Source organism: Bernardetia sp. Wsw4-3y2, from assembly GCF_037126295.1.
Taxonomy (GTDB): Bacteria; Bacteroidota; Bacteroidia; order Cytophagales; family Bernardetiaceae; genus Bernardetia.
Genome location: NZ_CP147017.1, coordinates 1,681,885 through 1,739,555, shown reverse-complemented (window position 1 = coordinate 1,739,555; position 57,671 = coordinate 1,681,885). Strand labels below are relative to the sequence as shown.

Genomic DNA, 57,671 nt, shown 5'->3' with positions numbered 1-57,671 from the left:
CTGAATAACTACTCAACTTCAGAATGGTTTTGATTCAATTTTGGTTTATACCAATGGTAGTACCAAAATGATTTTAACTCTTCAACTCAAAAACTATTTTGTAGTTTTCTTACGAGTTGTAGTTTTTGTAGCAGGCTTAGATTCTTCAGTAGGAACTAAAGTTTCTGATTTGCTTACAGGAGCTTCACTTGCTTGGTACGCTTTATCTTTTGCTTCTGACGAAACAGAAGAATTTGCATTGTTTTCTAGCTCACGAATGCGAGCTTTCAATGCGTGTACTTGTTTAGCAAGTTCATCAATTTCAGAATTCAAAACTACAGGATAAGGAGAAAGAACTTGTTCCATTCCTTTATTAAAGCTTGTTTTCAAATCTAATTGAAGAGCCAAAACTTCGCCTTGTAATTTAGAAAATTCGTCACCTTTGAAAATATCAATCATATTTCCTTCTAAGTGATTGAGCCAGTTCATATAGAACTCATTGTATGTATTTACGTTTCCGTCTTTTGCTGCCTCAAACATTTTAGTCATAAACTCTTCAGAGCTACTTTTTACTGTTTTACCAATAATAGCATTCATATCAGCCATTTTTGTTTGGTAATCAAATAAAATAGTTTGCATTTGAGAGAAAAGTTTGATTGACTCTTTTTCTTTGCTTGGAGGCATTAATTTATAAAACGGAGCATATAATTTTTCCATACGCTCATATATTTCTTTACCAAACTGAGGGTTTGAGATGTTCATGTTTTCCATGTTCATCATACCCATCATTTTAGACATGTCAAAGTTATTCATGTCCATTTTTGGCATCATAGAAGAGAATTTTTCGATCATTTCAGTATAAGGAGCGAACATTGGGTTATTAATCATCGTAGTACGATATTGCTCAACCATTTTGTTCATCTGCTCACTCATTTGTCCGAAGTTGGCAAAGCCAAACTGTGAAGGATTTTGAGCAAACATTCCTTTTGCCATTTCTTGCAATTTGTCCATGTTCATCATTTTGAAGTATTCTTGTACATCAAAATTTTTGTTATTGGTCATTTGCACAAATGGTTTCCACATTTCGTAGGCATCGAAATAGGTTTTTGCTCCTTTAGTCATGTTTTCAAAAGCTTCTTGCATTGGTTGCATTGCTTTGAAAGCAGGATTAGAAGTCATCATTTTTTTGCTCTCATTCATCATCTCGGTAGTAGAATCTAACCAAGTTTTGTAAGAGCTAGTCATCATTTCTTGCATTTTGGTAGCATTTTCTTGCATATTTAATACATTTTTGCCACCTTCATTAGTCATTTGAGCCATTTTCAACTGACGGTCAGCCATTTCACTCATTGTATCCATCCACTTTTTAGAAAGTGATGATTGTTGTTCCATAAGTTGAGTTACTTGTTCTGGCATAGTTTCAGAAGAAATTGTTTTGCCTTTTTCTACTGCTTCAGAGATGATGCTTTTTTGGTTGTCGTACCAATTTTTATACATGTCCGTAGCTTGCTCCATTACTTTGCCTTCTTTAGCTGCTTCTTGGAGCTGACGAGTAGAACCTACCCAGTTTTCCACGATTTTGTTTTGAGTAGTTGCCCAAAAATCTAACATTTCCTTCGTAGAATCCATTACGTTTGCCATAGTATATTAAAAAGTTTAATTGGTAAAAAATAAGCACAATTCAAATGTACGAGGTATTTTTGACACTACAAAATCTTGTATGTACGCAGCTAACCCTCTCATTTTGAACAAAATGACTGTTTTGTTTTGTATTTTTTTTAATAAAAAAAAGAATATTTGGAAATATATCAAAAATACAATATAAAAACGATGTTTTATTGCCAAATAATCAATTTTAAAAAGTTGCACAATAATCCAAAGTTCTGTAAATCAGTAAATTATAATTTAAAAAAAAGGATTTTTTTTGATAAAAAGCTCTAATTATGCTTTAAAAAGTGAAACTATTATTTTTCTGTTACAAGTAGATTAATTTTTTTTTACGTTGTTTCAAATTAGATAGGATACAAGGTATTTGGAAATAATAAACAACATTTTTATCTTATGTGACTTCTATCTTGTTTTAGACAAAAAAATAACTTTTTACTAAACAGAATTCATAATAAGTAATTTTAAACTTGTCGAAAAAGTAATTACAATTATTGTTGGTACAGTTATTTTTAGTATTTTAGCTACTTAACAAACCCATTACTACTGTTTTGAAGCAAGCTGTTTATAAAAATATCCAAGACTCTGCTCTTAAAAAAACGAATACTACTGTTTTTATAGTAGTGGTTGCTTTTTTATTTCTATCAAATTCAGTTTTTGCTCAGCTTATTCCTTCTGTTGTATTAAAGGATGCTGATAAAGAATATGTCATTACACATAAACTTGGTTTGTACGAAGAAGTAGTAGAAAATTCAAATAAAAAAGAAACAATAGAAACTATTCAAGCTAAAGAGTTTAAAATAGTGGGAAAAGATATTGTAACTCTAAATAAAGGAGCTCACATTATGTGGGTCAAAATACCTTTACAAAACAATTCTGAACTCAAAAAATGGTATTTAGAAATTGGAAACGGACTAGCTGACATCGATGTATTTATTCCAATAGAAAATAATACTACCAATTCCTTCAAAAAAACTTCTTTAGGTTTTTCACTGCCATTTGAAAAGCGATTTATTCAAACCAATGTATTTTTAATTCCTCTTGAATTACCTAAAAATCAGAAAAAAACAATCTATTTACGCATAGAAAGTGATTATTTTCAAGCTCCTTTTCGCATTGCTCCTATTGAATTTTATCTTGAAAGGGATCATAAAGTGGATTTAGCTGAGGGGATTTACTATGGTTTTGTGATTGTAATGGTATTATATAATTTATTTATTTTCTTTACAATTAAAGAAAAAGGATATTTATATTATTTAAGTTATTTATTGTTTCTTGGTTTGGCGATGTCGCAACTAAGAGGACATTTGTTTGAGTTTTTTCTATTTGATTTTCCTTTTCTAAATCACTATGCTCCTGTTATTCATTCTTTATCAGGAACATTTGCAAGTTTATTCTTGATAGACTTTCTAAATACAAAGAAGAATTCACGCTTTTTTCATATCACACTACATATTGTCTTAGCTACTTTTTTGTTAGGTTTACTAGTAAGTTTATTAGGCTTTAAACCTCTTGCATCACTTATCAACCAAATTGTTGCAGGTTTATCTACCATAAATGCTTTGGCTGCTGCTATTTTTATTTATTATAAAGGGTATAAACCAGCCAAATATATTATTGTAGGATGGACATTTTATTTAATAGGAACACTTTTATTTGTTTTAGCAGGAGCAGAGATAATTCCTTATAATGATGTTACTTCTAATGGCATTTTATTCGGTTCGGCAATAGAAATGATATTGCTTTCTGTAGCTTTAGCTGCTAAGATAGATTTTTATAAAAAAGGGCAAGAAAAACTGCAAGAAGAAGTTTTAGAGGCATCAGAAAGACATAGAGAACTTGTAGAGAATCAAAACAAAAAATTAGAAGAACGAGTAGTAGAACGTACAGAAGAATTGAATGTCGTTAATGAAGAACTTTCTGTAAATCTTGAGCGACTACACGAGCAAAACTTAGTCATTGAGAAAAAAAATCAAGATATTACTTCAAGTATAACCTATGCCAAGCGCATACAAGATGCTATGTTACCAAGTTTGGAAGAAATTAAAAGTGTTTTTTCTAACTCCTTTGTGTTTTTTAAACCTAAAGATATTGTTTCTGGAGATTTTTATTATTTCAAACAAGTTAATCAAAAAATAATTATTGGAGCTGTTGATTGTACAGGACATGGCGTTCCGGGGGCATTTATGTCTTTGATTGGAAATGATTTATTAAATGAAATTGTAGAGAATAAATCAGTTACTAAAGCATCCCATGTTTTAGATAAATTGAATCAAGGTGTTATAAAAGCATTGCGTCAAACAGATACACAGGTTAGAGATGGAATGGATGCAGCCATCTGTGTATATGATTTAGACACACAGATTTTGGAATATTCTGGAGCAAAAAATCCTCTTATTTATGTGGAAAATGGAGAGGTAAACATAATAAAGGCAGACAGACAGTCAATTGGAGGAAGTCTTATTAAGAATCAATTCAACAAAAAGCCATTTACAACACATACTATAGATTTGAAACAAAATCCAAACATAAGTTTTTATCTCTTTACAGATGGTTTTCAAGACCAATTTGGAGGAGAAAACGATAAGAAATTTACAACAAAGAGGTTCAGAAATACTTTATTAGAATGTTCTAGACTACCTTTCTCAGAACAAAAATATTTTTTAAAAAATACACTTACAGATTGGATGGGAAATAAAACTCAACAAATTGATGACATACTAATATTTGGTTTTAAACCTTCACAAATGAATTAATTATTTTTGGATATGAGTATGAATTTTTGATTTAATTTATACAATTATTTTTAGTAAATTACCTTTTACACTACTTATATATTAGCTACTTTCTACTACCATTATCTTGCAACAATTTTATTATACAAGTATTTTTTATTTCACAAAAAAATATATTACTAACTTCATAGTAATGATTATTTTGTTGTGCTTTTCCAACCCTGCTTTTGCTCAATCGGTCTCTACTACTTTTTTAGCAGATTCTACTCAATCTTATATAATTACAGATAAAATAGGCGTTTTTAGAGAGGAAAATCAACAAGAAAAAACTATTGAGTCTATACAAGAAATTGATTTTATAGTTGAAGGAAAGGAAATAATTACTGTCAATAATGATAAAAATGGCTTTTGGTTGAAAATTCCTATTCAAAACAAAACTCTTCTTAAAGAATGGTATTTAGAAATAGGTAGTGGACATGGAGATTTAGAATTTTATATTCCTGAAACAAATAACTCTATAAAAACCTATCGGAAGATATTACTTGCAGAAAAAATACCCTTCTCAGAACGTTTGATACAAACAGATAGATTTTTACTGCCTTTATTTTTACTACAAAATCAGTCCATGACTATTTTTGTACGTGGAGAAAGTAATTATTTTCAAGCTCCTGTTCGTATTGCTCCTTTAAAATATTACTTTGAAAGAGATCATAAAGCAGATATAGCAGAGGGAGTTTATTATGGCTTTGTGATAGTGATGTTTTTGTACAATCTATTTGTCTTTTTTACTTTGAGAGAACGAGGTTACCTTTATTATGTAGGTTATCTGCTTTTCTTTGGTCTTGCAATGGCTCAAATTAGAGGTCATGGTTTTGAGTTTTTATGGTTTAGTTTTCCTCTTATAAATAATTACGCTCCACTTTTTTATGTTTTTGGGGGAATTTGTGCCAGTTTATTTTTGATAGATTTTCTTCATACTCAAAAGAACTCACGCTTTTTTCACATCACTTTACATATTACTATTTATGCATTTGCATTAGCTGGTGTAGCAAGTATTTTAGGTTTCAAAAATATTGCTTCTTATATCAATCAAGTTGTTGGAGCAATATCTACTCTAAATTCATTAGCTGCTGCTATCTATGTCTATTATACTGGATATAAACCTGCAAAATATATTATAGTGGCTTGGTCTGGATATTTATTAGGTATTCTTGTTTTTGTTTTGGCAGGAGTAGATATTATTCCCTACAATACATTCACTTCTAGTGGCATCTTACTAGGCTCAGCAGTAGAAATGATACTGCTTTCGGTTGCTTTAGCTGCAAGAATAGAATTTTATAAAAAAGGTAGAGAAGAACTACAAGCCAAAATGTTAAAAACCTCGGAAGAGCACCGAGAGTTTGTCGAAACACAAAACAAACGATTAGAAGAACGAGTAGTTGAGCGCACAGAAGAGTTGAATGTAGTCAATGAAGAGCTTTCAGTAAACCTTGAACGTTTGCACGAACAGAATGTTGTTATTGAGAAAAAGAACCAAGATATTACGGCTAGTATCAATTATGCAAAGCGCATACAAGATGCAATGCTACCAAGTTTGGAAGAAATAGCAAGTATTTTTCCTAACTTTTTTGTGTTTTTTGAGCCTAGAGATATTGTTTCTGGAGACTTTTATTATTTCAAACAAATCAATCAGAAAGTAATTGTAGGTGCAATAGATTGTACAGGTCATGGCGTTCCAGGGGCTTTTATGTCTTTAATTGGAAATGATTTATTAAATGAAATTGTAGAGAATAAATCTGTTACTCAAGCCTCTCATATTTTGGACAAATTAGACGAAGGAATCACAAAAGTATTGCGTCAGACAGATACTCAAGTACGGGATGGAATGGATGCAGCTTTTTGTGTTTATGACATAGAAACTCAGGTTATGGAATATGCAGGAGCAAGAAACCCTCTTATTTATATTGAAAATGAAGAAGTAAAAATCATAAAAGCAGACAGACAATCTATTGGTGGAAATCTTATCAAAAATCAGTTCAATAAAAAATATTTTACCAATCATATTTTAAATACACATGAGACGACTAGTTTCTATTTATTTACAGATGGCTTCCAAGACCAGTTTGGAGGAAAAGAGGATAAAAAGTTTACTACTAAGAGGTTTAGAAATGTTTTAGTAGAAGTATCAAAACTACCTTTCTCACAACAACAAGAATTTTTAAAAAACACACTCAAAAACTGGATGGGTTATACCAACCGACAGATTGATGATATTTTAGTATTTGGATTTAAACTAGGAAAATAATAAAATTGAAGCTATAAGCTAAAGTGCTTTTGTACATTTTTTTTAGTAAATTAGCTGCTTACAAACCCACTCTTACTACTACTTATAATATCATATAATTGAAAAATATTTATTCTAAATACAATATAAAATTTGTTTTAAATAAAAAAACAAATAATTCTATTTTAGTATTTATACTAATATCTTTTTTTATATGTTTCTTTAACTCTGCTTTTTCTCAGGAAATTTCTACTGTAGACTTAGATAATGAAACAAAATTCTACTCAATAGCCAACAGAATCGGAATTTTTAAAGAAAATCCAGATAAAAAAGAAAATATAGAAACTATACAAAATGTATATTTTGAGCAAGAAATAAATAAATTTATTAATCTTAATGGAAAAAATCAAAAAATTTGGCTCAAAATACCTCTAAAAAATAAAACAGATTTAGAAAAATGGTATTTTGAAATAGGAAGTGGAAGAGCCAAAATAAATATTTTTATCCCACAAGCTGACCAAGCATATAAAAAAATAGAACTGGGATATAACAAGCCTTTCAAAGAAAGAATCCTCCAAACTGACCGTTTCCTAATTCCCCTTCAACTAGAAAAAGAAGAATTACAAACCCTATTTGTAAGTATAGAGAGTCATTATTTTCAAGCTCCTATCCATGTTGCGCCTTGGGAATATTATTTTGAGAGAGACCACAAAGTAGATTTAGCTGAAGGAATGTATTATGGTTTTATTTTGGTTATGTTTCTTTATAATCTCTTTCTCTACTTTACACTAAAAGAAAAAGGATATTTATATTATATTATCTACCTACTTACTCTAGGCTTAGGTATTGCTCAGTTGAGAGGACACAGTTTTGAGTTTTTATGGGGAAATCATCCTTGGGTAAATGATTATGACCCTATTATTTATTCTGTATCAAGCATTTTTGCGAATTTATTTTTTATAGATTTTCTTCATACAAAACGTAATGCTATAGTATTTCATCGCATAATACAAGGGTTGATAGTCTGTTTTATTTTCATAATTTTTGTTGTTCTTTTTGGTTATAAAGCATTGGGTTCTTCTATGAATCAAGCTGCTCTTGGATTTTCGTGTCTAAATGGTCTTCTGGTTGCTATTTTTATCTATTATAAAGGATATAAACCTGCCCAATATATGATTGTAGCTTGGTCATCTTATCTAATAGGATTATTTATTTTTATATTAGCAGGAGCAGGAATAATTGATTATAACGATTTTACTTCTAGTGGTCTTTTGATTGGTTCTGCAATAGAAGTGGTTGTTCTTTCTGTAGCATTGGCTGCCAAAATAGATTTCTACAAAAAAAATCAGGCAGAGTTACAAGCAAAAATGTTAAAAACATCTGAAGAACACAGAGTATTTGTAGAGACACAAAATAAACGATTAGAAGACCGAGTTGTCGAACGCACAGAAGAATTAAATGTAGTCAATGAAGAGCTTTCAGTAAATCTTGAACGATTACATGAGCAAAATATAGTCATTGAGAAAAAAAATCAAGACATTACAGCTAGTATAACTTATGCAAAACGAATACAAGATGCAATGCTTCCTAGTTTAGAAGAAATTACAACTGTTTTTCCCAATTCTTTTGTGTTTTTTGAGCCTAGAGATATTGTTTCAGGAGATTTTTATTATTTCAAACAAGTTAATAAAAAGGTAATTATTGGAGCTATTGATTGTACAGGTCATGGCGTTCCAGGGGCTTTTATGTCTTTGATTGGAAATGATTTACTCAATGAAATAGTAGAATCAAAATCAGTTACAAAGGCATCTCATATTTTAGATAGATTAGATGAAGGAATTACAAAAGTTCTTCGCCAAACAGATACTAGAATACGTGATGGAATGGATGCAGCTTTTTGTGTCTATGATTTGGAAACTCAAGTCATGGAATATGCAGGAGCAAGAAATCCTCTTATTTATATAGAAAATGGTGAACTAAAAACTATAAAGGCAGACAGACAATCTATTGGAGGAAATCTTATCAAAAATCAATTCAATAAAAAATCATTTACTAACCATACATTAGATTTTACACAGAAAATAAGTTTTTATTTATTTACAGATGGCTTTCAAGATCAGTTTGGAGGAGCAAAAGATAAAAAGTATACTACAAAAAGATTTAGAGAAACACTCTTAGAAGCCTCAAAACAACCTTTTTTAGAACAACAAGAGTTTTTAAGGCTTACACTCAAAAATTGGATGGGTTATACAAACCGACAAATTGACGACATCTTAGTATTTGGGTTTGAAATAGACAAAACGAATTAAGAAATAATTAAAATATACACAAACACATGCTCTTAGATTTAACAGGAAAAATAGCTTTAGTGGCAGGAAGTACTCAAGGAATTGGACTTGCAACAGCTCAACTCTTTGCACAAAGTGGTGCAACAGTAATTCTTTTGGCAAGAAATGAAGAAAAATTAAAGGAAGTTATTATAGAACTTTCAATACCAAAAAATCAAAAACATGGTTATTTAGTAGCTGATTTTTCTTCTCCCAAAACGTTACAAGATGTTTTGAGTGATGCTCATAAAGCAGGAACTTTTGAAGGCGCACATATTTTAGTCAATAATACAGGAGGTCCTCCTCCAAACAAAGCACATGAAGCCTCTTTACAGTCTTTCAGAGATGCTTTTGAACAACATCTTATTTGTAATCAAATATTAGTGCAAGCTCTTTTTCCATTTATGAAAAAAGAAGAGTTTGGAAGAATTATCAATGTTATTTCTACAAGTGTAAAACAACCGATTGATAACTTAGGGGTTTCTAATACAATACGTGCAGCCGTCGCAAATTGGGCAAAAACTCTTTCTTTTGAATTAGCTCAATATGGAATTACAGTAAATAATGTTCTTCCAGGCATGACTTCTACTTCAAGATTAGATGCAATTGTTAAGAATAAATCTAAAACAGCCAATATTTCAGAAGACGAAGCCATTCATCAATTAAAATCAACTATCCCAGCTTATCGTTTTGCTGAAGCTGAAGAGATTGCAAATGCTATTTTATTTTTAGCATCAGATAAAGCAAGTTATGTAAATGGAATTAACTTGCCTGTTGATGGGGGAAGAACAAGAAACTTATAGAAAATCTTTAGAACTCAATTTTAAGAACTGTTTAAAATTTTAAACAAAAAAGGCTGTTCCCAATTGGGAACAGCTTTTTGCTTCCTCTTTCTGCTTAATTGTCTATCTTAAGTATCTTAAAAATAGTTATATTGTAATAATTGAAAATCTACAATAAACTATAAAAAATTGTTTAGTTAGCTTTGCAACTAAAAACAATAGTTATACTATCAAATTTAGTATAAATACTATTATTTTGCAAGTTTTGTTTTATTTTTTATAAAAAAAAAGTAGCTATTTTTATAAATTCTAAAAAAAATAAAATTAATTCACCAAAAATCAATATGTTATGGATATAGAATCATTTAGAGATTTTTGTCTTTCCTTTCCTGCTGTGACAGAAAGTTTGCCATTTGGAGAAGATACTCTAGTTTTTAAGGTAGAAGGAAAAATGTTTGCACTCATCAGTCTCAATAAACCTGATGGTTTTAATGTAAAGTGTGACCCTGAAAAAGCTATAGAATTACGAGAAAAATATGACTGTATTAAAGCTGGTTATCACATGAATAAGAAACATTGGAATACAATTTATTTTGGAGGAATAAATACAGAATTCGAAACTTTACTTACAGAAAAACAGCTCAAACATTGGATTCGTCATTCTTATGAACTCGTTGTTAGTAAGCTACCCAAAAAGATTAGAGTAGTAGTACAAGTTGAGTTGGAAAAAATAGATCCGAATTAAAGAGGGTAAAATAGGCTATAAAATGAACAATCTGTTACTAAAGTAAGAAAGAGTTGAGAATCTTAATAAAATCAGAAATACTGACAACTATTTGTTCACTATGTCCGTATATAGACACAAGATTTCACAACAACTACTAAATATTCCAATTACTTTTAAACAGTCAAAACTCTAATAATCAAATTGTTAGATAAATATTCTTTCTATTCTATTCAATAACTTATCTATTAATTCCTTAAATATGTTTAGCTCTACACAACCTGTTTTATCCATAACTACTACTGATATTTCTTCACTTGTAGGAGTTGTGTTTGAGTTTTTTGCTAACCCAAATGAAAGCAATCTTTCACTTATCAAAAAGAACATAAAAAACCTATCAGAGATAAATAATTCTGTTGAAAAATTAAAAAATTGGGCTTGGCAACATGCTGACTTAGAGTATGCACAAAAACAATTTTATAAGACACAAGAAGTAGAAAAAGCAGTAGAAACTACCTATAATTCATTAGGTGTCTTGATGAAAAGTAATATTTCAGAACCAATACAGGATTTTCTTCAACATTTTGAAGAGTTACTCAAAAATTTACAATCATATCGCTCTATTTTAGAAAATGATTTGAAAAATGAGGAAATCCAAAAAGAACTCAAAATACTTACTAATCGTAAACTCAATATTGCATAAGGAACAATTACGAATGTAACTTTTTAATTCTAATGAGTTAAAAATAGTAGTTTATTAATTTCCTAAAAAGGAATAGCATTTTAAATGCTGTTCCTTTTTTTATGTATTTTTATTCTCTCTTGGTGTTGTTGGTGTGTCACCAACGACTTCCAGTATTTTGTATTTTATTCCACTAAAACCTTCTGAAAAGAAGAAAAAGCAACAGGTTTATCAGAAAACCATTGTTTTGTAGTCTTCCAAACTTTTCCAAATAGCTCTGATTTTCTATAATTATTTAGTTTCTCTTCACTTTCCCAATGGCTGTATGTAAGAAAAATACATGGATTATGAGCATCTTGCCATAATTCTAAATGTTTACACCCCTCAAAATGACGGATTTTTGTTTTGTTTTCTTCAAAATTATCAATAAAATCTTGAATATGTTTTTCTTCAAAAGTCATTCTGACGACACGTAATAAGTTCATTTTATAATTAGTTTAAGTATTGATTATAAAGTAATAAAGACTTTATTTTGAATTTGTTTTAGATTTGTCTAACTTTTTGGGTTAGAATTATCTTTATATAATTACTGTTCATTATGTAGCTCGCTCTTTAGAGAGAGAAAAGTATAATACAAATTTACTTATTTTAGTTTTAGTAAGATTTTTAAATGAATGATTTTCAAATAATATTAGTTGGCATTTTGGTTGCCATTAGTTGTGCTATTTTAGGATGTTTTTTGGTTTTACGCAAAATGGCAATGGTAGGCGATGCCATTTCTCATGCTGTTTTACCAGGGATTGTAATTGCTTTTTTGGTTGTTCAGCGTTTCGATTCTATTTTTATGCTTATTGGTGCTGCTATTTTGGGTGTCTTTACAACACTTTTGATTGAGTTTTTGCACAAACAAGGAAAACTCCAAACAGATGCTTCCATTGGCGTTTCCTTTACATCACTTTTTGCTTTGGGGGTAATTCTTATTTCAGTTTTTGCCAGTAAAGTTGATTTAGATGCCGAATGTGTGCTTTTTGGTGAAATTGCGTATGTCCCTCTACACGTTTGGCGTATAGATTTAGGCGATGGTGCAATACTGAATTTGGGTGCAAAGGCTGCTTGGTGGATTGGGTCGGTACTTCTAATTATCCTGTTTTTTGTAACTGTTTTCTATAAAGAAATGCTCCTCACAACCTTTGACCCAGCTTTTGCTTCTGCTATCGGTATCAATGTTTGGGTTTGGCATTATTCACTAATGAGTTTGGTTTCTTTGGCTACCGTTGCAGCTTTTGAGTCTGTGGGAGCTGTTTTGGTGCTTTCATTTTTGGTTGTTCCTCCTGCAACAGCTTATTTATTGACTACCAATTTCAAAAAAATGCTTTTTCTATCCTGTTTTATTGGAATAATTGTGGCTATTTTGGGCTATTATACGGCTGCTTTTCTGAATACTTCCATTGCAGGTTCGATGACAAGTGTGGCAGGTGTTATTTTTGCACTTGTTTTTGTGTTTGTTCGGATTAAGAAATAATAATAAATGAGGGTTCTTCTTTAGTATTGGACTGATAATAGTATATCTTCATATTTTCTTCTATCAGGTTCTAGAAGAAGTGAAAAGTGTTTTGTTAGGCTATCCCTTCTGACCAACTTATATAACATTTGTCAACTTCTTAGTTAAGAAATAAATCAGTTTTTTTTACTACACATTTCTTGAAGGTGGTATTACACAAAGTATGATTTTTTTTAAGCATTTTAGAATAGAAAAGCGACATCAACAACCAAATAACTTATCATACTTTTTACAACACCACCCTATTTTTAATTATTTTTTCTCAATCAATTTATCTTCATCAGTTACTTTTACAGAAATTATATTATTAATCACAGAAAGCACAACATAAAGTAAAATTATTAAAGGAATTCCCAAATACTGCAAGAAAATCAATAAAAGAACACTTGAAAGAAGGAAAATATAACGAATTTCATTTCCTTTGAAGGCAAAAGATTTAAACTTTAATGCAAAAAGTGGAAGTTCTGCCACCAAAAGCAAACTCATCACAATAGCCAAAACAACTAATAAAATAGGATTTAAAATAATGGCAGAATACGTTGGATTTTGCAGTAAAATAAGAGGAATCGAACCAATCAAAATAGCATTTGCAGGTGTAGGAACACCAATAAACGAATCTGACTGACGAGTATCAACATTAAATTTAGCTAAACGCAAAGCCGAAAAAATAGCAATCAGGAGCGCAATATAAGGTAAATAAGAATCCATTGCAGTAGGAATTTGTCCTTCTACTAAATCTTGAGATACCTTTTCTAAACTTGCCGAAATCATGAGTTGATACAAAATAAAAGCAGGCAAAACACCAAAAGTTACACAATCAGCTAGAGAATCTAATTCTTTTCCGATGGGCGAACTGACTTTCAACATTCTTGCTACAAAACCATCTAAAAAATCAAAAATAGCAGCAATTCCGATACAATAAGCAGCAATATCAAGTGAGTTTTTGAAGCTAAAAATAATACCGATGCAACCAAAAAATAAGTTGCAGCACGTTAAAAAGTTAGGAATATGTTTTTTCATTCGGATAGTTTTTTGTTTACTTGTACGACAAACTGCCTAGTCTGTTTTTGATAAAACTTTATTTGTTGATAGTAGTTTAATCTAAGTTATTAATTTAAAAAATAAAATGATAAAAAAAATAAATATACGAGTTCTGTTTTTGATTAGTTTCTTTTTTATAGAATCTTATTTGCAATCTAACTGTCTTTACTCACAAGTGTTCCTGCCAGTTGATTTGGTTTCTGACCATTCTGACGACAAACTGCCTGTTCATTCTATTTTTGTAGGCGAAGATAATCATAAATGGATAGGAACAGAAAACGGAGTCTATCAAATTGAAGAAGTAACCGAAGAAGCTCTCGTAAATGCAAATGAATTTTTACCAAAAACTTCTATTTTGCTTATCAAAAAAGCTCCCAATGATAAAGTTTGGTTTGTTACCTACTCTAATGAAATTACAGTATTAGATATAAAAACGAAGCAACAAGAAAAGCAAAATTTTGATTTTCTCAAAGGTAAAATAGTTAGTAATCTAGCTTTCTCAAATGATTCTAAAACAGTTTGGGTAGCAAGTAGAGGAAATGGTCTGTGGAAAAAAACAGGTACGAATACTACAAAAATTCAAATAGAAAAACGAAATGAGGAAGAAAATATAAATGATATTTTATTTTTTAATGGAATGATTTGGGCTGCTACCGAAACAGGACTTTATTATTCAAAAAATGTTTCTGCAAATGATAAAAAACACAAATTCAAATCTGTATCTGATTTTACAAAAGGAAGTAAAATGATAGTTTATAAAAATCAGTTATGGGTTTTGGGATACGATAAAAAAGATAAAGGAACACTCAAACCCACAACAGACGGCAGAAAATGGACAAGCTATTCACTTTCAGAATCTTTTGAATACCAAGTTCCGAATATAATGGAATTTGATAGCAAAGGTAATTTGTGGGTTGCTGCTGATAGAGTAGCAAAATTTGAGATTTTTGCAACAGGAAATAATAAAAAATGGACAGAATTTGGCGAAAAAAAAGGCTTTCAAAGCAAATCTGCACTTTCTTTAGCCGTCGATAAAAATGATAATGTTTGGGTTGGAACAGAAGGAAGAGGACTTTTTGTAAGAGTAAATTATCCTGAAAAGCTGACAAAAAAAGAGGACGACTTAGAACAAGAAATCGAAACCATTGCTGATTTAGAAGAATTGAAAGAAGATAAAAATCTATCTGAATTATTGAATACAGAAGAAACAGAAGCTATAAAAGGAAAAAAACTAAGATTGAAAGTTCAGTTCAAAACAGCAAAAGCTGATATTTTGCCTGAATATGAAGATGAACTAAATGAGCTTGTTACCTTTATGAACAAAAATACAGAAATAAGAATTTTGATAGAAGGACATACTGCACCTATCGGAAATGCTCAGAAGAATCAAGAGTTATCCGAACAAAGAGCTGTTGAAGTAAGAAATTATTTGATTGCAAAAGGAATAAGTCAGAACCGAATTCGAACAGTAGGCTATGGTGGAACTCGCCCAATTTCTACAAACCCAGAACAAATGAAGGAAAATAGAAGAGTAGAAGTTATCTTTGTGGACTAATCCAATTTTTTATGAAAAATATCGCAATAAATAAAAAAATGCCAAAAAAAATAAATTTAACTCTCTTAGTTTTAATTAGCTTGTTCTCTATACAATCTCATTTGCTTGTTGCTCAACGTTTTTCAAAGTATGCCTCATTAAATAGCTCATATGTTCATTCTGCTATTATAGATGAAGATAATAGTAGGTGGTTAGCCACAGAAGGTGGTATATATATGGCTAATATGCATATAAATTGGATTGGGTATTGTAATCCACGAATAGCAACATATCTCGTTGTAGAAGCTCCCGATGATAAGGTATGGTTTATAACTCATAGAAATGACATCATTACTTTGGGGAAGAAGGAAGATAAATCTAAATATCGTCCTTTTGCAGAAAAAAATATACAAGAGTTTAATTTTCGTTTTCTAAAAGATGTGAAGGTAAGTAATTTAGTATTTCCAAAAGATTCAAGAACTTTTTGGGTAGCGAGTAAGGGAGATGGATTGTGGAAAAAGGTAGATCAAGATTTCATTAAAGTAAAATTACAGAAAAAGAATAGTCCAGAAGATATAAATGATATAATATTGTTTGAAGGGAAATTATGGGTAGCCACTACTGAAGGATTTTATTCTACTGAGGACATATTGACTACTAATAAAAAACATAGTTTTGTACAGGTTTCTAATTTTTCAAATGTAAGTAAAATGATTATCTATCAGAATCAATTATGGGTTTTAGGACTTGATACAAACAACAAAGGAATATTAAAATCAACCAAAAATGGAAAAGATTGGACGCCTTATCCAACACCCAAGTTTTTCGAATACCAAGTACCTAATTTAATGGCATTTGACAGTGAAAATAAATTATGGGTTGCTTCTGATAGAGTGGCAAAGTTTGATGTTTTTGGAGATAAATCTTGGACTGAATACAGAGAAAGGGAGGGATTTGTAGGTAAAAATGCACTATCATTAGCTATTGAGAAAAAGTGTAACTATGATAGAATATGGCTTGCAACAGATGTAGGAGGAATTTATTTTTTACGAAATAACACAGAGTGTAAAAGAGAAAATAACAAAGAAACTGAAACAGTTATTGATTCAAAACAAACTGAAAAAGTGGAAGTGAAAAAGATAAAAAAGGTAGAAAGTCTATCCACTCTTTTGAAAAGAGAAAGTACAGAAGATATAAAAGGAAAACAAATTCAATTAAAGATACAGTTTGATATAACTAAATCTAATATTTTACCTCAATATGAAGATGAGTTAAATGAAATAGTTGATTATATGAAGAAAAATAAAGATCTATTTGTATTAATACAAGGACATACTGCACCTATTGGCGATGCTCAGAAAAACCAAGAGCTATCTGAAAAAAGAGCTAATGAAGTGAAAAATTACCTATCTAAAGCAGGTATTAATGTTGATAGAATCAAAACCTATGGGTATGGAGATACTCAACCTCTCACTACAGATACAAAACTGATGAGTGAAAATATGAGAGTAGAGATAATGTTTTATGATGTAAAATAATCAATATTTCTGTAAGAAAAGAAAAAATAGACTACTAGAAGTTATCTTTGTAGATTAAAATACTTTCACAACCGTCAACGAGGCATAAAGCCGTCGTTGAGGTTTTTTTGTTATAGTCCTCGTTGACAGTTCAGACCTCAACGACGGTTTAAAAATATAAAAAATGGCTTTCCAACTCCCAAAAAACGAAACTTTACAAGGAAAATGGACTTTTCATTACCTTTCTCCAGCGCAAAATAAGTACAACGGAATCCTTTATCTAACAAAGAAAAATCTTTATTTTGAAGGAAATTTTCAGATAGAAAATCTTAGTGTAAGTGCTATTGAAGGTGGTTTTGTGATTCCTTTGAATGAAATAAATGCAATGGCTACCCAAAAAGTAATGCTACTTTTTAATCAATTACATATCCAAATGAAAGATAAAGAAGTTCATATTTTTGATAGAGGTGTTTTGCCTGTTGGTGGTGTTATGAAGAAGATTGAGGAGTATAAAGAGAAATAGCAAGACAAAGACTTAAATTTTAAGAACTATGATAATTTCGAAATGCTGAAGAGTACAAAGCTAAATCTCTACTCCTTACTTAAAAGGCTTTTGTATAGGAGTAGAAATAAGACAGATTGAATTAATTATTTGAGTTTTGTTCTACAATTTTTCTTGCTAATATTTTTGCATTTTCTAAAGTATCTATTTTAGGAGTATAAAGTCCACTATCGTGTAAATTTTTATTCATATCTTCCTCATCATACATTAATTCTAATGAAACATTGCCCATTAAATGCTCTGAATCTAAAACTATTTCTGCCTTTAAACCATTTTCTACACAAGTAGGAAAGTAATATTCATGTATCCAGTCTAAAAACTCTACAGTCGCCCCTTCTAAATTTTTATGGTCTGAAATCATTACCAAAATATTTGCGTCTTTGAAATACTTGAGAGACTCTTCACAGGCAAGAATAGACTCTTTTTCATCTCTCATCAAATATCCTTTCCAATAGGCAAAGACGGTTTGAGGTATTTCTTCACTAATATCATAAATTTCTGTGTGTGCGTTTTCAAAAATTTTTTTCATTTCATTTATACTTATAAGAATTAAGAAGGGAATTTATTTTATCAAAAATAAAAAAAATACTGTAATTACACTAATTTTTAAAATTTGAAGTTTTTATAGCTTAAAAATTTTAACTTTAGTGAAATAAAAATTTATAATGAAACAAAACAGTTTGCAATACATAACTTCATTAGTAGAAGTTTTGAAATCAAAAGGTGAAAATTTCAAACCATTGAATCAGAAAAAAATAAATAATTTACAGAAAAAATATGATATTATTTTACCTAAAGCATATATAGAATTTTTGTCAGTTATGGGAAAAGGTGCTAATCGATTTATGCTAGGTTCTTCTGTATTTTATCCAGAACTTTTTGAGTTGCAAGAATGGGGAAAAGAGTTAGCAGAGGAAAATAATATTTCTGAGTTTCCAAAAAATGCTTTTATATTTTGGATGCATCAAGGTTATCAAATGGCGTATTTCTTATTAGATAGTTCTCCCAATCCTACTGTTTACTATTTTTCTGAAATAAATACTGAATGGAAAAGAGTAAACTCTTTCACGAAATTTTTAGAACAACAATTAATTTTTTCAGGGTTAAAGTCAAATAAATAGAACTTTTTATAAACTTATAAAAACTTTTGCTAAGTGTTTTTCGTACACTAAGATAGTTTTATTATATTGCTTCTTCAATTGACAAGAAGTTCCACATATTTTATAACCTTATCACTTTTTTATGAAAATCACTAGAAATTTATACAGTAGCAATCTTACTTTACTGACCGATTTGTACCAACTCACAATGGCGTATGGCTATTGGAAAGCTGGAATGACCGAACGAGAAGCCGTTTTTAATTTATTTTTCCGTCGTAATCCTTTCAAAGGTGGGTATGCTATTGCGTGTGGACTCAGTTATGTAATTGATTTTTTAGAAAATTTTGATATTTCTGATGAAGATGTAGCCTACCTTTCTACACTAAAAGGAAATGACGATAAAGCTCTTTTTGACCCAAAATTTTTGGAATATTTACAGCAACTTGAGTTTACATGTGATGTAGATGCAGTAGAAGAAGGCTCAGTAGTTTTTCCACAAGAGCCACTCATTCGTATCAAAGGTTCGCTGATTCAATGCCAAATTTTGGAAACTTTGCTTTTGAATATGGTAAATTTTCAATCACTTATCGCTACCAAATCTTCTCGTATTTGTTTGGCTGCAAAAGGAGAAGAAGTTTTGGAGTTTGGTCTTCGAAGAGCGCAAGGAATTGATGGAGGTTTGGCTGCTAGTCGTGCTGCTTATATTGGTGGTTGTGCTGCTACTTCAAATGTTTTGGCAGGAAAACTTTTCGGTATTCCTGTAAAAGGAACACATGCTCATAGTTGGGTAATGTCCTTTGAATCAGAAATTGAATCTTTCGAAACCTATGCCGAAGCCTTGCCAAATAACTGCATTTTCTTAGTAGATACCTATGATACAGTTGAAGGAGTAAAACACGCCATTACGGTAGGAAACAAGCTCAAAGAAAAAGGCTATAAGTTTGCAGGAATTCGTTTGGATTCTGGTGACCTTGCTTATTTGAGTACAAAAGCTAGAGAATTACTAGATGCAGCAGGTTTTACAGATACTTCTATTGTAGCAAGTAATGATTTGGATGAACATATTATTGATAGTTTGAAGCAGCAAGATGCCAAAATCAATGTTTGGGGAGTGGGTACAAAAATGGTTACAGCTTATGACCAACCAGCATTGGGAGGAGTTTATAAATTATCTGCTCTACGAAATAAAGAAAATACAGCTTGGGATTACAAAGTGAAACTATCCGAACAAGCCATCAAAATTTCTACCCCCGGAATTCAGCAAGTTCGTCGTTTTTATTTGAATGGAGAATGTATTGGTGATGCTATTTTTGATGAGGAAAACAAACCAAATTCAGATAATTGGACAATCATTGATCCAATGGATATGACTCGTCGTAAGAAAATGACAAGCATAGAAGGAGAATACAAAGACCTCTTGAAGCCTATTTTTGTAAATGGAAAACGAGTTTATAAAAAACCTGACCTCCAAACCATTCAAGCTAAAGTAAAAGACGAACTCCAAACGCTTCACAGAAGTATAAAACGTTTTACAAACCCTCACTCTTATCCTGTTGGTTTAGAAAAAGGATTGTACGATTTGAAAACTGACCTTATCTTGAAATTGAGAGAAGTAGAATAAATAGTTGTAAGTGATAAATTATTAATTGTAAAGGAATACAGCATAACATAAGTTTGTTTGTATTTTACTATCATCGGTGGGGACACCGACAATGGCAGAATTATAAATTGAACAGGGTTTTAACCCTGTTTTACATTTATTCAAATAAATAATAGTAAAAAAACCTGTGTTAATCTGTATAATTCGTAAAATCCGTGTTCTACAAAAATAGTAGGGTACAGTAGAATTTTATCTTTCATTTATCACTAATAACTTACCATTTATCACTTGAAAAAATAGTTTTTCAATTCTTTTGCTGACTCTATATCAAACTGGGTGGTAATATAAGAAAGGATTATCGCCCATAGAGCAGCACTCCAAAGCATGTGAAAGAAAATACGTTTTTTATCTTCTCCAAATGAAACTGCAATCAGTGTTCCGAGGATAGGAGAAAAAAGTATAGGTGTCAAAAACGCAACTCCAATAATTCCATATTTACGCCATATTTTTACAATTCTACGGTTGCGTTTAGAAAATATTTTTCTTTTTCTTCTAAAGGCGATAAAAAACCAATTTCGTATGGCAATTCCAAAGAACGTAAAAAGAACTACACTTGTCATCATTCCCAAAACAGTAATTAAAACAGTTTCTAAATAGGAAAAATTACGTACAGCACCACCCACACAGCCAAAAATAAATTTGAACATGCTCATTGCAAAAACCACCAAGTAATCTATAAATCGTTGCATTGGAGTAGGTAGATAAAAGAAGTATAAAGCTCTTTAGCTCTAAGTTCCATAAAAAAAATGATTTTTAAATGGGTTTTTAGATAAAGGATGGATATTTTACGCTCTACAAATCAATTTTGTAATAATTGATTAAATTGCGCTACTTATTTTAAAATATTTCAATTCTTTTATTTTCATTTAAAAAAAATATGTTAAAAACTACTATTTCCAAAATTGCTTGTTCAATTTTGTTTTTATTCATTTTTTCGCCTTTTGCTCAAGCACAACAAAAGGTTCAAAAACAGGATAGTCTGCTGACCAACTATCTAAAATATATCGATGAAGCAGACATGAAAAAACACCTCTCTATTTTGGCTTCTGACCAATATGAAGGAAGAGAAACAGGCGAAAAAGGACAAAAAATGGCTGCTGAATATTTAGCAAATCGATTCAAAGAACTTGGTCTTACAGCTCCTGTAAATGATTCTTATTTTCAAAAATTTGAACTTACCAAAACTTCATTAGCAGAGTTTAGAATCGAAACACTCACAGGGAAAATCGAATTATCTAAAGATGAAATCATTGTAGCAAGTTCGTTTGGAGAAGATAAAAACGACGAAGAACATGATATTATTTTTGCTGGCTATGGATTGGAAGAAGAAGGCGAAAATGGATATTCTTCTTACAAATCTATTGATGTAAAAGATAAAATAGCTGTAATCATCATGGGAACACCTAAAGACAAAGAAAGCCTAATTCCAAATGAAGAAGCTAGAAAGTCAGTTTATTTACAAATGACTTACAAAGGAAAATTGGCAAAGACAAAAGGAGCAAAAGGAGTTATTTTTATAACTAAAAAGGCAGAATTTAAAGATTTTGATGAAATGTATGGACATTATTTTAAAGAATCAAAATGGGATATTCCTTCAAAAGAAAAAAAGGAAAATAAACCTGAGTTTTTAGCAGCACTTTCAACAGAAGACAAACTTCCAAATCTTTTGGGATACACAGACAAAAAATGGAAAAAAGTATTCAAAAAATGGAATAAGAAAAACGAAACTATTTTGGAAGCCAAAGCTAAAGTTTCTTCTGAAATGAAAATTGAAAAAGTAGAAACTGAAAATGTTTTGGGCTTTTTAGAGGGAACAGATAAAAAAGAAGAACTTATTGTACTTACTGCACACTACGACCATATAGGAATCATTGATGGAAAAATTTATAATGGAGCTGATGATGATGGCTCTGGAACGACAGCAGTTTTAGAACTTGCTGAAGCATTTGCTCTTGCTAAAAAAGAAGGACATGCGCCACGAAGAAGCATTCTGTTTATGCTTGTTACAGGTGAAGAAAAAGGGCTTTTAGGTTCTCGTTATTATTCTGATAATCCTGTTTTTCCTCTCAAAAATACGGTTTCAAACCTTAATATTGATATGATTGGAAGAATGGATAAAGATCACAATGAAGACCCAAATTATGTTTATATCATTGGCTCAACAATGCTTTCAACCGAACTACACAATCTTAGCGAATCAACTGCTAAAATGTATGCACCAAATGTAAAATTAGATTATACTTACAACGATAAAGATGATCCAAATCGTTATTATTACCGTTCAGACCATTATAATTTTGCAAAACATGATATTCCAGTTATTTTTTATTTTAATGGAGTGCATGCTGACTACCACCAACATACTGACGAAGTAGACAAAATTCATTTTGGTAAAATGCAGGAAATTACTCGTTTGGTTTTTGCAACAGCTTGGAATATTGTCAATAGAGAAGAGCGTATTAAGAATGATAATTAATTACTAGTTTTTTTAAATAAAATAGATTTTAGCCTTGATAATTAACTCTTATTTGAGTTTATTGTTAGGGCTAAAAAAATGCAATTCTGATTACTTAAACTAGTAAAAACATGGAATCAAAAATAGTTTATCAAGATGACTATATAAGTATTGCTGTGGAGGAGGAAAATAATCTTCTCATAGATACTTGGAATGAAAAATCAGATGTTCTTTCTGGAGAGGAATTTCAAAATCTGCTTTTGACCTTCAAAAAAATGGTAGAACAAAGTAATGTCAGTTATGTAATATCTGATGTCTCATCGTTTATGTTGCCTATGACTCCTGAATTACAACAATGGGCTATCAACAGTTACAATACCTTTATTGCAAACAACGAATTATTCCAAACACGCATTTATAATGCCTAAAGAATTTATTGCTAATCTAGCTATTGTCCAGTTTACAGAAGATACAAATACAAGTTCTGTAAGTACAAAATATTTTGATAATATGGAAGAGGCGAGAAATTGATTGATTAATTCAGAGGAAAAATAGAGAAAATAGTTGAAATTTATTTGAAATCTATCATAGTATAACAGAACCCAAGTCAATTTTTTTCTCTATAGAAAAATATTGACTTAATAAAAGTCGCCACTGCTTCAATCAAAATAAAATATAAAGTTATAAAGGTTTTTCTATAAAAATTCATCGAATTTTTCTACATTTTTATAGAGAGTTGTTTTATGAGAGTATATTTTTTTTTATATTGAAATTAAAATACAGAATAGCTTTACTATTAGACTTAATGGTAGTTATTACTCTTTGTTAGGAATAAAATAATTATGTGCTTTTTTACCCTTACCCTTTATGAAATTATATCAAAGTAATTACTTACAAATAGATGCTTTTGATGAGCAAAAATTATTAGAACTAACATGGTTGCCAGCAACAGCAAATATGACTTCAGAGGAATACAAAAACGAGCATGTAGAATTATTAAAATTTATTTTAGAACAAAAAATAGAAAAAGTTTTAGGTAACACAAAAGAGCTATATTTTGTAGTAAATCCAAAGGTTCAAGAATGGATGAATGAAAATATATTTGTTCCTGCTATGGAGGTTGGCTTTAGTAAACTTGCTGTTGTGATGAGTACAGAGTTTTTTGCACAACTTGCCATTGAACAAGTAATGGAAGAAGAAGTGGGACAACAAATTATGACAAAGTATTTTGATGATATAGAAGAGGCGAGAGAGTGGATAGTAAATATTTAGATTTAGTTAGATGATGTGAAAAATAATTATTAAAAAATACAATCATATTCTACTTTCATGAACCAAAATAGAACAAGTAACGAACTACAACTATATAAATCTTTCTATACAACTTATCCAGATGCAATCTTGGTTTTGCAGCAGGGAGTAATTATTCTGTGTAATGAATTGGCTCAGCTACTTTTTCAAGTTGAAGACGAACAAGAACTGATAAATAAAACATTATCTGATTTTGCTCTAAGTAATGCTCAAAATGAGGTTGAAAGTCTTGAATTAGAGAATCATTTGAATAAATGTTTATTAGAAGGTAAAGATGTTTTTGAATGGACTTTTCTTAATAAGAAGAACATAAAAACACATGTAAAAATATTTTTATCTAAAATTTTAATAGATGACAAAAAACTAGTACAAGTTATACTTCGTAATAACGATAGAGTAGAAAATGACAATGCAAAAAATCAAGAACAAGAGTTAAAAGCCATTACAGAGGCTTTAGATCAAAGTGCAATCATTTCTATTGCTGATACACAAGGCAAAATTATAAAAGTAAATGGAGAGTTTTGTCGAATTTCTCAATATTCAGAACAAGAACTTTTAGGACAAGACCATAGAATCGTAAATTCAGCATATCATCCAAAAGAATTTTGGCAAAAGATGTGGCAAACCATAACAAGAGGAAAAACTTGGCGTGCTGATGTGAAAAATAAAGCCAAAGATGGTTCTTTTTATTGGGTCGATACTGTCATTAATCCTATATTAAATACAAATAAGAAAATTACTAGTTATTTATCTATTCGTTATTTAATTACAGATAGAAAAGAACAAGAAAATCAAATCCAAGCAAATCAAGAGCAATTACAAGCTACTGAAGAAGAACTGCGTCAAAATTTAGAGGAATTAGAAACTCAACGAGACTATATTCAAGAGATTAACAAACAAATCAAAACAAAAAGTGAAGTTTTAGAGAGAAATAGTCAAGCTCTTTTAAACATAAATAAAAATAAGGATATATATGCAGGCAATTTAGAGGTTGCTTTTGAATTAATTACTAAACTAGTAGCCCAAACTCTAAATATAGAACGTGTAGGCATTTGGCGATACGATACTATAAATGAAGTCAAAATTATTTGTCAAAAACAATATGAAACAACTGAAAATGGATATGTTTTTACTCAAGGTGCTCAAATAACACAAAACGATACTCCAAAGTATTTTGCAGATATAATTACTGAAAAAAATATAGTAGCTGACTTTGCCCAAAATCATCCTGCTTTGGTGGAGTTTATTGATTCTTATCTAATTCCATTAGAAATAAAATCGATGCTTGATATTCCCTATTTTATAGATGGAAAATTAGCAGGTGTAATTTGCTGTGAAGCTCAAAATAAATATAGAAATTGGACAGATGAAGATATTGCTTTTGTTAAAGGTATATCAGATAGCATCACTATTACTATCAAAACTCAACAGCAATTCGAAGAACAAGAAAAAGTAAGAAAAAATGTAGAAGAACTGCAAGCTACTCAAAAAGCATTGTTAGCTACTCAGTTGGAGCAAGAGAAATTTGTAAGTATAATCAAAAAGGTTGATGCTTTTGTGGCTATTGCTGATCTGAAAGGGAAAATAGAATTTCTCAATGAAAAAGGTAAAGTATTATCTGGCTTTAAGGAAGATTATAAAGGCAGACTTATTTCAGAATTTCACACTAAAGAGAGCGCAATAATAGCAAAAGAAGTAATCATACCAACTGTTATGCAAAAAGGTGTTTGGAGAGGAGAACATCGACTTCAAAATCATCTTACAAAACAACCTATTGATACGCTTGCTAATATTTTTATTATAAGAGACCCAAATACACAACAGCCTATTGCTTTAGCTACTGTCCAACTTGATATTACAGCTCAAAAAGATTTAGAAAGGTCAATTCAAGATCAAAATCAAAGACTTCAAGCCTCTGAAGAAGAACTGCGCCAAAACATGGAAGAACTTCAAGCTACTCAAGAAGCTATGGAGCAAAAACAGAAGTTGGTAGAAGAGTCAAAAATAACTGTAGAAAAGCAAAATGCTAAACTGGTACATAATGAGGCTATTCTTAAGAAAGCATTTGATAAAATGAAATTGCAAGAAAGCCAATTAAAAGATAATTTTGCTTCCTTACAAGCACAAGAGGAAGAGTTGCGTCAAAATATGGAGGAACTAGAAACGACACAAGACCGTGTTAATAGTGCCTTTGCTGAATTAGATGCTCAATTCAAAGCCATTAATTCTGCTTTTGGATATATTGAACTGGATACTAATAGAAAGGTAACACGAGTAAATTCTCTTTTAGCTGAATGGTTTGAGTATGAGGTAGATGAGTTGCAAGACAAATCACACATTGATTTAATACCTACTACTCAAGAGGATAAAGAACAATATAATGAACTATGGGAAACTCTAGAAAGAGGTGAGACTTATATAGGTGTTTTTAAATGTAAAACCAAAGTAGGTAATGATTTATGGCTTTTTGGAGCATATTGTCCTATTAAAAATGAAGCTGGACAAGTTGTACGAATAATAAAAATTGCAAGCAATTATAATCTTCAAAAAGCAACTGAAATAGAAGCTCAAACTAGACAAGAAGAACTATTAGCTACAGAAGAAGAGCTTCGTCAAAATATGGAAGAACTTCAAGCTACTCAAGAAGCTATGAGAGAAAAACAAGTTCTTATAGAAGATTCAAAAGCAGCTTTAGAAAAACATAATCAAAAATTGGTTGCTAATGAATCTGTTCTTAAAAAGACTTTCGAAAAAATGAAAGTTCAAGAAAATCAATTAAAAGATAGTTTAGGTTCTTTGCAAGCTCAAGAGGAAGAGTTACGCCAAAATATGGAAGAGCTAGAAGCTACACAAGAAGCTATGGCGCAAAAACAGAAATTAGTAGAAGAAGCTAAAATTTCATTAGAAAAACAAAATGAAAAACTTGCCTCTAATGAAGCTGTCCTCAAAAAAGCATTCCAAAAAATGAAAACGCAAGATATGAAGCTCAGAGAAAGTTTTGATGCCTTGCAAACACAGGAGGAAGAGCTGCGCCAAAACATGGAAGAACTCCAAACTACACAAGAAGTGTTAGCTTACCAAAAAGATATACTTGAAATTAGCAATCGTCAAATCACTAAAAGTATTAGTTATGCAGAAACAATACAAAAAGCTATATTGCCATCAAAGAAATTAATAAAAGAAACTTTACCTGAAAGCTTTATTATCTATAAGCCCAAAGACATTGTTTCTGGAGATTTTTATTGGTTATCCAGACATGAAAATAAAACACTTGTTGGTGTGATTGACTGTACAGGGCATGGCGTTCCAGGTGCATTTATGAGCTTAGTAGCTTCTAATATTTTGAGTGAAATTATTAACCAAAAAGGAATTTTACAACCTAATATTATACTACAAGAACTGCATAAAGGAGTAGTCAAGAAACTCAATCAAAAAGAAGGTGCAAATAATGATGGAATGGATTTGACGCTTTGTTTGCTAGAAGAAATATCAAATAATCAAACTCAACTGACATTTGGTGGTGTCAAACAAAATCTATACATTGTTAGGGATAAAGAACTCATCGAACTCAGAGGCAATAGACGTTCTATTGGTGGAGGCAAACGAGATGATGAGAGAGAGTACACACAAGAAAGTATTGTACTTCAAAGAAATGACGCTGTCTTTTTAGCTACTGACGGATATCCAGATCAAGCAAATGAAGACAGAAAGAGTTTTTCTAAGAAAAGTTTTAGAGAACTCATGTTAGAAGTAGCACATTTATCAGCAAAAGAACAAATGAAAATTTTTGAAACACGTCTTGCTAATCATCAAAAAGCAACCGAACAGCGAGATGATATTACTGTATTTGGTTTCAAAGTTTAGAATCAAATATATAACAAATAACCTATTCTACTAATAATTAATTTTTCATAAAAATAAGTTTCAACTATGATGGATTATCATACACGTCTAGACCCTCAAAGTGCTGTATTATATTACAAAGGACCTTTTGATAAAGATATTTTAGCAAATATTAGTCTACAATTACGCCGTAGATTTACTGATAATCCACGCATGAGTGCCAAACTTTTCTCTATTTTTATTGAGTTGGCTCAAAATATTGCCTATTATTCTGAGGAGTCAAATTTCTTTTATGATGATGAAGTAAAAAAGGATATTAAATATTCACATGAAGACAAAAAAAATAATGGAGTTGGAACAGTCGTTATACATAATGAAGGTTCAGAAGTTGTTTTGAGTGCTGGAAATCTTGTTCCATCAGAAAAAGTAAAAGAAATTATTGCTAAATGTGAGCAAATAAATTCTCTTAGTGTAGACGAACTACGAGCCTTGAAAAAAGAAGTTAGAAGTATAGAACGCACACAAGAGCAAAAAGGAGGCAATATTGGACTCATACAGGTAGCTCTCAAGTCAGAACATCCTCTTCAAGTAGAATTCAAAGAAGTAGATGATAAAAATTCGTATTTTATAATTTCTGCGACTATCGAAAAATAAATAAAAAATCACAATTATAAACTATAAATTATGTTTACAGAAAATGGCAAAAATTTAGTAGTAGAAAGTAAAAAAGATGCCTACTTTGTGCCTCACATAAATTTTGATGCTGATGCTCAGCATTGTCTTATTGAAGGAGAATCTTATTTAGAAGATGCTTTTGAGTTTTATGACAATTTGATGAATTGGTTTAAAGAGTATTTTAAAACTAATCAAAAAGTCGTTTTAGATTGTAAACTTTCGTACTTTAATACAAGTTCTTCAAGAGCTTTATTAGATTTGTTTCGTTTGCTCAAAGAATTTCAAGATGAAGGAAAGCAAATAACTATTAATTGGTATTACCCTGAAGAAGACCATGACGACATGAGAGTAGAAGGGGAAGATTTTATGGATGAGAGTGATATTCACTTAAATATTATCAGCTATTAGACCAATTGTATTAATTGCATTAAATGTTATCACGGTTAATTATTCATATGTGTTTAGCTTCGCTGAGGACTACGTCGTTCTCAGAACTGAACAAAAACGTCTCCTCAAAAGAGTCATTAAAGAACAAAAGGACGCTGCTGAGGAAGCGACAAATTCGTTTGTGAGCAAACGAATGCACAAAAACAGCTTATACAAAAATAACCGTGAATAATGTTTATTGAAAATAAAAAAAGGCTTTGAAAATACTATTTTCAAAGCCTTTTTTGCTAAAAGAGATTTTTTTAGACTTTGTTGTTGTTTTAGCGTAGCGACACCAACAAATATACACACAACCTATTCTTAAACAACTTTATTATTAGCAGTCCAAAATATATTAAGAGCCATAAAGATTAATCAATATCTAACTCTTCACAAGCTCTACGAGCTGCATCTTGTTGAGCATTTTTCTTTGTATAGCCATTTCCTGTTGAAATAGGGTTTTCATCCAATAAAACTTGTGCTACAAACTGACGGCTATTATTTTCTGCTTTATCTTTCGAAATAGAAAACTGTACATTTCTATTTTCTTTTTGCGCCCACTCTATAAGTTTAGATTTATAATTTTTATCAGTTTCTATAATGGTTTGTAAATCCAAGTGAGTTAGCAAAATTCTATTAACGATAAATTTCTGACAAAAAGTAAATCCTTTATCCAAATAAACAGCTCCAATAAATGCCTCAATAGCATCACCATAAAGAGATTTATGAGAATAAGCATTTTTTCGCTTGTTGTCTACTTCAATAATTTCATCCAATCCCATTTTCTTAGAAAGCTCTCCTAATGAAGCTCTACTAACAATTCTAGAACGAATATCTGTCAGAAAACCTTCATTTTTATAAGGGTAGCGTTTGAATAAAAAATGTGCTACAATGCTGCCCAAAACAGCATCTCCCAAATATTCTAAACGTTCATTACTTTCTTTAAAACCATCTTTGTTTTCTTTTGCAACAGAAGTATGTTGCATAGCAAGTTTGTATATAGAAAGATTGGTAGGCGATGTTCCGATAATGCGTGTAATTGCATTATAGAGCCTTTTATCTGATTCATTAAGAGAAAATTTGCTAACTTTTGTAGCTATTTTACCAATCCAACTCATATTTTAGTTTAAAAAATACCATACTCAAACCTATAAGATTTTCTTGAAATCTTATAGGTTTTATTTCTAAAAACTATGCTTTATAACGACGCATTACAATCGAAGCATTATGTCCTCCAAAACCAAATGTATTACTTAAAACAACGTCAATATTTCTTTTTTCTGCTTTATTGAGCGTAAGATTTAATTTTTGGTCAATTGCTTCATCAGGCGTTTCGAAGTTAATTGTAGGAGGAACAACTTGTCTTTCTAGTGCCATCACACATGCTAATGCTTCTATTGCACCTGCTGCACCAAGTAAATGTCCTGTCATAGATTTGGTAGAACTGATATTCATTTTATAGGCATGTTCTCCAAAAATAGTAGTAATTGCTTTTAATTCTTGTGGGTCGCCTAGAGGTGTAGAAGTTCCGTGAACATTTACATAATCTACATCTTCTGGACTAATTTCTGCATCTTTAAGTGCATTTTTCATTACGTTGGCTGCACCTAATCCTTCTGGATGTGGTGCTGTCATGTGGTAGGCATCAGCCGACATTCCACCACCAATGATTTCACCATAAATTTTTGCTCCTCTTGCTTTTGCGTGTTCTAATTCTTCTAAAATAAGAGCAACACCACCTTCTCCCATCACAAAACCATCACGAGTTTTATCAAATGGTCTTGAAGCTGTTTGAGGAGAATCATTTCTTTCTGAAAGTGCTTTCATGGCATTGAAACCACCTACACCAGATTCAATAACTGCTGCTTCACTTCCTCCTGAAACAATTACATCTGCTTGTCCTAAACGAATATAATTGAACGAATCAATAATTGCATTGGTAGAAGAAGCACATGCCGAAACAGTTACAAAGTTAGGTCCTCGCAAGCCGTATTTGATAGAAATATGTCCTGAGACAATATCTACAATCATTTTAGGAATAAAGAAAGGATTGAAACGAGGTACACCTGTTCCCTTATTAAAATCAGTTACTTCTTGTTGAAACGTATGAATTCCACCAATTCCAGAACCCCAAATTACACCTGCACGGTCTGCGTCTACATTTTTTCCTACTTCTAATCCAGAGTCGTCCATCGCTTGAGAAGCTGCACCCATACCATATTGAGCAAACAAATCAAGTCTTCTTGACTCTTTTTTGTCCATATATTTGGTAATATCAAAGTCTTTGACCTCACAAGCAAATTTTGTTTTGAAATGAGTAGTATCGAAATGAGTAATCATGTCGCAGCCACTTTTTCCTGCTTCTAGTGCGTCCCAAAACGTTTTGACATCGTTTCCTAATGGTGTAATAGCTCCTAGTCCTGTAATTACGACTCGTTTAAGTTGCATAAGATTGTAGTTTGGGTAGAATGATGTGTGTTTGTGTGTTAGTTTTAATTTCTTTTTTAGATAAAAGAAGGAAAATTTAGCAGTGCTAATTTACTTCTATTATTTTGTGAAACCTTTTTTCGATTTTAACTTTTCAACAGAACAGTCAAAAAATATTTTCAAATATAATCATTTATAAAAAAACAAACCTACCGAGTAACACAAATTTACTCCGTAGGTTTGTACAAATCCAAATCAAAAAAGAATAATTTTGATAAAATGAAAAGAGCTTCACTTTTGTTCTGCGTTTTCACTTTTTATAAAATCTAATCCGTAATTGATTCAAAAAAGTAATTCTGATAGATTGTGTTCAGAAAATAAATAAACAAATAGTATTTTGCTTATGCTTTTGCTGAATGCTCTTCCAAATACTTAATTGCTTGTCCTACAGTAGAAATATGTTCTGCTTGGTCGTCTGGGATAGAAACGTTAAATTCTTTCTCAAATTCCATAATAAGTTCTACTGTATCAAGAGAATCTGCTCCTAAGTCATTTGTAAAACTTGCTTCAGGAGTTACTTCTGAAGGCTCAACTGCTAATTTCTCAACAATGATGTTTTGTACACGTGCTGCAATATCTGACATAATGTTTTTGTCTTGTTTAGTTTTGTAATGAGTAAACTGAATGCAAAGAAAAAGATTTATCTCAATAAAATCAAATCATTAGACAAACTTTAAGAGAAAGTTGAGGTCTTAATCTATTTTTATGCTAAAATGAAGGAAATATAACACATTACACGAATCTTTTTTATGAATCTACCTCTCCTAATTCAATTTCTCCGACTTTAAAACCTAGCTTTTGCGTTGCTATTTTCTTTATTTTTAATTTCCATTGTTTCCACTCGTCATCCTTCATCATTCCTACAAATAATAATCCACTAGGTTCGACAGATGTCCAAATATGCTTTTTTGTTTTATCAACACTAAACCAATAAGCAATACCATCATTTTCAAATCCTAACCAACCTTCCATAGATTCGTAAATTACAGGAATAACAGTTTCCCAAATTTCATTTGGTAAATCGTACCTTATATTTAAGTTCATTGATTGCTGTTTCATTTTATAGATTTTTTATGTGCTGATAAGAGATGTAGTTTAATGTCTTGATATTATAAAATTTTACTTTTACAATAGTTATTGGCATATGAGCGTAAGTCGCTACCTTATTTATTAAACGTTATCACGGTTGTTTACAGGTCTAATAATTAGCAAGTTATAGAAAAATAAACCTGTCTTATTTTTCCATAGCTCAGGGTTTGCAAACCCTGAGCTATGGAAAAATGAATATTACTAATTTAACTGTGATAACGTTTCTTTTTTACCAAGACAATTTATAATTAAGAATTGAATTACCTAAAATAATATGCAATTCTTTCTGAATAAGTGGAAGTACACTATTAAAAAGATGAATAATGAAATGAGCATAAGCTGCTGTTAAATTATTTAAGGTCAAATGACTATAATTTTTTTTAATTTAATTACCTTGTTTGCATTATTGAAGGTTATAGACCATTTAGAAAAACTGATTTTTTATTAAAAGATGAATTATAACAAAACCAATAGATTGTCAAGATTAACAGCAATCTTAATTCAATTACAGACTAAACGAATTGTAACTGCCTCAGAATTAGCGAGTAAATTTGATATTAGTAAAAGAACCATCTACAGAGATATCAAAGCATTGGAACAATCAGGTGTTCCAGTACTAACAGAAGAAGGGAAAGGCTATACATTGATGGAGGGATATAAAGTTCCACCAGTAATGTTCACAGAAAAACAAGCAAATGCCTTAATACTTGCAGAACAGTTAGTGTTGAAAAACAAAGATGCCTCATTTGTAAAAGATTATTCAGAGGCAATTGATAAAATAAAATCAATTTTAAGGTACACTACCAAAGACAAAGCAAATTTACTTGCTAATAGAACTCAATATGATGAAGTTATAAATCAAGAAAGAAATAGCACTAATTTGTCAGATTTACAAAATGCACTTACCAATTACAGCCTTGTCAAAATACAATACATTAATAAAGAGGGAATTATAACGAAAAGATTAATAGAGCCATTTGCATTATTAAGTTCCGAAAATTGGTATTTGGTTGCTTTGTGTCGTCTGCGTAAAGAATTTCGATTTTTTCGATTGGATAGAATTCAAAAAATGGAAATACTATCAGAAAATTTTGAGCCTCACAATTTAACATTACAAGAGTATTTTGATAAATATCATTAATTCTTATTGACCCTTGCCATAAGGCTGTCATCAATGCGATTTACCTTTGTATCATACTAATTTAAAAACAAAAAAAAATGACAAACGTAATGAGCACAAACATCAATTTGTTCGAATTTCCAGAACCTACTATGATTTCAGTCAATGGTATAGAACTCGAAGTATTTGAAGCAGGTAAACAAAATAAAGGCAAACCAATTGTACTCTGTCACGGTTTTCCAGAGCACGCATTTTCTTGGCGTCATCAAATTCCTATTCTTGTCAAAGCTGGTTATCATGTTATTGTTCCAAATCAGCGTGGATATGGTAAATCATCTCGTCCAACTGAAGTAACTGATTATGACATTGAACACTTAACAGCAGATCTGGTAGCACTTCTAGATCACTATGGATATAAAGATGCTACATTTATTGGTCATGATTGGGGGGCAAATATAGTTTGGAATCTGACATTACTACATCCAAAGCGAGTAAATAAAGTTATAAACTTGGCTTTGCCTTATCAAGAGCGTGGAGAAAAACCTTGGATTGAGTTCATGGAAGAAGTATTTGGCGAAGATTTCTATTTTGTTCACTTTAATCGACAGCAAGGAGTAGCAGATGCTATTTTAGATAAAAACACAGGTCAGTTTCTTCGTAATTTATTTCGCAAAAATATACCTCCTGTACCACCTGAACCAGGAATGTTGATGATTAATCTAGCAAGAGCAGAAAAGCCACTTGGACAGCCCATAATGGATGAAAGTGAATTAGCTGTTTTTGTCTCTGCTTTCGAATCTTCAGGGTTTACAGGAGCTATAAATTGGTATAGAAACCTTGATCGAAATTGGCATTTATTAGCAGATGTAAACCCAATCATACACCAGCCCACACTTATGATATATGGCAATCGTGATATGATTCCTAAGTTTGAAAGATTAGCAGAATTCGTACCTAATGTAGATGTTGTTAGTCTAGATTGTGGGCATTGGATTCAGCAAGAACTTCCAGAAGAAACTAATCAAGCGATTTTAAAATGGTTAGAACAACATTAATCACTAAAATCCTAAAATAAACTATTCCTAGTATCATCACCTATAAATTTATTTAAGCATCACACTTCATATTTCCTACAATATAAGTGTGATGCTTTTAATTTTTATAGGTTATTAGCAAGATGATAAAAACAGTATAATAGTCCTTCAAATTTATAATTTGACATGTTTTATAAATAAAATTGTATTTTTAGCTAAATATAAGACCAAAAAAATAAGTGCATTTTTGTTACTTACTATTGACTACATAGCATATACAACTTCATAAAACGAAAACCATTGACAATACCATTTGAACCAGTCATTTTGGACTATAAACTCAATATTCATCTAATTCTTGAGTATTTAGCCTTTTTTTTATCTTATAGATATTATGTTTGGCTAAGAAAACGGTCTATAGATTATATTCCAAGTTCAAAACGACTTTCAATAATATTGGGAGCTGCAATTGGAGCTTTTTTAGGTTCAAGAATTATAGCCTTGCTAGAAAACCCAGTTTTTACTTATGATGTTTCAGCTATAATTGCTTATCTAAACTCCAAAACTATTATGGGTGGTTTGTTTGGGGGACTTTTAGGAGTTGAGATTGCTAAAAAAATCATTGGAGAAAAACAATCCTCAGGTGATTTATTTGTATTTCCAATTATTCTTGGAATTTTTATTGGAAGAATTGGTTGCTTTTTATCTGGGATTAATGAGTTTACTTATGGAAAAGTAACCACTTTTTTTCTGGGAATGAATCTTGGAGATAATTTAAAAAGGCATCCAATTGCACTTTATGAATTAGTGTTTTTGGTGCTTCTTTTTCTGTTTTTATCAAAACTAAAACACACAAATTTAAAAAATGGCTTATTATTTCAATATTTCATGATTTGCTATTTTGGCTTTCGTTTTTTTATTGAATTTTTAAAACCGAATGTCTTTTTTATTTTTGGTTTGAGTTCCATTCAGATTTTATGTCTAATTTGCTTAACTTATTATTACAAAACAATTTTTAATCTCTTCAAAAATGCCAGTTAGAAATTACACCTATTACGATTATACATTGAGCCTTTGTCCAGAATGCTTAAAGAGAATTGATGCCAAAATTGTTTTTGAAAATGATAACGTTTATATGCTCAAACGATGTCCAGAACACGGAAAATCTAAAGTATTGATTGCTGATGATATTGCCTATTACAAAAATATAAGAAACTATAATAAACCTTCAGAAACACCTTATAAATTTAATACAAAAACGCACTATGGATGTCCGTATGATTGTGGTTTGTGTCCAGACCACGAGCAGCATTCTTGTTTGACAGTTATTGAAGTTACAGACAGATGCAATTTGACTTGTCCTACCTGTTATGCTGGTTCTTCACCCACTTATGGAAGACATCGAACATTAGAGGAAGTAAAAATGATGTTGGATACTATTGTTTTAAATGAAAAAGAACCTGATGTTGTTCAGATTAGTGGAGGAGAACCAACTATTCATCCACAATTTTTTGAAATACTAGATTATGCAAAATCTTTACCTATAAGACATTTGATGTTAAATACAAATGGAATCAAAATAGCCAAAGACAAAGAATTTGCGAAACGATTAAAAAGTTATTCACCAGATTTTGAAATCTATTTGCAATTTGATTCTTTTGAGAATAGTGTTTTAAAAAAAATGAGAGGAGCTAATTTGAATGAAATTAGAAAACAAGCTATTGAAAATCTGAATGAACTTAACCTTTCAACAACACTCGTCGTTACTTTACAAAAAGGTTTAAATGATAATGAAATCGGAAAAATAATTGAGTTTGCCTTACAACAAAAGTGCATTAGAGGAGTCACATTTCAACCTACACAAATTGTTGGACGTTTAGAAAATTTCAATCCAGAAACGGATAGAATGACTTTAACTGAAGTAAGAAGAAAAATTTTGGAGCAGACTTCTATTTTTCATGCAGATGATTTGTTGCCAGTTCCATGTAATCCTGATGCTTTGGTTATGGGTTATGCTTTAAAACTAGACAATGAGGTTTTTCCTTTAACAAGGTATATCAATCCAAATGATTTGTTAGATAATAGTAAAAATACTATAATCTACGAGCAAGATAATGTGCTTCAAGAAAAAATGATTGAATTATTTAGCACAGGAAATTCTGTTGAAGTGGCAGAAGAAAACTTAAAATCTATTATGTGCTGTTTGCCAAATATTGATGCTCCTAATTTAGGCTATGATAACTTATTTAGAATCATCATTATGCAATTTATTGATGCCTATAATTTTGATGTTAGAGCGATAAAAAAATCTTGTGTACATATTGTTGATAAGAATAATAAAGTTATTCCATTTGAGACAATGAATTTGTTTTATAGAGATGAAAAGTTAGTCCGATTAGAAGAATTACGTAACGAAATTAAATTTTAAACTATGATACTAGAAATTGGGAATCTAAATGGATTGATAGCTCTTATAATAGGAGTAATGTTTGGACCACCTCTGTTATTAAGTGTAATAGGTGTTTTTTTATATAAAAACAATCCAAAAGCAAGCAAAGTGCTTTTTATACTTGCTGCAATATATTTACTTATTGGTTTGGGAATGTGTGGGTCAATGTTTATATAAAAAAGCTTCATTCTATAAATATATCAAAACATCACATCTTTAATTTTCCCAAGTTCTTAGCTTAATGCAAAGAAAAGTTTTTTTGATGTTTATATCATTCTCAAATCAACTTGATTTTTTTCTCTTGTATAAATTTTTTACTAATTATCAATCCAAAAATCGTTATATGCAAGGCTAAAGAATCTCAATCACACGCCCATAGACTTGCCTTGTCCACCCGTTAGTTCCACCTTTGTTATTTCCGATAAGTAACCCTTTATCATTACTCTTAGCTTTTACCAAGTGAGTATAAAAATTACCTTTCACTTTACAATAAACAATATCTTTTTCATTGCAATCTTCCCATTTGACAGGTGCAAGTTTATGTTTCTGACCTGATTTAATTAAAGGTATCATCGAATTTCCTTTTTCACTTGTAACGAATGTTTCTCCGTTTTGCAATTTTTCTAATTTGTAGTTTCTCATTTGAATTTAAGGAGTTTTAATACATAAAATCTTATATAATCAACAAAACTCTAAAATCGAATAAGAAGTTCCCATCTAAAACCAACCTACCTCTTAAAAATTGGAATATTCTCAATTTGTTACAAATAGCAGTAAATTTTAGTCACTCTTTATGTTAAGAAAACAAAGAGAGTTTTTTAAATTGAACTTCTAGTCGTAACATTGCAATTCTAAAAAAATAGCTTTATTAATAATTAAAGACTGTTTTTACTTATAAATAAAATACACAAACTGAAATATCCATCAATCAGAATCCACTAAATGAAATTAACATTCTTTACCCTTATTTTAATAGCTTTAAATACTTCATTATCAATAGCACAAACAATTACAGGAACAGTAGTTGATGAATATGAAAGACCTCTTCAAGAAGTCAATATTTTAAGCAAAGCAACTGATAATCATACACACTCAGATGCAAAAGGTAATTTTGTCTTTGAAAATATATCTGTCGGAGATACTTTACAGTTTTCGCATATTGGCTATCAAAGTCAATTGTTTGTAATAAGCGATTTAAAAATACCTTTATATATTATTTTGAAAGCAACATCAATAAATTTAGATGAAATAATTATTAAACCACAACTAAATGCTCTTCAACTCATAACTGATATTGATATACAAACAAATCCTGTAAACTCTTCACAGGATATTTTGAGAAAAATACCTGGGCTTTTCATTGGACAACATGCAGGTGGTGGTAAAGCTGAACAGATATTCTTACGTGGATTTGATATAGATCATGGCACAGATATTAGTATTTCAGTCGACGGGCTTCCAGTCAATATGGTATCCCATGCACACGGACAAGGCTATGCTGATTTACATTTTGTAATTCCTGAAACAATTGAAAAAATTGATTTTGGCAAGGGAGTTTATTACGAAGACAAAGGAAACTTCACTACTGTAGGCTATGTAGATTTTAATACGAAACAAAAATTAGATTATAATTCTATAAAACTAGAAGTTGGACAGTTTGATACATATAGGTTATTAGGAATGTTTAATCTAATCAATACTAACAAAAACAACGCATATATTGCAACCGAATTTCAATCATCTGATGGAGCTTTTGAAAGTCCTCAAAATTTTAATAGAATTAATATTTTTGGAAAATATACAGGTGTAATTTCTGATACTGATAAAATTAGTATCACTGCTTCTCACTTTACCAGTAAATGGGATGCCTCGGGTCAGATACCTCAACGTGCAGTAGATAGTGGGTTGATAAGTCGTTTTGGTGCGATAGATGATACCGAAGGAGGAAATACTTCAAGAAGTAATCTAAAAATTGATTATGATAAATTGATTACTAAAAATTCTTCTTTAAAAAGTTCTGTTTATTTGAGTCAGTATGATTTTGAACTTTTTTCTAATTTTACATTTTTTCTAGAAGACCCTATAAATGGAGATCAAATTAAACAAAAAGAAAATCGTATTATTTATGGTGTAAATACTGAATACAATGAGTCTTTTTCTACAAGTGGTCTGAATGGAAACTGGAAATTAGGAATCAGTCTTCGCAATGATCAAACTAATGATACCGAATTATCTCATACTCTAAATCGTACAAAAACTCTTGAACAAATTAAATTAGGAGACATTAATGAAACTAATTTAGGAGCATATATAGCAACCGATATTTATATCAATAAATGGACTTTTAATCCTTCGTTACGAGTAGATTATTTTGACTTTCAATATAATGATGTTTTACTTCCAACTTATAAAACACAAGAAGAAACTAAAGCTATTGTTAGTCCAAAATTTAATATTTTTTACAATCACTCACAAAAGCTCCAACTTTATCTAAAGACTGGAAAAGGTTTTCATTCTAATGATACACGTGTAGTTGTGGCAGAAGAGGGAAAAAAAATACTTCCTGCTGCTTATGGTTTCGATGCTGGGTTTATATGGAAACCAACGCCAAAAATGTTATTTAACATAGCCTATTGGTATCTGTATTTAGAGCAAGGATTTGTTTATGTAGGTGATGCTGGAATTGTAGAACCAAGTGGAAAAACTAAACGTCAAGGGGTAGATTTAAGTTATCGTTATCAGCCATTATCTTGGTTATTTTGGAGTTTTGATGCTAATTATACATACGCTCGTTCTATTGACGAAGCTAAAGAAATGGATTATATTCCTTTAGCTCCTGATTTTACATTGGTTAGTGGATTCAATATTATTCATAGATCAGGCATTTATGGAAGTCTAAATATGCGTTATTTAGATAATCGTCCTGCTAATGAAGATAACTCAATAGTAGCAAAAGGATATACTATTTTCGATTTGAATGCAGGATATAAATGGAGAAGGTTTAATTTTGGTTTTCAGATTCAAAATCTATTTGATACTGACTGGAACGAAACTCAATTTGCTACAGAATCACAATTACAAAATGAAACTGAACCTGTAGAAGAAATCACTTTTACTCCTGGAACTCCATTTTTTATTAAAACATCAATCCAATTTAATTTTTAAGAAGCATTAAATTAATCAATAACTTATAGCATATTGAGTGTTGATAAGTATCTTTTAAAGCCTCAAAGAGTGGTAATTTTATGTCTTGAACAGAATAATTAAACTAATCAAAAGTGAATTTTAAAGCAATAATTGAAGAAATATACCAAAAAATCAAAGTTGTAGAAGATAAAGGAGAATTAGCTTCTTATATTCCTGAATTAGCTTATGTAGATTCAGAAAATTTTGGAATACATATATCAACACTTGAACAAGGCAATTTTGGTATTGGAAACTATACTGATAAATTTTCTATTCAAAGTATCTCAAAAGTGCTATCTCTAGCTTTAGCATATAGAATGCTAGGCGAAAAAATATGGAAACGGCTTGGTGTTGAACCTTCTGGAACTCCATTCAACTCTCTTGTTCAACTTGAAGTAGATAACGGAATACCTAGAAATCCATTTATAAATGCTGGTGCAATCGTTATTTCAGATATTTTGATTAGTCATTTAGAAAATCCAAAAGATGACTTTCTAGCTTTTGTTAGAAGTCTTTCTAATAATTCAGAATTAAACTACTCACATGAAGTGGCTGCATCAGAAAAAGAGATTGGTTTCCGAAATGTAGCCTTGTGTAATTTTATTAAATCCTTTGGAAATATTGAAAATGACCCTACAGAAGTTCTTGATTTCTATTTTGATCTTTGCTCTCTTGAAATGAACTGTCAAGAACTTTCAGAAGCATTCTTATTTTTTGCAAACAATGGTCGCAGAACAGTTGATAATCTTTCAATACTTACTAAAAGTCAAGCAAAAAGGATAAATGCACTTATGCAAACCTGTGGGTTTTATGATGAGTCTGGAGAGTTTGCTTTTAAAGTTGGTCTACCTGGAAAAAGTGGCGTTGGTGGAGGAATTATAGCTGTCCATCCCAATCAATATACAATTGCCGTTTGGAGTCCAAAACTAAATAAAAAAGGAAACTCGTATAAAGGAATGCGATTTTTGGAAGATTTTACTACAAAATCAGAATTGTCTATTTTTTGAGATTATATTTTTTCTGTGTTAAATATCTTGCGTTAGTCATAATGATACCTTCAAACAACTTTTCCTAGTTTATAGTTATCACAATCAATCAAGTTATTAATTTAAAAATTTAATTATGAAAACTATCTTTGAGGCTCTTCGAAAAGACCATGATACTCAGAAAGATTTAGCTGACAAACTTATTCAAACTTCAGGTGATACTTCTGAAAGACATTCATTATATGACCAACTCAAACATGAACTTAAAATACACGCAGATGGCGAAGAGCGTCATTTTTATGTTCCTTTGTTTGATGACGACATGACACAAGACCACGCACGCCATGGAGTAGCTGAACATCACGAAATGGACGAACTTATGGAGAAATTAGACAAGACTGAAATGAGTTCTTCTGCTTGGCTTACCTATGCTAAAGAGTTACGAGACAAAGTATATCATCACTTAGATGACGAAGAACATACTATTTTTCAATTAGCTGGTAAAGTTCTTTCTGAAAAACAAAAAACACAACTTGCTACTGAATATCAAAGTTTTATTCAAGAAAAAAGAAATTAAGATTCTATTATTTTTTGTAGTACCTGAATAACAAGTTTATATTTTAGACACAATCTAAATCAAACGAATTGTTAATTTCATGAATCAATATTGCTCTGATAAATAAAGTATGCAATATTTTTACTCAAAATTGTTATATTTGTAACTTTAAACAAAAAAACAATTAAAATATGAAAAATCAATACATTTTCAAAAAAATATTCTTCCTTCTTCTAGTCATTGGCTTAGTTTCTTGTGGAAAAGATAAAGATGAAGAGGTTGAATTTGTACCTGCACCACAGATAGACTTCGAAGCCGACGAAACCTCTACAAGCTCAGGGTTATCTGTAGTATATACAAATACCAGCAAAAATGCAGATCCAGCTACTTATGAATGGACTATTGAATATATTGGTGTAAATTCTCCTGATGAAATTAGTCCTCAACTTGTATTCGAATCTAAAGAAGAAAACATACAATATACTCATACTACTATAGGATATTATAGAGTAACTTTATTTGGAAGTAACTCAAATGGTTTTGGAACAAGTTCAATATTGATTAGGTATTAATTAGTAAAGACAAGTAAAAAGTGAATTTAATTTTTATTACTTAGCTACAGAAGCCAATAACAATAAATTGTTGTTGGTTTTTTGTTTTAATAAATCAAAATAAATACAAAGAATCATTTTCTTACCTTTACATAAAAAAACAAATTTCACTTCCTATAATGACAAATAAAAATCGTTTTATTCCTTTCAAAAAAGAAATTTTAGGTATCGAATTACCAACTATTTTCAATTTCCCTTTTTATTATCAAGCTCATGAAATTGTAAAATTAGCTGCTGAGCAAGTACAAGAATATTTAATCAGTCAGATAGACTGGAAACATAATTTTGGCTTAAATCAAAACGATACAGGTTTAGTAATTGGAAAAATGTTTGGCGTTTTGGTGGTAGAAAACAGCAACAATGAAATTGGTTTTTTGGCTGCTTACTCAGGCAAATTGGCTGATAGTAATCAACATGCTTATTTTGTTCCTCCTGTTTTTGATATGCTAACAAAAAATGGTTTTTATAAACCTGAAGAGGAAGTGTTGAATACTCTAAATAAAGAAATAGAAGAATTAGAAAATAACCAAGATTTTAAAAAACTAAAATTATACGTTGAGACAGAAAATAAAATAGCCAAAACTGAAATAGAAGAAGCTAAAAAAGAACTAGCAAAAAAGAAAAGAGAAAGAAAAATTAAAAGGAATTTGGCTGTAACTACACTTTCTCAAACCGATTTTGAAAACTTAAAGGAAGAGTTAAAAGATGAAAGTCTGAAACAACAATATTTTTTCAAAAAACTCAAAAAAGACTGGGAAGAATGTTTAGAGAAATCTGAAATTCAACTCAAAGTCTTTACAGATAAAATAGCAGCACTTAAGAGTGAGCGAAAACAAAGAAGTAATCAGTTACAACAGCGTTTGTTTGATAATTATAGGTTTCTGAATGCAAAAGGAGAGTATAAAAGTCTTCAAACTATTTTTAGTAAAGAATTACAAATTGCTCCCCCTGCTGGTGCTGGGGAGTGTGCAGCTCCCAAACTTTTACATTATGCCTATAAAAACAACCTTAAACCAATAGCACTAGGAGAGTTTTGGTGGGGACAGTCTCCAAAATCTGAAATCCGAAAACATAAAGAGTTCTATCCTTCTTGTCGTAATAAATGTGAGCCTATTTTGGGTTTTATGTTGGAAGGATTAGAAGTAGAAGAAAATCCAATGCTGAAAAATCCAGCAGAAGGAAAAGACTTAGAAATTGTCTATGAAGATGATTATCTTTTGTTAGTCAACAAACCTGCCGAGTTTCTGTCTGTTCCAGGGCGAAATATAAAAGATTCTGTTCAGACAAGAATGCAAAAATTATATCCTGATGCCATGTTGGTTCATCGTTTAGACCAAAGTACATCTGGTTTGTTACTTGTTGCAAAAGACAAAGAAACTTATCATAATCTGCAAAGTCAGTTTATAAAAAGAACTGTAAATAAACGCTATTTGGCTATATTAGATGGTATTTTACAAGAAAAAACAGCTTTTATAGATTTGCCTTTGCGTGTAGATTTGAATAATCGCCCACATCAATTAGTTTGTTACCAACATGGGAAATCTGCACAAACAAAATATGAAGTGTTAGAAATTAAAGATGGAAAAACTCGTGTTTATTTTTATCCTCTTACAGGAAGAACACATCAGTTGAGAGTTCATGCAGCGCATCCAAATGGTTTGAATGCTGCCATAGTAGGCGATGATTTGTATGGAAAAAGAGCAAATCGTTTGCATTTACATGCTGAATATTTAGAATTTAGTCATCCAAAGACTAAAAAGAGATTTAGTTTCAAAGTAAAGGCTGATTTTTAGATAGAAAGAAGTTTTTTGTTACTTTTTGTTTGTATCTGCATTTAGACATTAGTGCCATTGTTTTATAATTGTTAGTATTTCTTCCATAAAGAGCAAATGGTGTTTGTCAAATACATAATCACAACTAACTCAAAAAAGAAATGAAAAAAATCAAAAATATGGCTTTTATATTTACTGCTTTTCTAGTTTGGACAGCTTTTATTGGCTATGGATTTATGAATGGATTTTTATTAAGGTCTATTTCTGAAGATAATGCTGAATCTTTTATTAGTGCCACTCAAGAAAAAACAGACAATGAATTTGTAGGAAGTTTTGCCATGGTTTTGATAGAAAATGGAAAAATATCTCAAGATTTTTTTTATTCTGTTGATAAAGATAAGCCTGTAAACGAAAATACAGTTTTTCCTGTGGCATCTATTAGTAAATGGGTTACTTCCTTCGGAGTTATGAAATTGGTAGAAGATGGAAAGTTAGATTTAGACAAACCAATAGACGATTATCTCACAAGGTGGCATCTTCCTAAAAGTGAATTTGATAATAAAAAAGTAACCGTTAGAAATCTACTTTCGCACTCCTCAGGATTGATAGATGATTTGGGTTATGATGGTTTTGCTCCTAATGAAACTATTCAGACAATCGAAGAATCATTGACAAAAGCTGCTGATGCAGGCAGTTCTGACGGAGTTGCAATAGTAGGATATGAACCGAATAGTAAGTATATGTATTCGGGAGCAGGTTATACGATATTGCAATTAGTTATTGAAGAAGTTAGTGGAAAATCTTTTCAAGAATATATCACACAAACAGTTTTTGAGCCTTTGAAAATGGAAAATTCTACTTTTGAGTATCCTGAAAGCTCAAACACTCAACTTGCTCAAGTTTATAAAGTGGATGGAACAACAAGACAAATGAATAAATTTACTGCTCTTGCAGCAGCAGGATTGTACACAACTACAGAAGATTTATCAAAATTTTTGATAGCCAATGTGTCAGAAAATAATATTCTTTCCCAAGAAACTATTCAATCGATGAGCAAACCCGAATCATTTATTAATAATACAAAAGTGTATGGATTAGGTCCTCATTTGTATAGTCAAGATGATATAAAATCAAATATTATTGGACACGATGGTAGTGGAAATGATGCTATCAATACTGCTGCAAGAATAGACCTTAAATCTAAATCTGGAATAATAATATTAGAAACTGGAAACTGGAATATAGCTTCGTCCATAGCAGACGAATGGATTTTTTTGAAAGCAGGAATAGCTGATTATGTAGTTATGCAGCGTAACAAAATCTACATATTAACTTTACTCATAATTGGATATATACTAATTATTGCTGTTTCTATTTTCATTATTAGAAAGAATAAATAAAGCTAAAGAAAATCAGATTCTTACTGTATTTTGTGTAGAAATAATTTCATTTTTTGAGTAAAAAATGTATATTAGTTTGTATAAATCTTTTTTACTACTAATATTATTTTTTATGACTATTTATGAGAGCATTTTTTTGCGTTTAGACTTTTTCGAAGATAAAGGCTTCATAGAAGCAACTTGGTATCCTACAACAGAAAATTTCACAGAACGAGAGTATAAGGAAGAGTTTTTAAACTACTTAAATCTAGCCTTAGAATTCAAACCTAAACGAGCAATGATTAATACACAAGACTTTTTATTTACTACTTCGCCAACTTTACAAGAATGGACAAGTGAAACTATTTCAGCCCCTATTATAGAAATGGGTTTAAAGGAAATGGCTTTTGTAGTAAGTAAGGAGTTTATGGCTCAACTTTCTATAGAACAACTTATGGAAGAGCCATCAGCCCAAAAGTTTATCACAAAATACTTTGACAGTAAAGAAGAGGCAAAAGAATGGATTTTGAGTTTTGCTGATAGTGAGACGATGTAAATTATTTTTTTCTTCCTCATTTATCTTAAAAATGAGGAAGAAAAAAATAAAATCTAAAAATTAACATGAAACAAATTCTAATTCTACTTTTTTGTTTTACACCCTTTTTAAGCTATTCTCAAGACACAACTTTTCTAAAAGTTCATTTTTTATATGGCTCAAAACCATTGAAAAGTGATAAAAATACAGAACAAAAATGGTTTGGTGGAATCTTAGGAGGACATGTTGGCATTGAAGTAGAGGAAGATAAAGTTTTGAATTTTCTTCCAAGTAGAGAGAGTTTTCATTGATTTTCAAATAAAAAAGACAAACACAGTACGTATGCTATTCACTCTGTGCCTAGTTTTTATGGCATTTTTGGAGAACACCCAGATAGCGTTCAACTAGCAATTATTTACATTCCAATAAGCATTCAGCAAAAAGAAACTTTTGATAGTATTGTGTCTGCTTATATAGGTCATGCGCCTTACGATTATGCTTTTTTTGGAATGCGATGTGGCGCAGCAACCTATGAAATTTTGGCTCAATTAGGTATTTTGAAAAGCTATTCGAATAAAAAAACGATTAGAAAAATATTTTATCCTAGAAAGTTACGCAAACGACTTTTCAGAATGACAAAGGAGAATAACTGGAAAGTTATCAAACGAGAAGGTGTCAAGAAGAGAAAATGGGAAAAAGACTGATTAAAAAGGAATCTTTTTTCTATATTGAGAAGTATTATTGATTAGGAAAAGTCATATAAATTAAAAAACATGAATAAGTCATTTATATTTAAAGGGTTTGCATTAGTAAACTTTGTTATTTTACTAACGGCTTTTCTATTGTATAGAAATGGTTCTTTTGATAATTTTATTTATAACAATACGAAAAACCTATTGACTAGTCCAAATGGAGGAACAGTAACACAAACAACTCAAGATTCTTTAACTATAAAAGCTGATACTTTAGATGTAATTAGGTTTTCTTCTTCAAAATCAATGAGAATTTTTGAGGAGGTTAAATTTGAACAAGATACAATCAAAACAGATACAACAAAAACAGATTCTAGTAAAGTCAATTTAACAGAGAAACAAAAACACTTAATGTATAGCTCAAAATCAGGACGAATAATAGACCCAAAGCTATTTGAAGTTGATAGTTTGAAGAAAGAAAAAAAATCTGAAAAGAAGAAAAACAAAAATTAAAGATGAGTTTTTTGAATATTCTGTTAGCAACAGGAGCAAGTTTGATTTTTTTAGCATTGGTATTTATTCCAATGGAAAAAGCATTTCCTGCCAAACCAAATCAAAAAATATTTAGACCCAAATGGTTTTTAGATTTGTGTTATTTTGTTGGTCAATACCTTTTATGGAGTGGATTAGTTTTGAAGGTATTGAGTTATTTTGGAGTATGGATTGATGAAACTATTTCTTTTCAATTTAGAGAAATAATAGCTGCACAACCAATTTGGTTACAATCACTTGAAGTTTTAATTTTAAGTGATTTACTGATTTATTGGGGACATAGATTTCAACACCAATTTGATTTTCTTTGGCGTTTTCATAAAGTGCATCATACAACCGAAACGTTAGATTGGCTGGCTGCACATAGAGAACATCCCATTGATTCAATTTATACAGTAGGAATAATAAATTTGCCTGCATTGCTTTTGGGCTTTAACTTGGAAACTCTAGCTGTTGTAGTTGCTTTTAGAGGAGTTTGGGCAATTTATATTCATTCGAATGTAAGGCTTTCAATAGGAATGTTGAAAGTAATAATTGGTTCACCAGAGTTACATCATTGGCATCACGATAAGGAAAGAGATAGAGGAAATTATGCAAATATATCACCTTTGATGGACGTAATTTTTGGAACATATACCTGTCCTCCAACAGAACCAAAAGAATATGGAATTGAAGAAAATTTTCCAACCACTTATTTAGGACAGCTTCTTCAACCAATTTTACCAAAAAGAATTTGGCAGTTTATAGATAATAAGACTACAAAAAACAAAGTATAGTTTTGTAATTATTCATTCTCCATAATTTAAAAAAAACAATGAATTTACTAAGTTATCCAATTATCTACAAAGACAAATTCGGAGAAGAGAAAGCTAAAATAACCACTTTTGGAACTACATTACATATAAAATTGCGAGATACTCGTTTTGAAGGACAATGCTTCGAAACACTTGAAATATCTGAATTTGATAATCAAGAAAATGATAAATTTGAATGGGAAAAATGTCAAGACAGCTCAAAAATCCTTACTAATTTTGAAATAAAAGTAAAATTTCAAATTCAGCTTGCCATCGAACATAATCAACAAATGGAGGAAATGATTGCACAAATTAGTACAGGAAATGAAAAAGGCACAAATGTTTTCTTAGAACTCAAAACTGATTTTGGAGATTTCAAAAACACAAAAAATTATGATTCCTTTGAAGATGCACTGCTAGAAATACAGAGTTTATTACCACAAAATACCAAAATCAAAACTTGTGTAAGTTGTAAGTTTTCAAATTATCATCCAATAGGAAATGGAATGTTTGGTGGATTGTATTGTTTCAAAAAATTAGCTCATCAAGTAGATAAAATAGTTGATAAACGTAGTTTACTGCATTGCTTTGATAAAGAATTTGCCAAAGATGAAGAAAAACAAAAAATATTCAATGTACAAGAAACATTTGATTGTCTAGACCATCGTTTTCCAAAAAAGTCTAATTGGACATATAAAAATTGGATAGAATAAAAGAAGCAAAAACGAATTGCAGTATGAAACAACAATTCGTTTTTTATAGTAAAGATGTAAAGAAAACTACACCACACCTTGTGCAATCATAGCGTCAGCGACACGCACAAAACCTGCTATATTAGCTCCTTTAAGATAATTTACTTTCTTTTTTTCTTTGCCATACTCTACACATTGCTCATGTATTTTCTTCATAATTGCTTTTAATTCTTCATCTACTTTTTCTTTTGTCCAAGATAAATGAAGTGAATTTTGTGTCATTTCTAACCCAGAAGTAGCCACACCACCAGCATTTGAAGCCTTACCAGGTGAATACAGAACATCATTTTTAGCAAAAATATCAATCGCTTCTGATGTTGTTGGCATGTTTGCCCCTTCGGCAACTAACTGACAGCCATTTTTTACAAGAGCTTTTGCCCCTTTTTCTTCTAATTCATTTTGAGTAGCACAAGGAAGTGCAATATCACATTTTACATCCCACGGACGTTTGTCTTTATGAAATTTTGCAGAAGAATATTTTTTGGCATATTCTTTTATTCTACCTCTTTTTTCATTTTTGAGTTCTTTTACAAACTCTAGTTTTTCTGTTGTAATTCCTTCTTCATCATAAATATATCCATCAGAATCTGAAAGTGTTACTACTTTTGCGCCTAATTCCATCGCTTTTTCACAAGCATATTGAGCTACATTTCCAGAACCCGAAATGACAACTGTCTTATTCTCTAAAGAATCTCCTTTGTGTTCCATCATTGCTTTTACAAAATAAAGAAGTCCATAACCTGTTGCCTCTGTTCTCAAAAGTGAACCTCCCCATTTTACGCCTTTTCCTGTAAATGTTCCTGTAAATTCGTTAGCTAGTCGTTTGTATTGTCCAAACATATAACCTACTTCTCTTGCTCCTACTCCAATATCGCCAGCAGGTACGTCTGTTTCTCCTCCAATATGTCTAAAAAGTTCGGTTACAAAACTCTGACAAAAACGCATTACTTCTTCATCACTTTTCTCTTTTGGATCAAAATCAGAACCTCCTTTACCACCACCTAAAGGCAAACCTGTAAGAGAGTTTTTGAAAACCTGCTCAAAACCTAAAAACTTTAGAATAGATAAATTTACACTTGGATGAAAACGAACACCACCTTTATAAGGACCAAGTGCAGAATTAAACTGAACACGAAAACCTTTATTGATTTGAATTTCATTTTTATCATCTAACCAAGGAATACGAAATAAAATAGCTCGTTCAGGTTCGACCATTCTTTCCAACAACTTTGCTTTTTTGTATTTTGGATTTTCCTCTATAAATGGAATAATAAATTCGGCTACTTCTTCAACAGCTTGTAAAAACTCTTCTTCGTGAGGTTGCTTGGTCTTAACAGACTCTATAAATCCTTTTACTTGTGTATTATGATTATTTTTAGACATAATTATTTGGTGTGGTTTGTTGTGTCAGTCGATTTGAAATAACGACTTAATCTACTTGTTTTAATTGAAAAGCAAACGGTTTGTAGTTATGAATGTTTGGAATGGCTTATAATAAAGTCTTCTCTGATTAATAAATTTAAAGTCTCTTCGGACAATTTAGCGAAATTATAAAAGGGTGTGCGTTCGTTTTAGCTTCGCTGAGGGTTACACCGTTCTCAAAAACGAACGAAACGCTTCTGAGGAAGCGTTTTTTTCAGTTCTGAGGAACTGAACACACAATGTTTCGCTAAAAAGTCGGAAGAGCCAATTTAAAAATATAACTCTCATAAATAAAGGATGGATGAATTCATTTAAACTCTAGAATTATTCTTATACTTTAGGTTCTTAAACTTTTCTGTATTGAAGAATGTACTTTAATAACTGAATAATTTTTGATTAAATTATTACTCTAAAGAAAAATATTTTATCAACAAATAATTAAATATATTTTCACATAAATATAAATTTAAATAAAAAAATTACTTTTAAACTTGTTTTAAATTAAATCTATTTATAATTAATTTTTTATTTTATGAAGCCACTTATTTTTGTGTCAATTTGTTTATTTTCTGTACTTCTCTTTTCTTGTAACGATGAAAATATAATAGAAAAAACAGAAAACAATCAATCAAAGAACTCTTATATTTCTAATAATACCTACTCAAAGGAAGCCAAACCAGACATAAATACTGTTCAAGATTATAATCCTTGTGTACAGTATGGCAATTCTTGTGTAACAGTAAATAATCTTATTCATAATGATGTTGATTGTGGAATTATAAATGACTTACTTAGCTGTTATTATCGTAGTTGCTCACCTGATTATCCTAAAAACCCTAGTTATGGTACTATTACGAATGAAGGTTGGTATACTAATCCACCAGTGTATTTTTATCAAGACTTAACCTATTATGTAAATGGAGATGATGATGTAGATTTAGGTTCTATAATAAATAGTATAAACTCTTATCGTAATAATCTTGCTACAACATTTTCTGGTGGTGTATATAGAATAGGAGTAATTTTACCTACATTTAACTGTGATTGGAGATCTTACCAAACAGTTAGAATAACTTACTTGGTAACGTATTAATATTTCAGGATATGACAAAAATAAAAAAAGAGGCTGTCCGAAAAGGTCAGCCTCTTTTTATGCAGCTATTTTTTGTAATTCTTCTTTTTGGTTGATTTTTTTGATGATGCAAACAAATTTTGTCTTTTGGTGATTTTTTTGAGTATAAAAAAAGGTGCAAAAAGATGATTTTTTAGAATTGAAAGTATTTTTTAGCTTATCGGCAGTTTTTGCCACCATTTTTCTAAAATTATGTCCAAGAGCCATCAATAGAAACTCCATTTCTACTTTTACTAATCCCTTAAAAGTAAATCGATTAAACTTATTATTATATTTGAGATGCCCAAAAACAGCTTCTACTTCTATAGGGCGTTTACTGCGCTGCTCTAATCCTTTCTCACTAGTTAGTAAATTTCTAGCTTTCTCTTTTAGTTGGTTTAAACGATGATTCACTTGTATTATTCTATTGCCTTCAGCTTTATGACATAAATTGCGAAGAGGACAATCTTGACACCTTTTTGCTTGATAATAAGATACTTGCGATTCGTATCCATTACTTGAAGTACGTTTTCCATCTCTTATTTTCTTCATTCTTTGCCCCATCGGACAGACATAAAAATCTAATTCTTTGTTGTAAAATAAATTCTGAACTAAAAAAGGATTATTTTTCATTTTCCTTTTTTGCTCTTTATGGAAATAATTGTACTTAACGTAGGCAGTAATTTCTTTTTTTTCAAGTAATTCATAATTTTCTTCACTTCCATAACCTGCATCAGCTACTACTTCTTTACTTTGTTTATTGTACTGATTTTCAAATCCTTCTAAATGAGAGGATAAAGTGGTGGTATCTCCTGCCGTTTGATGAATAGAAACGTGGGTAATAAATTGATTTTCTGTGGACACTTGAGCATTATAAGTAGGTTTGAGTTGTCCATTTTTCATGTGATCTTCTTTCATCCGCATAAAAGTAGCATCCGTATCTGTTTTACTATACGAGTTTCTACAACCTAAAATTTTCAGAGACTCTTCATATTTACTTAATCTAGGAAGATATTCATCTTGCATTTTTTTTAGTTCTCTTGCCTGTTGTTTACTCGGTTCTTTTAGTTTTTTATTGATTTGAGCGAGTTTTTCTTTTAATAATTCTGAATCTAATGGAGTAGATACTTCTTCTTTATTTTCTTCTTGATTATCTGATTGAATACTACTTTCAATATCAGATAAAATTTTATTTACTTTAGTTTCTAACTTTTCTTTATTTTTTTCAATACTACCACGCCAAACAAAAGTATAACGATTAGAACAAGCCTCTATTTTTGTTCCATCAATATATTGAACATCAAGACTTACATAACCCATTTCAACCAACATTTTAACAACTTCTCCAAATAAACGATGAATGTGTGCCTTCAAAATTTTACCTCTAAAGTCATTAATTGTTCTAAAATCTGGTGTAGAATTGCCTGATAAATACATAAAATGAATATTCTCCCCAAGAGCTTTAGCTATTTTACGACAAGAATAAATATTGGATAAATAAGAATAGAATAGCACTTTAACGAGCATTCTTGGATGATAAGCTGAACAACCTCCACCTTTGTATTGAGAAATCAAATCGCTAATATCCAATGAATCAACCACCTTTTCAACTAAACGAACAGGATGGTGAGCTGGAATTTTGTCAAATATATTGACAGGAAAAAGTTCGGGCTGCTTACCACTTTGGTTTTTGAAAACTACTTTTGCCATAGGCTATATAACGTTAGTATAAAAGTATATATACCTCGAAAATAAAAAAAATTAACCATAAAAAAAAGGCTATCCGTACTTTTCGGACAGCCTCTTTTTTTGTAAAACTATAAGTATAACCTTCGTTTAGTCAATCAAATACGTAACTCCTAAAGAGAAAGTACGACCAACAGTATAAGAATCATATATATATTCTGTTCCTTGGAAATCTTGTACTTGTTTGTATTCAGGATTTAATAAGTTTCTAGCTCTGAAACTGAATCCCCAGCCACTTTCCATTGTTTTCTTAACAGCAAAATCTAAAGATGGACGAGGCACTTCATATACATCTGGCTGTCCTGCTTGTGCTACAATAGCCAAACGTTTTCCAAACACATTGAAATTTCCACTAATACTAAGTCCTTTTTCTGGCAAATCATAATAAATAAATGAGTTTAGAACATAAGGTGATTGCATAAACATAGTACGAGTAGGCTCACGATTTGGGTCAGTTTTCAAGATAAAAGAATATTCTGCTGAATCAATATCTACTTCTGAATACATCAAACTAAAGTTTGCACCCACACTAAAGTTTTTGAGAGCATCAGAAAAATCTAATCGCTTACGCACTTCAAGCTCAAGACCAGCAACAAATGCTTGATCAACATTTTTGTACTGAATCTGTCCATTTGGTTCTCTTGGGTCAAATGCACGTTCGATAGGGTTAGAGAATTTTTTGTAGAAAGCACTTACTGAAATAATCTCTCCTGCATTTGGATACATTTCATAACGCAAGTCAAAGTTATCGATAAGGGTTCTTTCTAGGTTTTCATTACCAATGATAGTAAAGTCATCAGCAAAAGCAAAACTAGGAAAAGGAGCAAGTTCTCTAAAAGTAGGACGAGCTAATGTTCTACCATACGAAGCACGAAGATTAGTTGATTTATTAAGTTCATAAATCAAATTGAGGGCAGGTAAAAAGTCATTTTCTTGAATATTTGCTTTATTTAATGTTTCATCATCACTTGCTGCTTGTAGGTTTGTTCCTTCATAACGTACTCCCATTACAGCACGGAATTTTTTAGTAAAACGCCAATCTGTCATTCCATAAAAAGAAATAATTTCTTGATAACCTGTATAACTATTTCTTGGAGAAGTAAAATCTGTGATTACTACACCTAGATTACCATTATCCATTACACCTACATTTTGGAAAAAATCATCTATTGTTCCAGTCTGACGATAATTATCTAAAACACCTGAGTTTTTGAAATTAATATACTGGTATCTTTTTTCATTGAAATCTCTATCTTTCATTAAATATCCACCACCAAATTTAAATTTACTGTCTCCTCCTTTTGAGGTAAATGGAATTGTAATATCTACTTTATTATCCCAATTGATTTCATTCATATCACGATAATAACGAGCAGGAGAATTATAAGACGAAATAGCAATATCATAAAAACGCTCTCCTCCATTTTCATAATAATCATCAGAGAAATAACGCAAATCTGGCTCATTTTGAGTAGATTGAGCCAATGAAGAAAGCCACTCAATTTCTATATTTCTTTTTCCAACAGTATGCTTTCCTTTAAGTTGAGCTGAAGCAATACCACGCTCTAAAAACTGCATTGTTTGTGTACGATATACATATCCTTCTTCCAAACCTGCACCTCCTCTATTCCAAAGTCCTGAACGATAATCAGTTGTCTTATCTCCACTTCTATTATACATTAAATTTAAAGAGATTTTACTTGTAGGAGCTACTTTGTAAGACATATTTAAATTTGCTCCCCAAAGTGCGCTTTCTGTTCCTTGTTCGGTATTGAGCTGGTAAGTTGGATTAAGTTGGATTACATCTACTCCATCTCTACTAAAACGACCTGTAACTCCATTATCATAATAACTAAAATTACGTTGATAACTTAGTGAAGATACAAAACCAAAAGGACGACCCAAAACATTGATTTGATTACCTAATGAAAGAGAATGAAATTGATTTAAAAATGGAGCTTTGCGCTCATAGTCCATATTTGTTCCAAAAGATTTTGTTTGATTATCTACTTGTTGTTTTTGTTCTGGTGTGAGAAAGCTTCTAGGATCAAGAAATTCATTAGATATTCCACTTGGTATAGAACGGCTTCCATCATCAATTCCTAAAAAGTCTGTTTTTCCTCCTTTATGTGTCAAAAAGTTATTATTTAAACTTGTTTGGTCATTAAAACCTAATGAAGAATTCCATTGAAATGTAAATCTATCTGGAAAATCTTTAGTTACTACATTTATATTTCCACCAGCAAAAGAACCTGAAAGATCTGGTGAGAAAGTTTTAGATACAATAATATTATCAATTAAATTACTAGGAAATAAATCCATCTGAACTGAGTTTCTATTTGGGTCAAGGCTTGGAAGGCTTGCTCCATTGAGTGTTGTTTGGCTATAACGATCGCCAAGTCCACGTACATATACATATTTTCCACCTTCTACCGAAACACCTGTTACTCTTGTAATGGCTGCTGCTGCATCTCTATCTCCTGAACGAGCAATCTGTTCTGCTGCAAGTCCATCTTGAACAACTCCTGAATTTTTTTGTGCTGCCAAAACTGCTGTTGTAGATGCAGTTTCTGCTTTCGCTTCTATCACTACAGCTTCTAACATCTCTGTATCTTCACCTAAAGTAGCATCAATTACAGTTACTTGTCCTGCTTTTACTTCTACTCCTGTAACTGTTTTGGTTTGGTAAGAAACAAAAGAAATTTGGAGATCATACGTGCCTGCTTCGACAGAAATAGAATATTTTCCATCTAAGTCAGCTGCTGAACCGTTTGTAGTTCCTACAATAACAACAGTAGCACCAATGAGTTCTTCTCCATTAGCAGCATCTTTAATTGTTCCTCTAATTGTTCCTTTTGTAGTTTGGGCAAAAGAAGTGGAACTAATAAGTAATAATACAAGTGTAGCAAATGTCAGTAAATGATTTTTCATTACCTTTTGGTTGTAAATTATTGAAGTTAAATGAAATTTCTGTGTCTTTTTAGTCAAAAATGAAAATGCTAAAAAAACAGGTTTTGAAATGAGTTTCTAAAGAAAATACAAGTAAAGCAGCTACTCTTTTGAAGTAGCTGCTTTTTTGATTTGATTCAAACAAATCTATTTTTATTGAATATAGCTTGCTGTCATTGTCCAGCCATTATACCAAGGCGTTGTACCTGGTTCGATAGCACCTCTATAAGCAGCAGGACTAAGGAAAGTATTAGAAGTTTCTGATACATCTCCACCTGTAGCTGTCGGAACTAAGTTTGAACGAGTTATACCCAAATCCTCTACTTTATTTCCAGACTCTGTGAAATAAGTAGCAAGGTCTAATTTAGCAGCATCTAAAACAGCAGCATCTATATCTGCACCTGAAGGAGTAATAATATCAGAAAGGGCAGCTACATCATTACTAGCAACATTAAAGAATGTATTATTCATTACTTTTAAAGTTCCTTCTTGAAAACGTTTGTAACTATTTTCACCACTTGGAGTAAGTTGAACAGCAAGACCTTGCTCAAAACCTACAAAAATACTGTTGTGGTATTCTCCACCTGCATTATCTTGGAAATAGAATACTCTGTTTTTTCCACCATTTCCTCTACCTACATAAGTAGCATTATAGAAAGTAGCAGTTGCATATGGCTGAGCATCTTTAGGAGAATCTCCACCGTCATGCTCACCACCATTTTCACCATCATCTGTACGTTGATAAGCTACAACAAATTGATTAATTCCTCTAAAACCTAAGTCAGTATCGTATGCTTCGTCTCCACAAGCTGTAGAAACAAGATATTTAGCATTTACAGTTCCACCAAACCACTCAAATCCGTCGTCTTGGTTTGCAAATACTTCGATGTGGTCAATTTTAGTTCCTCTACCAACAGCACCAAGAGTAAGACCATTGATTTCGTTGTTAGCAGCAATTGAAGTACCACCGTGACGAATAGAAATATAGCTAAGTTCTCCAGAGTTATCATCATCATCCGTTCCACCATAAAGACCACGACCTTCAGTAGTTGGAATACCTTCAATAGATGCTTCAGCAGTACCACGAGCAATTGTAGTTTTTCCTAAAACAATAACACCACCCCAAAGACCATTTTCTACGCCTAAAGAACCATCCAATGGATCTTTTTCAGCAGTAAAAATAATTGGTTCGGCAGCTGTTCCTTTTGCCATAATTTTAGCACCACGAGCTACAACAAGTGCAGAAGCACTTTCTTGCTCACCTGGTTTTGCTTTCACTACTGTACCTGCTTCAATAGTAAGAGTTTGTCCTTCGTTTACGAATACAAAGCCATCAAGAATCCAAACTTTATCTTTTGTCCAAGTAATAGCTGTTTCACCAATACCAATTGGGTCAGCCTTTACAGTAACAGAAGCTCTACTTGTTGCAGCATCAGTTCCTGTTGTATAGTTGGCTGGATAAGTTGGTGGTGGTGGAGCATCTTCTCCAAGAACAGTAACAGTTTGAGTATTTGCATTAGTACCACCATCTCCACTAGCTGTAAGAGTTACCTGAACAGCTCCTTCAGTAGTAAAAGTAAATGTTG

At 31.0% G+C, this 57,671-nt stretch carries 50 protein-coding genes (1 of these 50 running past the window's edge); 35 read left to right on the top strand and 15 right to left on the bottom strand.

The annotated features are described in order from the left end of the window. Positions 1-93: 93 nt before the first annotated feature. Complete coding sequence (locus V9L05_RS06875) at positions 94-1,620, bottom strand: poly(R)-hydroxyalkanoic acid synthase subunit PhaE (protein WP_338814905.1); 1,527 nt, start codon at positions 1,618-1,620, stop codon at positions 94-96. A 575-nt stretch (positions 1,621-2,195) separates the two neighbouring features. Here V9L05_RS06875 and V9L05_RS06870 point away from each other — a divergent pair. The 6 genes from V9L05_RS06870 (at position 2,196) to V9L05_RS06845 (ending at position 11,199) form a co-directional block, all read left to right on the top strand. Next, positions 2,196-4,400: a 7TM diverse intracellular signaling domain-containing protein gene (locus V9L05_RS06870; RefSeq protein ID WP_338814904.1), complete on the top strand. Its 2,205-nt coding sequence runs from the start codon at positions 2,196-2,198 to the stop codon at positions 4,398-4,400. Between the two features lie 172 nt (positions 4,401-4,572). Next, positions 4,573-6,684 (top strand): 7TM diverse intracellular signaling domain-containing protein, encoded by a 2,112-nt coding sequence (locus tag V9L05_RS06865; RefSeq protein ID WP_338814903.1) that lies wholly within the window; start codon positions 4,573-4,575, stop codon positions 6,682-6,684. Positions 6,685-6,782: 98 nt separating this feature from the next. Then, the gene (locus tag V9L05_RS06860) at positions 6,783-8,972 is read left to right on the top strand and encodes a 7TM diverse intracellular signaling domain-containing protein (RefSeq protein ID WP_338814902.1); all 2,190 of its coding nucleotides are present in this window, start codon (positions 6,783-6,785) and stop codon (positions 8,970-8,972) included. Positions 8,973-8,998: 26 nt separating this feature from the next. Beyond that, a complete protein-coding gene (locus V9L05_RS06855; protein WP_338793938.1) occupies positions 8,999-9,793 on the top strand; it encodes an SDR family oxidoreductase in 795 nt (264 codons plus the stop codon). Between the two features lie 328 nt (positions 9,794-10,121). Continuing rightward, positions 10,122-10,517: an MmcQ/YjbR family DNA-binding protein gene (locus V9L05_RS06850; RefSeq protein WP_338814901.1), complete on the top strand. Its 396-nt coding sequence runs from the start codon at positions 10,122-10,124 to the stop codon at positions 10,515-10,517. A gap of 241 nt (positions 10,518-10,758) precedes the next feature. Beyond that, the gene (locus V9L05_RS06845) at positions 10,759-11,199 is read left to right on the top strand and encodes a hypothetical protein (RefSeq protein WP_338814900.1); all 441 of its coding nucleotides are present in this window, start codon (positions 10,759-10,761) and stop codon (positions 11,197-11,199) included. 164 nt (positions 11,200-11,363) lie between these two features. Here V9L05_RS06845 and V9L05_RS06840 read toward each other — a convergent pair whose 3' ends face one another. After that, positions 11,364-11,663 (bottom strand): antibiotic biosynthesis monooxygenase family protein, encoded by a 300-nt coding sequence (locus tag V9L05_RS06840; protein ID WP_338814899.1) that lies wholly within the window; start codon positions 11,661-11,663, stop codon positions 11,364-11,366. Between the two features lie 185 nt (positions 11,664-11,848). On the opposite strand from V9L05_RS06840, the gene V9L05_RS06835 reads away from it, so the two are divergent. Further along, positions 11,849-12,700, top strand: coding sequence for a metal ABC transporter permease (locus tag V9L05_RS06835; protein WP_338814898.1), 852 nt, complete (start codon positions 11,849-11,851; stop codon positions 12,698-12,700). A gap of 291 nt (positions 12,701-12,991) precedes the next feature. Here V9L05_RS06835 and V9L05_RS06830 read toward each other — a convergent pair whose 3' ends face one another. Then, entirely contained in the window at positions 12,992-13,759 is a 768-nt protein-coding gene (locus V9L05_RS06830; RefSeq protein ID WP_338814897.1) for a CDP-alcohol phosphatidyltransferase family protein, read from the bottom strand. A gap of 106 nt (positions 13,760-13,865) precedes the next feature. Here V9L05_RS06830 and V9L05_RS06825 point away from each other — a divergent pair, with 106 nt between their 5' ends. The 3 genes from V9L05_RS06825 (at position 13,866) to V9L05_RS06815 (ending at position 17,354) form a co-directional block, all read left to right on the top strand. Beyond that, a complete protein-coding gene (locus V9L05_RS06825) occupies positions 13,866-15,335 on the top strand; it encodes an OmpA family protein (RefSeq protein WP_338814896.1) in 1,470 nt (489 codons plus the stop codon). Between the two features lie 11 nt (positions 15,336-15,346). Further along, positions 15,347-16,852, top strand: a complete 1,506-nt coding sequence (locus V9L05_RS06820; RefSeq protein ID WP_338814895.1) for an OmpA family protein — start codon at positions 15,347-15,349, stop codon at positions 16,850-16,852. A gap of 163 nt (positions 16,853-17,015) precedes the next feature. Beyond that, positions 17,016-17,354, top strand: a complete 339-nt coding sequence (locus tag V9L05_RS06815) for a GRAM domain-containing protein (RefSeq protein ID WP_338814894.1) — start codon at positions 17,016-17,018, stop codon at positions 17,352-17,354. 121 nt (positions 17,355-17,475) lie between these two features. On the opposite strand, the gene V9L05_RS06810 is transcribed toward V9L05_RS06815, so the two are convergent. After that, complete coding sequence (locus V9L05_RS06810; protein WP_338793946.1) at positions 17,476-17,922, bottom strand: hypothetical protein; 447 nt, start codon at positions 17,920-17,922, stop codon at positions 17,476-17,478. A gap of 136 nt (positions 17,923-18,058) precedes the next feature. Between V9L05_RS06810 and V9L05_RS06805 the strand changes: the two genes are divergently transcribed. Further along, on the top strand, positions 18,059-18,514 hold the full coding sequence (locus tag V9L05_RS06805) for an SMI1/KNR4 family protein (RefSeq protein ID WP_338814893.1): 456 nt from the start codon (positions 18,059-18,061) through the stop codon (positions 18,512-18,514). Positions 18,515-18,635: 121 nt separating this feature from the next. Beyond that, the gene (locus V9L05_RS06800; protein ID WP_338814892.1) at positions 18,636-20,114 is read left to right on the top strand and encodes a nicotinate phosphoribosyltransferase; all 1,479 of its coding nucleotides are present in this window, start codon (positions 18,636-18,638) and stop codon (positions 20,112-20,114) included. 263 nt (positions 20,115-20,377) lie between these two features. Here V9L05_RS06800 and V9L05_RS06795 read toward each other — a convergent pair whose 3' ends face one another. Then, a complete protein-coding gene (locus V9L05_RS06795; protein WP_338793949.1) occupies positions 20,378-20,842 on the bottom strand; it encodes a hypothetical protein in 465 nt (154 codons plus the stop codon). A 188-nt stretch (positions 20,843-21,030) separates the two neighbouring features. On the opposite strand from V9L05_RS06795, the gene V9L05_RS06790 reads away from it, so the two are divergent. From V9L05_RS06790 to V9L05_RS06765, 6 genes are all read left to right on the top strand, one after another. Then, positions 21,031-22,629 carry a M28 family peptidase gene (locus tag V9L05_RS06790; RefSeq protein WP_338814891.1) on the top strand — a complete coding sequence of 533 codons (1,599 nt, stop codon included), beginning with the start codon at positions 21,031-21,033 and terminating at the stop codon, positions 22,627-22,629. A gap of 110 nt (positions 22,630-22,739) precedes the next feature. Then, complete coding sequence (locus V9L05_RS06785) at positions 22,740-23,036, top strand: hypothetical protein (protein ID WP_338814890.1); 297 nt, start codon at positions 22,740-22,742, stop codon at positions 23,034-23,036. A gap of 439 nt (positions 23,037-23,475) precedes the next feature. Then, positions 23,476-23,880 (top strand): hypothetical protein, encoded by a 405-nt coding sequence (locus tag V9L05_RS06780; RefSeq protein ID WP_338814889.1) that lies wholly within the window; start codon positions 23,476-23,478, stop codon positions 23,878-23,880. A gap of 57 nt (positions 23,881-23,937) precedes the next feature. After that, on the top strand, positions 23,938-27,783 hold the full coding sequence (locus tag V9L05_RS06775; protein ID WP_338814888.1) for a PAS domain S-box protein: 3,846 nt from the start codon (positions 23,938-23,940) through the stop codon (positions 27,781-27,783). Positions 27,784-27,849: 66 nt separating this feature from the next. Continuing rightward, entirely contained in the window at positions 27,850-28,416 is a 567-nt protein-coding gene (locus V9L05_RS06770; protein ID WP_338814887.1) for a SiaB family protein kinase, read from the top strand. Positions 28,417-28,446: 30 nt separating this feature from the next. Then, positions 28,447-28,845 carry a DUF1987 domain-containing protein gene (locus V9L05_RS06765; protein ID WP_338814886.1) on the top strand — a complete coding sequence of 133 codons (399 nt, stop codon included), beginning with the start codon at positions 28,447-28,449 and terminating at the stop codon, positions 28,843-28,845. Positions 28,846-29,234: 389 nt separating this feature from the next. Here the strand turns inward: V9L05_RS06765 and rnc are convergent, their stop codons facing one another. From rnc to V9L05_RS06745, 4 genes are all read right to left on the bottom strand, one after another. Then, entirely contained in the window at positions 29,235-29,981 is a 747-nt protein-coding gene (rnc, locus tag V9L05_RS06760) for a ribonuclease III (RefSeq protein WP_338793956.1), read from the bottom strand. A 73-nt stretch (positions 29,982-30,054) separates the two neighbouring features. After that, positions 30,055-31,311 (bottom strand): beta-ketoacyl-ACP synthase II, encoded by a 1,257-nt coding sequence (gene fabF / locus V9L05_RS06755; protein ID WP_338793957.1) that lies wholly within the window; start codon positions 31,309-31,311, stop codon positions 30,055-30,057. A 380-nt stretch (positions 31,312-31,691) separates the two neighbouring features. Continuing rightward, positions 31,692-31,934 (bottom strand): acyl carrier protein, encoded by a 243-nt coding sequence (locus V9L05_RS06750; protein ID WP_338793958.1) that lies wholly within the window; start codon positions 31,932-31,934, stop codon positions 31,692-31,694. 163 nt (positions 31,935-32,097) lie between these two features. After that, positions 32,098-32,409, bottom strand: coding sequence for a hypothetical protein (locus tag V9L05_RS06745; RefSeq protein WP_338814885.1), 312 nt, complete (start codon positions 32,407-32,409; stop codon positions 32,098-32,100). A 481-nt stretch (positions 32,410-32,890) separates the two neighbouring features. Here V9L05_RS06745 and V9L05_RS06740 point away from each other — a divergent pair, with 481 nt between their 5' ends. The 4 genes from V9L05_RS06740 to V9L05_RS06725 all read left to right on the top strand — a co-directional run bounded on the left by V9L05_RS06740 (position 32,891) and on the right by V9L05_RS06725 (position 37,021). Further along, complete coding sequence (locus tag V9L05_RS06740; protein WP_338814884.1) at positions 32,891-33,580, top strand: YafY family protein; 690 nt, start codon at positions 32,891-32,893, stop codon at positions 33,578-33,580. A 77-nt stretch (positions 33,581-33,657) separates the two neighbouring features. Beyond that, positions 33,658-34,614, top strand: a complete 957-nt coding sequence (locus tag V9L05_RS06735) for an alpha/beta hydrolase (RefSeq protein ID WP_338814883.1) — start codon at positions 33,658-33,660, stop codon at positions 34,612-34,614. 279 nt (positions 34,615-34,893) lie between these two features. Further along, positions 34,894-35,634 carry a prolipoprotein diacylglyceryl transferase family protein gene (locus tag V9L05_RS06730; protein WP_338814882.1) on the top strand — a complete coding sequence of 247 codons (741 nt, stop codon included), beginning with the start codon at positions 34,894-34,896 and terminating at the stop codon, positions 35,632-35,634. Continuing rightward, a complete protein-coding gene (locus V9L05_RS06725; protein WP_338814881.1) occupies positions 35,624-37,021 on the top strand; it encodes a radical SAM protein in 1,398 nt (465 codons plus the stop codon). Before V9L05_RS06730 ends, V9L05_RS06725 begins: the two co-directional genes overlap by 11 nt. Here V9L05_RS06725 and V9L05_RS06720 read toward each other — a convergent pair. Then, positions 37,018-37,230, bottom strand: coding sequence for a hypothetical protein (locus tag V9L05_RS06720; RefSeq protein ID WP_338814880.1), 213 nt, complete (start codon positions 37,228-37,230; stop codon positions 37,018-37,020). The two genes, V9L05_RS06725 and V9L05_RS06720, sit on opposite strands and share 4 nt — an antisense overlap. Before the next feature lie 163 nt (positions 37,231-37,393). Beyond that, positions 37,394-37,684 carry a hypothetical protein gene (locus tag V9L05_RS06715; protein WP_338814879.1) on the bottom strand — a complete coding sequence of 97 codons (291 nt, stop codon included), beginning with the start codon at positions 37,682-37,684 and terminating at the stop codon, positions 37,394-37,396. A gap of 300 nt (positions 37,685-37,984) precedes the next feature. Here V9L05_RS06715 and V9L05_RS06710 point away from each other — a divergent pair, with 300 nt between their 5' ends. The 12 genes from V9L05_RS06710 to V9L05_RS06655 all read left to right on the top strand — a co-directional run bounded on the left by V9L05_RS06710 (position 37,985) and on the right by V9L05_RS06655 (position 48,818). Then, entirely contained in the window at positions 37,985-40,207 is a 2,223-nt protein-coding gene (locus V9L05_RS06710) for a TonB-dependent receptor (RefSeq protein ID WP_338814878.1), read from the top strand. 113 nt (positions 40,208-40,320) lie between these two features. Then, a complete protein-coding gene (locus tag V9L05_RS06705) occupies positions 40,321-41,235 on the top strand; it encodes a glutaminase (RefSeq protein ID WP_338814877.1) in 915 nt (304 codons plus the stop codon). A 115-nt stretch (positions 41,236-41,350) separates the two neighbouring features. Then, on the top strand, positions 41,351-41,791 hold the full coding sequence (locus V9L05_RS06700) for a hemerythrin domain-containing protein (RefSeq protein WP_338814876.1): 441 nt from the start codon (positions 41,351-41,353) through the stop codon (positions 41,789-41,791). Positions 41,792-41,961: 170 nt separating this feature from the next. After that, the gene (locus tag V9L05_RS06695; RefSeq protein WP_338814875.1) at positions 41,962-42,342 is read left to right on the top strand and encodes a hypothetical protein; all 381 of its coding nucleotides are present in this window, start codon (positions 41,962-41,964) and stop codon (positions 42,340-42,342) included. A 158-nt stretch (positions 42,343-42,500) separates the two neighbouring features. Then, on the top strand, positions 42,501-44,174 hold the full coding sequence (locus V9L05_RS06690; RefSeq protein ID WP_338814874.1) for an RluA family pseudouridine synthase: 1,674 nt from the start codon (positions 42,501-42,503) through the stop codon (positions 44,172-44,174). 140 nt (positions 44,175-44,314) lie between these two features. Beyond that, positions 44,315-45,553 carry a serine hydrolase domain-containing protein gene (locus V9L05_RS06685; RefSeq protein ID WP_338814873.1) on the top strand — a complete coding sequence of 413 codons (1,239 nt, stop codon included), beginning with the start codon at positions 44,315-44,317 and terminating at the stop codon, positions 45,551-45,553. 112 nt (positions 45,554-45,665) lie between these two features. Beyond that, complete coding sequence (locus tag V9L05_RS06680; RefSeq protein ID WP_338793973.1) at positions 45,666-46,088, top strand: hypothetical protein; 423 nt, start codon at positions 45,666-45,668, stop codon at positions 46,086-46,088. Between the two features lie 65 nt (positions 46,089-46,153). Then, a complete protein-coding gene (locus V9L05_RS06675) occupies positions 46,154-46,378 on the top strand; it encodes a hypothetical protein (RefSeq protein WP_338814872.1) in 225 nt (74 codons plus the stop codon). Positions 46,379-46,423: 45 nt separating this feature from the next. Next, a complete protein-coding gene (locus tag V9L05_RS06670; protein ID WP_338814871.1) occupies positions 46,424-46,771 on the top strand; it encodes a hypothetical protein in 348 nt (115 codons plus the stop codon). Between the two features lie 69 nt (positions 46,772-46,840). Continuing rightward, positions 46,841-47,272: a hypothetical protein gene (locus V9L05_RS06665; protein WP_338814870.1), complete on the top strand. Its 432-nt coding sequence runs from the start codon at positions 46,841-46,843 to the stop codon at positions 47,270-47,272. Between the two features lie 2 nt (positions 47,273-47,274). Beyond that, a complete protein-coding gene (locus tag V9L05_RS06660) occupies positions 47,275-48,087 on the top strand; it encodes a sterol desaturase family protein (protein WP_338814869.1) in 813 nt (270 codons plus the stop codon). Between the two features lie 38 nt (positions 48,088-48,125). Beyond that, on the top strand, positions 48,126-48,818 hold the full coding sequence (locus V9L05_RS06655; RefSeq protein WP_338814868.1) for a DUF6304 family protein: 693 nt from the start codon (positions 48,126-48,128) through the stop codon (positions 48,816-48,818). 66 nt (positions 48,819-48,884) lie between these two features. On the opposite strand, the gene gdhA is transcribed toward V9L05_RS06655, so the two are convergent. Next, a complete protein-coding gene (gdhA, locus tag V9L05_RS06650) occupies positions 48,885-50,240 on the bottom strand; it encodes an NADP-specific glutamate dehydrogenase (protein ID WP_338814867.1) in 1,356 nt (451 codons plus the stop codon). Positions 50,241-50,811: 571 nt separating this feature from the next. On the opposite strand from gdhA, the gene V9L05_RS06645 reads away from it, so the two are divergent. Further along, on the top strand, positions 50,812-51,372 hold the full coding sequence (locus V9L05_RS06645) for a hypothetical protein (RefSeq protein ID WP_338793977.1): 561 nt from the start codon (positions 50,812-50,814) through the stop codon (positions 51,370-51,372). Positions 51,373-51,429: 57 nt separating this feature from the next. Here the strand turns inward: V9L05_RS06645 and V9L05_RS06640 are convergent, their stop codons facing one another. The 3 genes from V9L05_RS06640 to V9L05_RS06630 form a co-directional block, all read right to left on the bottom strand. Next, positions 51,430-53,100: an IS1182 family transposase gene (locus tag V9L05_RS06640; protein ID WP_338812234.1), complete on the bottom strand. Its 1,671-nt coding sequence runs from the start codon at positions 53,098-53,100 to the stop codon at positions 51,430-51,432. Positions 53,101-53,226: 126 nt separating this feature from the next. Then, complete coding sequence (locus V9L05_RS06635) at positions 53,227-56,067, bottom strand: TonB-dependent receptor (RefSeq protein ID WP_338793978.1); 2,841 nt, start codon at positions 56,065-56,067, stop codon at positions 53,227-53,229. A 171-nt stretch (positions 56,068-56,238) separates the two neighbouring features. Beyond that, positions 56,239-57,671, bottom strand: partial view of a hypothetical protein gene (locus tag V9L05_RS06630; protein WP_338793979.1) — the 3' portion only. The gene runs 235 nt beyond the window's last position; only the last 1,433 of its 1,668 coding nucleotides appear in the window; its start codon lies beyond the right edge, outside the window — the gene reads right to left on this strand; it ends in the stop codon at positions 56,239-56,241.

Bases quoted from the DNA above. Each gene is read 5' to 3' on its own strand.
- V9L05_RS06875 (WP_338814905.1), bottom strand. From the start codon at position 1,620: ATGGCAAACGTAATGGATTCTACGAAGGAAATGTTAGATTTTTGGGCA.
- V9L05_RS06865 (WP_338814903.1), top strand. From the start codon at position 4,573: ATGATTATTTTGTTGTGCTTTTCCAACCCTGCTTTTGCTCAATCGGTC.
- V9L05_RS06855 (WP_338793938.1), top strand. From the start codon at position 8,999: ATGCTCTTAGATTTAACAGGAAAAATAGCTTTAGTGGCAGGAAGTACT.
- V9L05_RS06850 (WP_338814901.1), top strand. From the start codon at position 10,122: ATGGATATAGAATCATTTAGAGATTTTTGTCTTTCCTTTCCTGCTGTG.
- V9L05_RS06845 (WP_338814900.1), top strand. From the start codon at position 10,759: ATGTTTAGCTCTACACAACCTGTTTTATCCATAACTACTACTGATATT.
- V9L05_RS06840 (WP_338814899.1), bottom strand. From the start codon at position 11,663: ATGAACTTATTACGTGTCGTCAGAATGACTTTTGAAGAAAAACATATT.
- V9L05_RS06835 (WP_338814898.1), top strand. From the start codon at position 11,849: ATGAATGATTTTCAAATAATATTAGTTGGCATTTTGGTTGCCATTAGT.
- V9L05_RS06830 (WP_338814897.1), bottom strand. From the start codon at position 13,759: ATGAAAAAACATATTCCTAACTTTTTAACGTGCTGCAACTTATTTTTT.
- V9L05_RS06825 (WP_338814896.1), top strand. From the start codon at position 13,866: ATGATAAAAAAAATAAATATACGAGTTCTGTTTTTGATTAGTTTCTTT.
- V9L05_RS06820 (WP_338814895.1), top strand. From the start codon at position 15,347: ATGAAAAATATCGCAATAAATAAAAAAATGCCAAAAAAAATAAATTTA.
- V9L05_RS06815 (WP_338814894.1), top strand. From the start codon at position 17,016: ATGGCTTTCCAACTCCCAAAAAACGAAACTTTACAAGGAAAATGGACT.
- V9L05_RS06810 (WP_338793946.1), bottom strand. From the start codon at position 17,922: ATGAAAAAAATTTTTGAAAACGCACACACAGAAATTTATGATATTAGT.
- V9L05_RS06805 (WP_338814893.1), top strand. From the start codon at position 18,059: ATGAAACAAAACAGTTTGCAATACATAACTTCATTAGTAGAAGTTTTG.
- V9L05_RS06800 (WP_338814892.1), top strand. From the start codon at position 18,636: ATGAAAATCACTAGAAATTTATACAGTAGCAATCTTACTTTACTGACC.
- V9L05_RS06795 (WP_338793949.1), bottom strand. From the start codon at position 20,842: ATGCAACGATTTATAGATTACTTGGTGGTTTTTGCAATGAGCATGTTC.
- V9L05_RS06790 (WP_338814891.1), top strand. From the start codon at position 21,031: ATGTTAAAAACTACTATTTCCAAAATTGCTTGTTCAATTTTGTTTTTA.
- V9L05_RS06785 (WP_338814890.1), top strand. From the start codon at position 22,740: ATGGAATCAAAAATAGTTTATCAAGATGACTATATAAGTATTGCTGTG.
- V9L05_RS06780 (WP_338814889.1), top strand. From the start codon at position 23,476: ATGAAATTATATCAAAGTAATTACTTACAAATAGATGCTTTTGATGAG.
- V9L05_RS06775 (WP_338814888.1), top strand. From the start codon at position 23,938: ATGAACCAAAATAGAACAAGTAACGAACTACAACTATATAAATCTTTC.
- V9L05_RS06770 (WP_338814887.1), top strand. From the start codon at position 27,850: ATGATGGATTATCATACACGTCTAGACCCTCAAAGTGCTGTATTATAT.
- V9L05_RS06765 (WP_338814886.1), top strand. From the start codon at position 28,447: ATGTTTACAGAAAATGGCAAAAATTTAGTAGTAGAAAGTAAAAAAGAT.
- rnc (WP_338793956.1), bottom strand. From the start codon at position 29,981: ATGAGTTGGATTGGTAAAATAGCTACAAAAGTTAGCAAATTTTCTCTT.
- fabF (WP_338793957.1), bottom strand. From the start codon at position 31,311: ATGCAACTTAAACGAGTCGTAATTACAGGACTAGGAGCTATTACACCA.
- V9L05_RS06750 (WP_338793958.1), bottom strand. From the start codon at position 31,934: ATGTCAGATATTGCAGCACGTGTACAAAACATCATTGTTGAGAAATTA.
- V9L05_RS06745 (WP_338814885.1), bottom strand. From the start codon at position 32,409: ATGAAACAGCAATCAATGAACTTAAATATAAGGTACGATTTACCAAAT.
- V9L05_RS06740 (WP_338814884.1), top strand. From the start codon at position 32,891: ATGAATTATAACAAAACCAATAGATTGTCAAGATTAACAGCAATCTTA.
- V9L05_RS06735 (WP_338814883.1), top strand. From the start codon at position 33,658: ATGACAAACGTAATGAGCACAAACATCAATTTGTTCGAATTTCCAGAA.
- V9L05_RS06725 (WP_338814881.1), top strand. From the start codon at position 35,624: ATGCCAGTTAGAAATTACACCTATTACGATTATACATTGAGCCTTTGT.
- V9L05_RS06720 (WP_338814880.1), bottom strand. From the start codon at position 37,230: ATGAAGCTTTTTTATATAAACATTGACCCACACATTCCCAAACCAATA.
- V9L05_RS06715 (WP_338814879.1), bottom strand. From the start codon at position 37,684: ATGAGAAACTACAAATTAGAAAAATTGCAAAACGGAGAAACATTCGTT.
- V9L05_RS06710 (WP_338814878.1), top strand. From the start codon at position 37,985: ATGAAATTAACATTCTTTACCCTTATTTTAATAGCTTTAAATACTTCA.
- V9L05_RS06700 (WP_338814876.1), top strand. From the start codon at position 41,351: ATGAAAACTATCTTTGAGGCTCTTCGAAAAGACCATGATACTCAGAAA.
- V9L05_RS06695 (WP_338814875.1), top strand. From the start codon at position 41,962: ATGAAAAATCAATACATTTTCAAAAAAATATTCTTCCTTCTTCTAGTC.
- V9L05_RS06690 (WP_338814874.1), top strand. From the start codon at position 42,501: ATGACAAATAAAAATCGTTTTATTCCTTTCAAAAAAGAAATTTTAGGT.
- V9L05_RS06685 (WP_338814873.1), top strand. From the start codon at position 44,315: ATGAAAAAAATCAAAAATATGGCTTTTATATTTACTGCTTTTCTAGTT.
- V9L05_RS06680 (WP_338793973.1), top strand. From the start codon at position 45,666: ATGACTATTTATGAGAGCATTTTTTTGCGTTTAGACTTTTTCGAAGAT.
- V9L05_RS06675 (WP_338814872.1), top strand. From the start codon at position 46,154: ATGAAACAAATTCTAATTCTACTTTTTTGTTTTACACCCTTTTTAAGC.
- V9L05_RS06665 (WP_338814870.1), top strand. From the start codon at position 46,841: ATGAATAAGTCATTTATATTTAAAGGGTTTGCATTAGTAAACTTTGTT.
- V9L05_RS06660 (WP_338814869.1), top strand. From the start codon at position 47,275: ATGAGTTTTTTGAATATTCTGTTAGCAACAGGAGCAAGTTTGATTTTT.
- V9L05_RS06655 (WP_338814868.1), top strand. From the start codon at position 48,126: ATGAATTTACTAAGTTATCCAATTATCTACAAAGACAAATTCGGAGAA.
- gdhA (WP_338814867.1), bottom strand. From the start codon at position 50,240: ATGTCTAAAAATAATCATAATACACAAGTAAAAGGATTTATAGAGTCT.
- V9L05_RS06645 (WP_338793977.1), top strand. From the start codon at position 50,812: ATGAAGCCACTTATTTTTGTGTCAATTTGTTTATTTTCTGTACTTCTC.
- V9L05_RS06640 (WP_338812234.1), bottom strand. From the start codon at position 53,100: ATGGCAAAAGTAGTTTTCAAAAACCAAAGTGGTAAGCAGCCCGAACTT.
- V9L05_RS06635 (WP_338793978.1), bottom strand. From the start codon at position 56,067: ATGAAAAATCATTTACTGACATTTGCTACACTTGTATTATTACTTATT.